This window comes from Streptomyces sp. NPDC054872 (assembly GCF_053610705.1).
On the sequence record NZ_JBSGYY010000029.1, the window covers coordinates 1 to 55,562 of the forward strand.

Annotated in this window: 50 protein-coding genes and 2 pseudogenes (1 of these 52 running past the window's edge); 34 read left to right on the forward strand and 18 right to left on the reverse strand. The window is 70.8% G+C overall.

Annotation, left to right across the window (positions count from 1 at the left end; genetic code table 11):
• Window positions 1–78: 78 nt before the first annotated feature.
• Window positions 79–273, forward strand: a pseudogene (locus ACWGIH_RS29550) (site-specific integrase); the annotation flags it as partial.
• Window positions 274–696: 423 nt separating this feature from the next.
• Here ACWGIH_RS29550 and ACWGIH_RS29555 read toward each other — a convergent pair.
• The 3 genes from ACWGIH_RS29555 to ACWGIH_RS29565 all read right to left on the reverse strand — a co-directional run bounded on the left by ACWGIH_RS29555 (window position 697) and on the right by ACWGIH_RS29565 (window position 2,797).
• A complete protein-coding gene (locus ACWGIH_RS29555) occupies window positions 697–921 on the reverse strand; it encodes a hypothetical protein (RefSeq protein WP_453442729.1) in 225 nt (74 codons plus the stop codon).
• 230 nt (window positions 922–1,151) lie between these two features.
• Window positions 1,152–1,553 carry a hypothetical protein gene (locus ACWGIH_RS29560; protein ID WP_453442728.1) on the reverse strand — a complete coding sequence of 134 codons (402 nt, stop codon included), beginning with the start codon at window positions 1,551–1,553 and terminating at the stop codon, window positions 1,152–1,154.
• Window positions 1,554–1,684: 131 nt separating this feature from the next.
• Window positions 1,685–2,797, reverse strand: a complete 1,113-nt coding sequence (locus ACWGIH_RS29565) for a DUF1152 domain-containing protein (protein WP_453442727.1) — start codon at window positions 2,795–2,797, stop codon at window positions 1,685–1,687.
• Between the two features lie 81 nt (window positions 2,798–2,878).
• Between ACWGIH_RS29565 and ACWGIH_RS29570 the strand changes: the two genes are divergently transcribed.
• The 9 genes and pseudogenes from ACWGIH_RS29570 to ACWGIH_RS29610 all read left to right on the forward strand — a co-directional run bounded on the left by ACWGIH_RS29570 (window position 2,879) and on the right by ACWGIH_RS29610 (window position 11,675).
• A complete protein-coding gene (locus ACWGIH_RS29570) occupies window positions 2,879–3,619 on the forward strand; it encodes a GntR family transcriptional regulator (RefSeq protein WP_453442726.1) in 741 nt (246 codons plus the stop codon).
• A 98-nt stretch (window positions 3,620–3,717) separates the two neighbouring features.
• Entirely contained in the window at window positions 3,718–4,161 is a 444-nt protein-coding gene (locus tag ACWGIH_RS29575; protein WP_453442725.1) for an ATP-binding protein, read from the forward strand.
• 167 nt (window positions 4,162–4,328) lie between these two features.
• Window positions 4,329–5,072, forward strand: a complete 744-nt coding sequence (locus tag ACWGIH_RS29580) for a class I SAM-dependent methyltransferase (protein WP_453442724.1) — start codon at window positions 4,329–4,331, stop codon at window positions 5,070–5,072.
• A 123-nt stretch (window positions 5,073–5,195) separates the two neighbouring features.
• Window positions 5,196–6,323 (forward strand): FecCD family ABC transporter permease, encoded by a 1,128-nt coding sequence (locus tag ACWGIH_RS29585; RefSeq protein ID WP_453442722.1) that lies wholly within the window; start codon window positions 5,196–5,198, stop codon window positions 6,321–6,323.
• On the forward strand, window positions 6,324–7,139 hold the full coding sequence (locus tag ACWGIH_RS29590; RefSeq protein WP_453442721.1) for an ABC transporter ATP-binding protein: 816 nt from the start codon (window positions 6,324–6,326) through the stop codon (window positions 7,137–7,139).
• Complete coding sequence (locus tag ACWGIH_RS29595) at window positions 7,136–8,146, forward strand: ABC transporter substrate-binding protein (protein WP_453442719.1); 1,011 nt, start codon at window positions 7,136–7,138, stop codon at window positions 8,144–8,146. Before ACWGIH_RS29590 ends, ACWGIH_RS29595 begins: the two co-directional genes overlap by 4 nt.
• Window positions 8,143–9,235 (forward strand): annotated as a pseudogene (locus tag ACWGIH_RS29600) (pyridoxal-phosphate dependent enzyme). Before ACWGIH_RS29595 ends, ACWGIH_RS29600 begins: the two are co-directional and overlap by 4 nt.
• Complete coding sequence (locus tag ACWGIH_RS29605; RefSeq protein ID WP_453442717.1) at window positions 9,232–10,458, forward strand: ATP-grasp domain-containing protein; 1,227 nt, start codon at window positions 9,232–9,234, stop codon at window positions 10,456–10,458. The pseudogene ACWGIH_RS29600 and the gene ACWGIH_RS29605 overlap by 4 nt, the downstream one beginning before the upstream one ends.
• The gene (locus ACWGIH_RS29610) at window positions 10,455–11,675 is read left to right on the forward strand and encodes an MFS transporter (protein ID WP_453442715.1); all 1,221 of its coding nucleotides are present in this window, start codon (window positions 10,455–10,457) and stop codon (window positions 11,673–11,675) included. Before ACWGIH_RS29605 ends, ACWGIH_RS29610 begins: the two co-directional genes overlap by 4 nt.
• Here ACWGIH_RS29610 and ACWGIH_RS29615 read toward each other — a convergent pair.
• Window positions 11,656–12,123, reverse strand: a complete 468-nt coding sequence (locus ACWGIH_RS29615) for a nuclear transport factor 2 family protein (protein ID WP_453442713.1) — start codon at window positions 12,121–12,123, stop codon at window positions 11,656–11,658. The genes ACWGIH_RS29610 and ACWGIH_RS29615 overlap by 20 nt on opposite strands.
• Before the next feature lie 170 nt (window positions 12,124–12,293).
• Here ACWGIH_RS29615 and ACWGIH_RS29620 point away from each other — a divergent pair, with 170 nt between their 5' ends.
• Entirely contained in the window at window positions 12,294–12,845 is a 552-nt protein-coding gene (locus tag ACWGIH_RS29620; RefSeq protein WP_453442711.1) for a TetR/AcrR family transcriptional regulator, read from the forward strand.
• A 30-nt stretch (window positions 12,846–12,875) separates the two neighbouring features.
• Window positions 12,876–13,304, forward strand: coding sequence for a nitroreductase/quinone reductase family protein (locus ACWGIH_RS29625; RefSeq protein WP_453442709.1), 429 nt, complete (start codon window positions 12,876–12,878; stop codon window positions 13,302–13,304).
• A 32-nt stretch (window positions 13,305–13,336) separates the two neighbouring features.
• On the opposite strand, the gene ACWGIH_RS29630 is transcribed toward ACWGIH_RS29625, so the two are convergent.
• Window positions 13,337–14,716 (reverse strand): alpha-amylase, encoded by a 1,380-nt coding sequence (locus tag ACWGIH_RS29630; protein WP_453442707.1) that lies wholly within the window; start codon window positions 14,714–14,716, stop codon window positions 13,337–13,339.
• A 332-nt stretch (window positions 14,717–15,048) separates the two neighbouring features.
• On the opposite strand from ACWGIH_RS29630, the gene ACWGIH_RS29635 reads away from it, so the two are divergent.
• Together ACWGIH_RS29635 and ACWGIH_RS29640 are read left to right on the forward strand one after the other, a co-directional pair.
• Entirely contained in the window at window positions 15,049–15,963 is a 915-nt protein-coding gene (locus tag ACWGIH_RS29635; protein WP_453442706.1) for an AurF N-oxygenase family protein, read from the forward strand.
• A 129-nt stretch (window positions 15,964–16,092) separates the two neighbouring features.
• Window positions 16,093–17,637, forward strand: coding sequence for an FAD-dependent oxidoreductase (locus ACWGIH_RS29640; RefSeq protein WP_453442704.1), 1,545 nt, complete (start codon window positions 16,093–16,095; stop codon window positions 17,635–17,637).
• 6 nt (window positions 17,638–17,643) lie between these two features.
• Here ACWGIH_RS29640 and ACWGIH_RS29645 read toward each other — a convergent pair whose 3' ends face one another.
• Window positions 17,644–17,856 (reverse strand): DUF4287 domain-containing protein, encoded by a 213-nt coding sequence (locus ACWGIH_RS29645; protein WP_453442702.1) that lies wholly within the window; start codon window positions 17,854–17,856, stop codon window positions 17,644–17,646.
• Between the two features lie 247 nt (window positions 17,857–18,103).
• On the opposite strand from ACWGIH_RS29645, the gene ACWGIH_RS29650 reads away from it, so the two are divergent.
• The 4 genes from ACWGIH_RS29650 (at window position 18,104) to ACWGIH_RS29665 (ending at window position 24,864) form a co-directional block, all read left to right on the forward strand.
• A complete protein-coding gene (locus tag ACWGIH_RS29650; RefSeq protein ID WP_453442700.1) occupies window positions 18,104–19,720 on the forward strand; it encodes an MFS transporter in 1,617 nt (538 codons plus the stop codon).
• Window positions 19,721–19,876: 156 nt separating this feature from the next.
• Window positions 19,877–22,939: a BTAD domain-containing putative transcriptional regulator gene (locus ACWGIH_RS29655; protein WP_453442699.1), complete on the forward strand. Its 3,063-nt coding sequence runs from the start codon at window positions 19,877–19,879 to the stop codon at window positions 22,937–22,939.
• A gap of 323 nt (window positions 22,940–23,262) precedes the next feature.
• Window positions 23,263–23,925 carry a M15 family metallopeptidase gene (locus ACWGIH_RS29660; protein ID WP_453442697.1) on the forward strand — a complete coding sequence of 221 codons (663 nt, stop codon included), beginning with the start codon at window positions 23,263–23,265 and terminating at the stop codon, window positions 23,923–23,925.
• A 132-nt stretch (window positions 23,926–24,057) separates the two neighbouring features.
• Entirely contained in the window at window positions 24,058–24,864 is an 807-nt protein-coding gene (locus ACWGIH_RS29665) for a YhjD/YihY/BrkB family envelope integrity protein (RefSeq protein ID WP_453442696.1), read from the forward strand.
• Here ACWGIH_RS29665 and ACWGIH_RS29670 read toward each other — a convergent pair.
• Window positions 24,856–26,259 (reverse strand): DUF2252 domain-containing protein, encoded by a 1,404-nt coding sequence (locus tag ACWGIH_RS29670; protein ID WP_453442694.1) that lies wholly within the window; start codon window positions 26,257–26,259, stop codon window positions 24,856–24,858. The genes ACWGIH_RS29665 and ACWGIH_RS29670 overlap by 9 nt on opposite strands.
• Window positions 26,260–26,383: 124 nt before the next feature.
• Between ACWGIH_RS29670 and ACWGIH_RS29675 the strand changes: the two genes are divergently transcribed.
• A complete protein-coding gene (locus ACWGIH_RS29675) occupies window positions 26,384–27,688 on the forward strand; it encodes a diacylglycerol/lipid kinase family protein (protein WP_453442693.1) in 1,305 nt (434 codons plus the stop codon).
• Here ACWGIH_RS29675 and ACWGIH_RS29680 read toward each other — a convergent pair.
• On the reverse strand, window positions 27,681–28,142 hold the full coding sequence (locus ACWGIH_RS29680) for a DUF7144 family membrane protein (RefSeq protein ID WP_453442691.1): 462 nt from the start codon (window positions 28,140–28,142) through the stop codon (window positions 27,681–27,683). The genes ACWGIH_RS29675 and ACWGIH_RS29680 overlap by 8 nt on opposite strands.
• 182 nt (window positions 28,143–28,324) lie before the next feature.
• Here ACWGIH_RS29680 and ACWGIH_RS29685 point away from each other — a divergent pair, with 182 nt between their 5' ends.
• Window positions 28,325–28,588, forward strand: coding sequence for a hypothetical protein (locus ACWGIH_RS29685; RefSeq protein ID WP_453442689.1), 264 nt, complete (start codon window positions 28,325–28,327; stop codon window positions 28,586–28,588).
• 105 nt (window positions 28,589–28,693) lie between these two features.
• Complete coding sequence (locus ACWGIH_RS29690) at window positions 28,694–29,158, forward strand: LuxR C-terminal-related transcriptional regulator (protein ID WP_453442687.1); 465 nt, start codon at window positions 28,694–28,696, stop codon at window positions 29,156–29,158.
• A gap of 40 nt (window positions 29,159–29,198) precedes the next feature.
• On the opposite strand, the gene ACWGIH_RS29695 is transcribed toward ACWGIH_RS29690, so the two are convergent.
• The 3 genes from ACWGIH_RS29695 to ACWGIH_RS29705 all read right to left on the reverse strand — a co-directional run bounded on the left by ACWGIH_RS29695 (window position 29,199) and on the right by ACWGIH_RS29705 (window position 32,696).
• Window positions 29,199–31,499, reverse strand: coding sequence for a LuxR C-terminal-related transcriptional regulator (locus ACWGIH_RS29695; protein WP_453442686.1), 2,301 nt, complete (start codon window positions 31,497–31,499; stop codon window positions 29,199–29,201).
• A gap of 157 nt (window positions 31,500–31,656) precedes the next feature.
• On the reverse strand, window positions 31,657–32,142 hold the full coding sequence (locus ACWGIH_RS29700) for a DUF1269 domain-containing protein (protein WP_453442684.1): 486 nt from the start codon (window positions 32,140–32,142) through the stop codon (window positions 31,657–31,659).
• A complete protein-coding gene (locus tag ACWGIH_RS29705; protein ID WP_453442682.1) occupies window positions 32,142–32,696 on the reverse strand; it encodes a DUF1269 domain-containing protein in 555 nt (184 codons plus the stop codon). Before ACWGIH_RS29705 ends, ACWGIH_RS29700 begins: the two co-directional genes overlap by 1 nt.
• Before the next feature lie 135 nt (window positions 32,697–32,831).
• On the opposite strand from ACWGIH_RS29705, the gene ACWGIH_RS29710 reads away from it, so the two are divergent.
• From ACWGIH_RS29710 to ACWGIH_RS29720, 3 genes are read left to right on the forward strand one after another with little or no spacing between them, the layout of a single operon-like run.
• Window positions 32,832–34,310, forward strand: coding sequence for a hypothetical protein (locus ACWGIH_RS29710; protein WP_453442681.1), 1,479 nt, complete (start codon window positions 32,832–32,834; stop codon window positions 34,308–34,310).
• 19 nt (window positions 34,311–34,329) lie between these two features.
• Window positions 34,330–37,023, forward strand: coding sequence for an MGH1-like glycoside hydrolase domain-containing protein (locus ACWGIH_RS29715; RefSeq protein ID WP_453442679.1), 2,694 nt, complete (start codon window positions 34,330–34,332; stop codon window positions 37,021–37,023).
• Window positions 37,020–38,501: an alpha-amylase gene (locus ACWGIH_RS29720; protein WP_453442678.1), complete on the forward strand. Its 1,482-nt coding sequence runs from the start codon at window positions 37,020–37,022 to the stop codon at window positions 38,499–38,501. The genes ACWGIH_RS29715 and ACWGIH_RS29720 overlap by 4 nt, the downstream gene beginning before the upstream one ends.
• 6 nt (window positions 38,502–38,507) lie before the next feature.
• Here the strand turns inward: ACWGIH_RS29720 and ACWGIH_RS29725 are convergent, their stop codons facing one another.
• Window positions 38,508–40,229, reverse strand: coding sequence for a SulP family inorganic anion transporter (locus ACWGIH_RS29725; protein ID WP_453442676.1), 1,722 nt, complete (start codon window positions 40,227–40,229; stop codon window positions 38,508–38,510).
• A gap of 67 nt (window positions 40,230–40,296) precedes the next feature.
• Window positions 40,297–40,716 (reverse strand): DUF7144 family membrane protein, encoded by a 420-nt coding sequence (locus tag ACWGIH_RS29730; RefSeq protein WP_453442675.1) that lies wholly within the window; start codon window positions 40,714–40,716, stop codon window positions 40,297–40,299.
• A gap of 199 nt (window positions 40,717–40,915) precedes the next feature.
• Between ACWGIH_RS29730 and ACWGIH_RS29735 the strand changes: the two genes are divergently transcribed.
• The gene (locus ACWGIH_RS29735) at window positions 40,916–42,328 is read left to right on the forward strand and encodes an MFS transporter (RefSeq protein ID WP_453442673.1); all 1,413 of its coding nucleotides are present in this window, start codon (window positions 40,916–40,918) and stop codon (window positions 42,326–42,328) included.
• A 33-nt stretch (window positions 42,329–42,361) separates the two neighbouring features.
• Here the strand turns inward: ACWGIH_RS29735 and ACWGIH_RS29740 are convergent, their stop codons facing one another.
• The 3 genes from ACWGIH_RS29740 to ACWGIH_RS29750 form a co-directional block, all read right to left on the reverse strand.
• Entirely contained in the window at window positions 42,362–42,826 is a 465-nt protein-coding gene (locus ACWGIH_RS29740; protein WP_453442671.1) for an RDD family protein, read from the reverse strand.
• Entirely contained in the window at window positions 42,823–43,467 is a 645-nt protein-coding gene (locus tag ACWGIH_RS29745) for a hypothetical protein (RefSeq protein ID WP_453442669.1), read from the reverse strand. Before ACWGIH_RS29745 ends, ACWGIH_RS29740 begins: the two co-directional genes overlap by 4 nt.
• Window positions 43,468–43,540: 73 nt before the next feature.
• Window positions 43,541–44,389, reverse strand: coding sequence for a universal stress protein (locus ACWGIH_RS29750; RefSeq protein WP_453442667.1), 849 nt, complete (start codon window positions 44,387–44,389; stop codon window positions 43,541–43,543).
• Between the two features lie 464 nt (window positions 44,390–44,853).
• On the opposite strand from ACWGIH_RS29750, the gene ACWGIH_RS29755 reads away from it, so the two are divergent.
• The 9 genes from ACWGIH_RS29755 to ACWGIH_RS29795 all read left to right on the forward strand — a co-directional run bounded on the left by ACWGIH_RS29755 (window position 44,854) and on the right by ACWGIH_RS29795 (window position 54,686).
• Window positions 44,854–45,378, forward strand: coding sequence for a flavodoxin domain-containing protein (locus ACWGIH_RS29755; RefSeq protein ID WP_453510264.1), 525 nt, complete (start codon window positions 44,854–44,856; stop codon window positions 45,376–45,378).
• Between the two features lie 359 nt (window positions 45,379–45,737).
• Complete coding sequence (locus ACWGIH_RS29760; protein ID WP_453449830.1) at window positions 45,738–47,258, forward strand: extracellular catalytic domain type 1 short-chain-length polyhydroxyalkanoate depolymerase; 1,521 nt, start codon at window positions 45,738–45,740, stop codon at window positions 47,256–47,258.
• 82 nt (window positions 47,259–47,340) lie between these two features.
• Window positions 47,341–48,789, forward strand: a complete 1,449-nt coding sequence (locus tag ACWGIH_RS29765; RefSeq protein ID WP_453449831.1) for a 3-hydroxybutyrate oligomer hydrolase family protein — start codon at window positions 47,341–47,343, stop codon at window positions 48,787–48,789.
• Window positions 48,790–49,022: 233 nt separating this feature from the next.
• The gene (locus tag ACWGIH_RS29770; protein WP_453449903.1) at window positions 49,023–50,624 is read left to right on the forward strand and encodes an ATP-binding protein; all 1,602 of its coding nucleotides are present in this window, start codon (window positions 49,023–49,025) and stop codon (window positions 50,622–50,624) included.
• Complete coding sequence (locus ACWGIH_RS29775) at window positions 50,621–51,067, forward strand: roadblock/LC7 domain-containing protein (protein ID WP_453449832.1); 447 nt, start codon at window positions 50,621–50,623, stop codon at window positions 51,065–51,067. The genes ACWGIH_RS29770 and ACWGIH_RS29775 overlap by 4 nt, the downstream gene beginning before the upstream one ends.
• A complete protein-coding gene (locus ACWGIH_RS29780) occupies window positions 51,064–51,426 on the forward strand; it encodes a DUF742 domain-containing protein (protein ID WP_453449833.1) in 363 nt (120 codons plus the stop codon). The genes ACWGIH_RS29775 and ACWGIH_RS29780 overlap by 4 nt, the downstream gene beginning before the upstream one ends.
• The gene (locus ACWGIH_RS29785) at window positions 51,404–52,066 is read left to right on the forward strand and encodes a GTP-binding protein (RefSeq protein WP_453449834.1); all 663 of its coding nucleotides are present in this window, start codon (window positions 51,404–51,406) and stop codon (window positions 52,064–52,066) included. The genes ACWGIH_RS29780 and ACWGIH_RS29785 overlap by 23 nt, the downstream gene beginning before the upstream one ends.
• Entirely contained in the window at window positions 52,063–53,364 is a 1,302-nt protein-coding gene (locus ACWGIH_RS29790; protein ID WP_453449835.1) for a cytochrome P450, read from the forward strand. The genes ACWGIH_RS29785 and ACWGIH_RS29790 overlap by 4 nt, the downstream gene beginning before the upstream one ends.
• Window positions 53,365–53,417: 53 nt before the next feature.
• Entirely contained in the window at window positions 53,418–54,686 is a 1,269-nt protein-coding gene (locus ACWGIH_RS29795) for a cytochrome P450 family protein (RefSeq protein WP_453449836.1), read from the forward strand.
• A gap of 25 nt (window positions 54,687–54,711) precedes the next feature.
• On the opposite strand, the gene ACWGIH_RS29800 is transcribed toward ACWGIH_RS29795, so the two are convergent.
• Window positions 54,712–55,107: an SHOCT domain-containing protein gene (locus tag ACWGIH_RS29800; RefSeq protein ID WP_453449904.1), complete on the reverse strand. Its 396-nt coding sequence runs from the start codon at window positions 55,105–55,107 to the stop codon at window positions 54,712–54,714.
• Window positions 55,108–55,228: 121 nt separating this feature from the next.
• On the reverse strand, window positions 55,229–55,562 hold the 3' portion of the coding sequence (locus ACWGIH_RS29805; protein WP_453449837.1) for a 2'-5' RNA ligase family protein. It continues 218 nt past the right edge of the window; 334 of the gene's 552 nt are visible here — the last part of the coding sequence; its start codon lies beyond the right edge, outside the window; the stop codon is at window positions 55,229–55,231.

Consider the following 55,562-nt stretch of genomic DNA (forward strand, 5'->3'; position numbering starts at 1 on the left):
GTGTCCGGGTCGACGAGTCTTGAGTAGGTCAGGGGGGGGAGGAACCCCGGCTTCTCCCTGCCGAGTTCTTGCAGGATCCCCAACACCGACCATCACCGCTGGAAGCAGTTGCTGACGGATGCGGGTGTTCGTGACGGGCGGCTGCACGATGCGCGTCACATCGCCGCGACTGTCCTGTTGATCCTCAAGGCCCCCGATGTAGTGGTCGACTCGATCATGGCATGGGAGCCGGGTGGGTCCGCGTGCCTGCGCAGCCTGTACAAGCACACGTCCGTATCCTGATCAGGTCGATCACTGCACACGAATGAGCTTGGCTCTCACCTGCTTGGCGGCCCGGTGTTGGTTGCCGTGGTGCGGCTCATTCCGGGCCCTTACGCGGCTGTTGGTATCAGACGTTGATGTCAGACACCAGTAAGCGCTTGACAGCTATGGCTTGGGCAACTCCATGACAAAGCTCCCGATGCCCGGTTGCATCTGCGCGAGTGCACACGACCTGTCCAACGAGGTGTACGAGTGCTGCCCCCCACTGCCCGAAGCGCCCAGTAGGAGTTGAACCGACTAGACCGTTTCTGGCGGCTCTTGAAACCGATTCTCGGCTGCAACAGGCGGCTTCAGTAGAGCAGACAGTGGCTCAGGAGGGGCGCATGTAATGCCAATCGATCACTCGGCGATCGACTGAGAGCCATCAGAAATGCCCTACGTGATGACGAGCAGGACGATCCACATCACTGCAGCCAGCGCAGGCAGGCCGTAGACGATGAACGGCAACGTGGTGGGCCCCGGCCTGCGACATACCGCCTCAGTAGCATCGACATCGGGGAGCCTCGCCCGGGTGCGCCGATAGATCGCTTGGCAGAATTTGAGGTGCCGGTCGCCAACGAAGAGCCACACCGTGGTTAACCCGATGCCGAACGCGGCCATGACTCGCGCTGGTCCGTGCCCTTGACCGCCTGTCGCAATGGTGCTGTACGCGACAGTGAGGAGTGATTGAGCGATGAGGAACAGGTTGCCCCTCTGAAAGAGCATCTCCCCTTCATGTAGCCAATGCCCCCAAAGGCGGGCGTCCTCGGCTCGTCGCTGCTCGTCATTCCCTGGGGTCGCCATGCGGGAGGACTGCCCGCGGGCACGGGGAACAGTCGGCTCCGGGTAGGTCAGGTCACGAACAGCAACGAGAGCCAGAGAATTGCCGCCATCAGAGGCAAGCCGTACGTGATCAGCAGGAGAGCAATGGGTTTCCGCGCCCACGTCGCGCGTGTCACCGCAAACTCCGGCAGCCTGCGCTGCGCCTGGTCTTGCACCACCCGGTAGTAGTGAAACTGTCGATGACACACGAACATGCACACCAGGGCCATCACCAGACCGAAGGTCGCGAGAAGTCTCGCCGCGGACAGATGCTCGCCTGAAGTAAGCAGTGTTGTGTAGGCGACCGCGAACAGGGACTGCCCTACTAGGAACAAGTTATTGCCCGAGAACAGAATGCTGTTCTCGTGAAGCATGTGCCCCCACAGCCTCGCATCCTCAGCGAGCCGCTGGGCGTCGCCTTCGTCTGCCATGCCGTTTGTGTGCCCGCCAGTAGTCCGGAGCTATCCACTCCGGACTGCGCATCCCCCCTTTGGTCTTTCTAGTGGCGATGCCCATTGGTCCCGCCATAGATCGGTAGTCCCTACTGCGGGCTCTGGGCAGGTCAGGCCCGTGCTTGCCCCGCCTGCGCATGCCGCAGCTTCCACACAGACGCGGGGAGGTGGCTGCCGCGCGCGGTGTTCAGGTGGGTTAGGTGTTGGAGTGCCTCATTGGCGAGTCCCAGGGCCTCTGTGAGTCGGCGGACGGTTGTGTAGGTGGTGCCTCGTGTGATGGCAGCTTGTTCGAAGTCCTTGATCTGAGCCAGAAGGTCGTGTGGGGCGACAGGGCCTGTCCTGTGCTGGCTCAGTCGTTGTGCCTTTGCGCGTTCGTAGTCGATCTCGGATGTGCCGCAGACAGTTCGGCAGGCGCTTTCCGCTTCGTCGAGCGTGGTTGTGGCGGTGATGGCTTGGGCGAGGCGGTTGGCGGCGAGCGCGGTTGCCAGGTCGACCTGGTGGACGGTGGGGCCTTCGGCGGTGAGAGGGACCGGGAGCCCGGCGTCGCGGACCTCGCAGAGGCCTCGGGCGCCCAGCGCGGTGGCGGTGAGCAAGGCTGTGGCCTCGGAAGGGTGCCAGGTGAGCACCGGGATGATGGCTTGGGCGTGCTCGGGAGTGAAGGTCGTGGTCAGAGGGCCGAGGCGCGGGCGGAGGATGTCTGCGGGGATCTCGCCATCGAGGCCGGGGCCCGCCACGAGGAGGCGTACGGGCGCGTCGCTGCGGGTGCAGGCGGCCAGGGTGAGGGCGTCGGCCAGCGGGCTGCGCAGGGTGGGTTCGTCGCCGTGGGCCAGAATGTCGCCGCCGACGTCCAAGAGGTCGACCGTCTCCGGCGTGAAGTGGGCGATCAGTTCGTTGAGTTGCTGGGTGATACCCGCTGCTCCGGCATACGGGTCGATCAACGCGAAGGTGTGGGGGAGTTCGGCTGCGACACGGGGGAGCGTTGCCGCGTGCTGTGACTGCAGGGTCGCGTTTCCGGGGACTGCCCGGACGCGGGGGGTGAGTTGGCATAGGCCGGTGAAGTCGGCGGGGGTGCGTGGGCCCGGTACCGGATCGACGATCAGGCGGTCCCAGGAGTACGTCAGGATCAGCGCCGGCTCGCCGTCGTCCCCGTACAGGGCAGTGTGCAGCATCGCCGCTGCCACCGCGTCGCCGCCGCCCCCGGCTGCCACTATGAGCCGTTTCACGAGAGCAGGGTATGGGCCCGTCCGCTCTCTGCGCACTTATAGTGGCCACTGGTATTAGCCAGTCGGTGAAGGGAATGTCGCGTGCCCGAGATCGCTGAGGCCTTGCCCAAGTACCTGCAGATTGCCCAGTTCCTTCGCGATCAGATCCTGCGTGGGGATCTGCGGGCAGGCGAAGAGGTGCCGTCCGAGCGGCAGTTGGCTGTCGAATGGAATGTCTCCCGGCCCACCAGCGCCCGCGCCTTGGAGGCGCTTCGGCATCAAGGGCTTGTCGAGAAGCGGCAGGGCTCGGGGACGTACGTACGCGATCAGCAAGTCCACCGGCGGGCGCGTGAGCGCTATGGGCGGGCGCGCCAGGTGGGGCGGATCTATGGGCCGGGGGAGTACGCGGTCATCGCGTCGGCCGGGTACGCAGAGGCGCCTGACCACGTAGCCGAGGCGCTTGAACTCGGCAAAGACCGCCGCGCAGTTCAGCGGCGGCGGGTGACCAACTCGGACGACGGCCCAATCGAGGTGTCCACCTCCTGGTTCCCGGGGGAGCTGGGGCGCCGGGCACCCAAGCTCGTCGAACCCGAGCGGATCCGTGAAGGCACGGTCATGTACGTCGAGGAAGTCACCGGCCGTCGCGGCAGCTATGGCGAAGATCGTGTCTGCGCTCGCTTGGCCACCGAGGAGGAAGGCGACGAGCTTGGGCTCGAACTGCCCGCTGCGGTGCTCGTGGTTCATCATGTCGTCTACGACCTGCAGGACGGTCCGCTGGAGTTCGCGGAGGCCGTGTATCCGCCGGGACGCTGGGCGTTCGAGCAGGGTTACCCGTTGGGGTGAGTCGTGGGCGGCGATTCCCCGGAAGCCCTTGCCGCCCGAAGTGGCCAATGCCACTATCCGGTAAGTGGCCTTAGCCACTTACCGGAAGGGGAAGCGCAATGACGCGCACCAACGACAACTCCGGCGACGACGCCCTACTCCAGCCACTCGGCGGGATGGTCCTCTATCCCCTCCCGGAGTCGGTCGGACGCGCTCGCCGCTGGTTCCGGAAGTTCACCGAGCCGTACCAACTCGGCTGCTCCACCGATGACTGCGTGCTGATGGTCTCGGAGTTGGTCACCAACGCCATCCTCTACGGAGAGGCGGACGAGCCCTGGCGGGTGCGCGTCCGCTGGTACCGCTTAGGTGAAGCGCTGCGCGTGGACGTGGACAATCCCGGCTGCCCCGCACACGTCCGACTGCGCTCACCTCGGGCCACGGAGGCTCACGGGCGCGGCCTGCTTCTTGTCGACGCGCTGGCCGACGAGTGGTGGTCCGGCCCAAGCCTCCATGGTGGGACGGTCATTGTTTTCGTCATGCATCGCGCCTTCAAGCCTGGCTAAGAGGCAGCTAAGGGCCTACGAGATCGGCGTCCACCTCAATGCCGAAAATGGAACGGGAACCAGAAGCGACCCGTGGCCGACCACTGGTGCGCAAGTCCCGTACGCCGTCGCTCAGGGAGCCGTGGTGTACGGGCCGGAACGGCTCACTGGATCGAGGTCGCGGCAGCATGCACTGGTACGAGGACGACGGATTCTGGTCCGACTTCTCCGAGACGATGTTCTCCGAGCGGCGGCGGGCGGAGACGGCGGACATCGTCGCCCGCTCGCCGCTCCTGGCGTTCCCGGCGGGCAGTCGCGTGCTCGACCTGTGCTGCGGGCCCGGCCTCTACCTCGTGCCGCTGGTGCACCGTGGCTACACGGTCACGGGGGTGGACCTCAGCGCCGAGCTGCTGAAGCGGGCCGAGGCCGCGTGTGCGGACGCCGCGGTCGATGTCCGTCTGATCCGGGCCGACATGCTCACCCACGTCGAGCCCCAGACGTACGACGTCGTGCTGAACGTTTTCACCTCCTTCGGCTACTTCGACGACCCGCAGGACAACTTCCGGGTGCTGCGCAACGCTCATGAGTCGCTGGTGCCGGGCGGGCAGCTGCTGATCGACGTGATGGGCAAGGAAGTGCTTGCCGGGTGGATCGGCCACCCTCAGTTGGTCGAACTCGACGGGGCGTACGTGGTGCAGCGCGACACCGTCCTGGACAGCTGGACGCGTCTGCGGACCGACTGGACGCTCGTGCGGGACGGCGTCGCGCGCGAGGCCTCCATCACCTCCTTCCTCTTCAGCGCGGCCGAGCTGCGCACCCTCCTTGAGGACGCGGGTTTTACCGGCGTGGAGTGCTTCGGCGGCTTCGACGGCGAGCCCTACGACCACCACTCGCGGCGCCTCATCGTGCGAGGGAGCAAGCCCGCCCGCTGACCGGGGCAGTTCGTGAATCTCCGGGAACTCGGCGGCGACGCCCGCCGACTACTGGATGGTGCCGCCCGTGCAGAGGCGGCCACACCACATCGCTGCCAACTGTCCTACGGGTGAAGGGACGTCATGACCGAGGCCACATCCGATGCCTCGACGGAGGCATCGCCGGGGGCCGCCTCGCTGCAGGCGGCTCCTCATGAGCCGGAGGCGGGCAAGGCGGGCCGCGGGCGGCTGGTGACCACGCTGACCGTGCTCTCCGTGACACTGGTCGTCTCCGTCCTCGCCGGGATCGCCCTCGGCCCCACCGTCGTGCCGCTCGGGGACGTCGTGCGTTTCCTGACCGCCGCCCTCACCGGCGGCAGCATCGGGGCCGACGACGTCACCGGCTACTCCATCGTCTGGCATGTGCGCACCCCACGGGTGCTGCTCGCAGCCGTGGTGGGGGCGGGGCTCTCGGTCGTCGGCGTCGCCATCCAGGCGCTGGTGCGCAACGCCCTCGCGGACCCGTTCGTCCTCGGCATCTCCTCCGGAGCCTCCGTCGGGGCCACCGCGGTCGTGGTGTTCGGGGTCTTCGCCGGTCTGGGCGTCTACGCCCTGTCCGCCGCCGCGTTCCTCGGGGCGCTCGGAGCCACCGTGCTGGTGTATCTGGCCGCGCGGGGGCCGCTCGGTCTGACGCCGTTGCGCCTGGTCCTGACGGGCGTCGCGCTTGCGTACGGGTTCCAGGCGCTGATGAGCGTGCTCGTCTTCCTCTCGCCGAACGGGCAGGCCGCCCGTACGGTCCTCTTCTGGCTGCTCGGCAGTCTTGGCTCGGCGTCCTGGGAGTCACTCCCGCTGGCGGCCGGCGCCGTACTGGTGACGGTCGTGGTGCTGCTGCGCCAGAGCAGGTCCCTTGACGTGCTGTCGCTCGGGGACGAGACCGCGGCCAGTCTGGGCGTGGACGCGGAGGCGCTGCGGCGCCGACTCTTCCTGCTCACGGCGGCGGTCACCGGCCTGATCGTCGCGGTCAGCGGGGCGATCGGCTTCGTCGGGCTCGTCCTGCCGCATGTCGTGCGCATCCTCGTCGGCTCGACCCACCGCCGGGTCCTCGCCGTCGCACCGCTCGCCGGGGCCTGCTTCCTGGTCTGGGTCGACCTCGTCGCCCGTACCGCCTTCGCCCCCGAGGAACTGCCGCTCGGGGTCATCACCGCGCTGATCGGCGTACCGGTGTTCATCGTGCTGATGCGCCGCCGCGGCTATCTGTTCGGAGGGCGGTAGATGACCCTCGTACTGCGGGAGCTGTCCGTCGAGGCGGCGGGGCGCGCCCTGGTCGACCGGTTGAACATCGAGGTGGAGGACGGGCACGTCGTCGGGCTCGTCGGCCCGAACGGCAGCGGCAAGTCCACCGCCCTGCGCTGCGTCTACCGGGCGCTGAAGCCGACGTCCGGAGCCGTCCTCCTGGACGGATCCGACCTGACGACCCTCAAGCTGCGCGACAGCGCCCGGTCGATCGCCGCGCTCACCCAGGAGAGCCACACCGAACTCGACTTCACGGTCGGGGAGGTCGTGGCCCTCGGCCGCGCCCCGCACGCACGCGGCAACCAGCCCCTCACGGCACGCGAACGCGTCCTGTGCCGACAGGCGATGGACCGGCTCGACGTCACCCACCTCACGGACCGTAGCGTGCTCACCCTCTCCGGCGGTGAGCGGCAGCGCGTGCTCGTGGCGCGTGCTCTCGTCCAGGAACCCCGCGTCCTGGTCCTCGACGAGCCCACCAACCACCTCGACATCCGCCACCAGGTGGAGCTCCTCTCCTTCCTGCGCGGATCGGGACTCACCGTGCTCACGGCCCTGCACGACCTCAATCTGGCGGCCGCCGCCTGCGACAGCATCGCTGTCCTCAGCGGCGGCTCCCTGGTCGCCACGGGCACCCCGGCGGACGTCCTGAACCCCGAGTTGATCCGCAAGGTGTTCGGCGTCGACGCCACCGTCGTGCACCACCCCCGCACCGGCATCCCCCAGCTCGTCTACGACCTCGCCCCCACCGGCACCCCGGCACCCGCCGACGCCCTGGCAGAAGGACCGCACTCATGATCCGACCACCGCTGCCCCGCGCCCTGGCGGCAGCCGCCGCGCTTCTCACGACCGGGCTCCTGACCACCGGCTGCGGCGCCGAGGTCGAGCCCACGGCGGAGAACAAGGCGGAGACGGTCACCATCTCCAACTGCGGCGAGAACATCACGTACACCCGCCCCGAGCGGCCGGTGGCCTACGACGTCAGTGGCGCCGAGAAGATGTTCTCCCTCGGCCTCGCCGACCGGATGCGCGGCTACGTCATGAACAAGCTCGGAGACCCCTCCATCAAGCGATCGCCCTGGCGCGAGGACTACGCGGACGTGGAGCGCCTCGGCACCGAGCGCATCACCCGCGAGATCGTGGCCGACGCCAAGGCCGACTTCGTCTTCGCCGGCTGGAACTCCGGCTTCAGCGAGGAGCGCGGCATCACGCCCGCTCTCCTGAAGAAGGTCGGGTCCGCCAGCTATCTGCACACCGAGACGTGCTGGGACTACGGCGACAAGAGCATCGACGTCACACCCCTGGAGGCGCTCTACACGGACCTGGACAACCTGGGCCGGATCTTCGGCGTGGAGAAGCGCGCCGAGAAGCTCGTCACCGACCTCAAGGGACGCGTCGCCACCCTGAAGAAGACCTGGCCCGAGAAGGGCGACCCGGCCAAGGTCTTCGTCTACGACTCCGGCACCGACCAGCCCTTCACCGCCGGACGCCATGCCGCACCGAACGACATCATCAAGGCAGCGGGCGGCACGAACGTCTTCGACGGCCTCAACAAGGGCTGGACGACGGTGGGTTGGGAACCGGTCATCAAGGCGAAGCCCGAAGTCATCGTCATCATCGACTACGCCGACCAGCCGGCCAAGGAGAAGATCGCCTACCTGAAGTCGCTCGACAGCCTGAAGTCGGTCCCGGCCGTGAAGGAGAGCCGCTTCTTCGTCATGTCCTACGGCGACGCCGTCAGCGGCCCGCGCAACGTCAAGGGCGCCGAGCGCCTGGGCGGCTACCTCCGGTCGGTGGGCCGATGACCCCCTTGCGCACGGCAGCACCCTCCGCGGCCACCGTTCACGGTCACATCACCGACGCGATCAAGGCCCCCGACCTGCTGCGACTCTCCGACAACGTCGTCCTCGCGCGCTTCGAGACGATGAAGGTGTACGCGGCTCTCGGCGCGGTCCGCACCCTCCTGGAGCGCGGGACCGTGCGGCCCGGCCAGACCCTCGTCGACAGTTCCAGCGGCATCTACGCCCTTGCCCTCGCCATGGCGTGCCACCGCTACGGGCTCGGCTGCCACATCGTGGCGTCCACCACCGTCGACGGCGCGATGCGGGCCCAGTTGGAGATCCTCGGTGCCACGGTGGACCAGATGCCGCCCTCCGACAATCTGCGGCTCGACCAGGAGCGGCGGGTGCGTCGCGTGCGTCAACTGCTGGGCGAGCGGACCGACTTGCACTGGATGCGCCAGTACCACGACGGCGTGCACTACGCGGGTTACGAGGAGTTCGCGGACCTGGTCGACGCCGCGCTGCCCGACGCCCAACTGACCGTGGTCGGGGCTGTCGGCACCGGGGCCTCGACCGGGGGCCTCGTCCAGCCGTTGCGTCAACGCGGCCGGGACGTGCGGCTGTTGGGCCTCCAGCCCTAACGGCAGCGTCACGTTCGGCAGCGAGGACTTCAGCGATCCCGAGGCGATCATCGCCGGGATCGGCAGCTCGATCCCCTTCGACAACGTCCGACACGAGCTGTACGACACCCTCCACTGGGTGGACTTCCGGCACGCGATGGCGGGAGCCGTCGATCTGCTGCGCGCGCACGCGGTGTTCGCCGGTCTCTCCACCGGTGCGGCACACCTCGTCACGGGCTGGGAGGCGGCCCGTAACCCGGACCGGATGCATCTGGTGATCGGCGCCGACACGGGACACCGCTACACCGAACGAGTCTTCGCCCGGCACCAGGAGGCGCTCGACCCGCGCACCCTCAAGCCGCACCAGATCACGGAGCTGACCGACCTCGCGCTGCCGTGGTCGGCGATGGAGTGGAACCGGCGCAGTTACGACGTACGCACGAAGAAGCACCAGATGCACGAGACGCATGAGAAGGAGGGACAGGCATCGTGACGATCGCCGCCCTGGAAGCACTCACCTTCGGCCTCGGACGGCTGGTCGAGGCGGCCGACGTAGCCGGGCACCGCCTCTGCCTGCTCACGGGCAACCGAGCCGTGTACCGACACGAGCTGGACCGCCTGGCACCGGGCGCACTCGACATCGTCGACGCGGACACCCGTGACACGGCCGCGTGCGCCGAGGCCCTGGCAGCGGTACCGGACCTGAAGGGGCTCATCAACTCGACCGACACCTGGAGCGTGCCCGGCGCGGATCTCGCCGCCGAACTCGGCCTGCCCGGACCCGACCCGGCCGCGGTCCGCGTCCTGCGGGACAAGTCCCGGGTGCGCAACCTCCTGCACGGACAGAACCTGAGCCGCGGGCCCGCCCTCACGATCCCGGCCGAGCCCGCAGCGGCCGAAGAGGTGCTGCGGCAGATCGGCCTGCCGGTGGTCCTCAAGGACTCGGCGGGCACCTCGTCCCGCAACGTCTGGCTGGTCCGTGACGAGCGGCAGCTGCACGCCGCGCTCCGTGAAGCCTCCCGACGCCCGTTCTCCGGGCGGCTGTTCGCGGAGCCCTTCTTCGCCGGGCCCGTCTACAGCGCGGAGACGCTCAGCTGGGCGGGTGAGACGAAGCTCCTGGGTGTGCTCAGCCGCCAGATGTCTGCCGAGCCGTCCGTCCGTGAGGAGGCCGCCGCCTTCCCCGTCGCCCTGCCGGAAGGGGACTTCGCCCTGATCCAGGACTGGGTGGCGCGCGTCCTCGCCACCGCGGGCCACGACGAAGGTTTCGCACACGTCGAGTTCGTCCTCACCACCGAAGGACCGGAGCTCGTCGAGATCAACCGGCGCATCGGCGGCGCGCTCGTCGGTGAGGCCCTGTGCCGCGCCCTGCGCACCAACGTGTACGACGCGATGATCGCCGTCGCGCTCGGCCTGCGTCCCGCCCTGCTCGACGCACCGGGGGCCACCGGCCCCGCCACGGGATTCGTCCTCCTCTATCCCGACCGGCCCGGCACCCTCACCGGATGGTCTGGCGTGGACGGCCTCCCCGCCTTCCCCGGCTCGCCCGAGTGGTACCCCACCGCGGCCCCCGGCGACCGCCTGGAACACGTACGTGATCAGCGCGGCTGCACCGGGATCGTCCTGGCGGAGGGCGCCACAGCGGAACTCGCCCTGCACCGTGCGCTCAGCGCGGCCGGGAGCATACGGCCGCTCGTCGCCGCCGACGCCCCGGTGTGACACTCCTCGGCAAGCCGCGCGGGCGCCTGCGCTCGGGCATCGCGCGGCTCACCGGGCCGCAACGCTTCCTGCTCGCGGGGTCGTTCCTGATCCCGCTGGGCAGCTTCGCCGTCCTGCCCTTCATGTCGGTGCTGCTGCACGAGCGGCTCGGCATGGGGCTCGGCACGGTCGGCGTCGTGCTGGCCGTCGCCTCGCTGGTGCAGTTCTCGGGCGGAGTGGTCGGCGGCGCGGTGGCCGAGCGCATCGGGCTGCGGCACACGATGCTGCTCGCCCTGTCGATCCGTACGGCGGGCTTCGCCTGCTTTCTTCCCGGCCTGCGCCACCCGGCAGCCGCCGTCCTCGCCCTCTTCCTGGTGTCGGTCGGCGCCGCCCTCTACCTGCCCGCGAACAAGGCCTACCTGATACATGAGGCCGACGCCGGGCAGCGCCCCTTGTTGCTGTCCGCGAGCAGCTCGGCCCTGAACGCGGGCATCGCCCTGGGGCCGCTGGCCGCGGCGCCCTTCGTCCTCAGCGCCTCTGCCGGACTCTTCACGGCAGTGACCGCGCTGTTCGCGGCGATCACCGTGGGCCATGGCCTGCTGCCGGTCGAGAACCCGGACCGCGGGCGGAGTGCCGGGACAGGCCGAGAACGGACGCCTGCCCGCAGGGAGAGGGTGTTCGCCGGCCTCGCCTTGCTGCCCTTCACGACCACCGTGCTGAGCCTGTACGTCTTCATGTTCTTCCAGCACTACCTCGCGCTGTACGCGGTGCCCCGCACCTCGACCACGTACTACGGACTGGTCCTCGCGCTCTACGCCCTGCTGCTCGTCGTCGCGCAGCCCCTCCTCTCGGACCGGATCGCACGCCTGCCCTACGCCCGGGCCCTGTGGCTCGGTTTCGGCGCGATGGCCGCGGGGATGGCCACGCTCGCCGTCGGCAACCACGCCGCGATCATGGCCGGTGCCCTGCTCGTCTGTCTCGGTGAGATCGTCCTCTTCTTCAAGAACGACCTCGAGGCCCTCGACCGGTCGCCGCGTGCGCCGGCGGTCGTGTTCGGCCACCAGCGGCTCGCGGCCGGGATCGGGGCCTTCGCCAGCGGGGTGACGGGAGGCGTGGGTTACCAGTTCGCCGAACGCGGCGGCAGCGCCAATTTGTTCTGGGTCGCGGTGGCCACGCAGTGCGGACTGCTGCCGCTGCTCTTGAGCCGCTGGGCCGCTGTCAGAGGCCGAGGTCACTGAGGCCGGGGTGGTCGTCGGGGCGGCGGCCGAGCGGCCAGTGGTACGTGCGGTCGGACTCCTCGATGGGCAGGTCGTTGATGGACGCGTGCCGGGTCCGCATCAGGCCGTCGGGGTCGAACTCCCAGTTCTCGTTGCCGTACGAGCGGTACCAGTGGCCGGAGTCGTCATGCCATTCGTAGGCGAAGCGCACCGCGATGCGGTGGCCGTCGTACGCCCACAGTTCCTTGATGAGGCGGTAGTCCAGCTCGCGGTCCCACTTGCGGGAGAGGAAGGCGGCGATGGCGTCGCGCCCCGTGACGAACTCCGCGCGATTGCGCCAGCGGGAGTCCTTGCTGTAGGCGAGGGCCACTTTCTCGGGATCGCGGGAGTTCCAGCCGTCCTCGGCGAGGCGGACCTTCTCGGTCGCGGTCTCCCTGGTGAACGGTGGAACTGGCGGGCGGGTGCTCATGGGTGGCTCCTCAGGTCGAGGGGGATGAGGATGGAGAACGAGCGTTCTCCGTCCTCGGGTCGCCCACGATAGGAGAACGGTCGTTCTCGCGCAATGGTGCGTCGGTGCGCGCCCCCACGACCCCGTAGTAGCCTGGGAGAACGTACGTTCTCACCCTGCCTGGAGCCCTCATGGATCGCGCCGAAGCGGAAGTCAGGCTGCTCGACGCCGCCGACGAGCTCTTCTACGAGCGAGGAGTCCAGGCCGTGGGCATGGACCAGGTGCGGACGGCGTCCGGCGTGTCACTCAAGCGCCTCTACCAGGTCTTCCCGTCGAAATCGGAGTTGGTCCGCGCCTGGCTCGAACGGCGCGACCGCCGCTGGAGGGCGCGGCTCGCCGAGTACGCCGACGCCCGGCCGGCAGGCACGGAGCGCGTGCTCGGGGTCTACGACTGGCTCTACGAGTGGTTCTCCGAACCGGACTTCCGGGGCTGCGCGTTCATCAACTCCTTCGGTGAACTCGGTGCCGTCGACCCGGCGTTGGCCGACACCGTCCGGGCGCACAAGCGCGCCTTCCGTGACTACATGGCGGGACTTGTGGCCGCCGCGGGCGAATCCGGGCAGACTGTCGGCCCGTTGGTCCTGCTCGCGGAGGGGGCCATGACCGCGGCCGCCATATCGGGCTCACCCGAGCCGGCGCGCCAAGCCCGGCAGGGCGCGGCTCAGTTGCTGGCCGCGCGGTGAACGCCGGCCGCGGAACAGGAAGAAGGGCTGATGGCGAAGACGTATCGCGTCGGTTTCGGGACGCGTCTGATCAATGGCGTGTTCCAGGCGATGACCCGGCGCGGGATGGGCAAGAGCTACCGGTACATCCTCACCGTGCGCGGCAGGAAGTCGGGCCGGCTGTTCTCCACTCCGGTCGACGTGATGTCGGCCGGGGGTGAGCGCTGGGTCGTCGGCGCCTACGGGGTGAGCAACTGGGTGCGCAATGCCCGCGTGGCCGGACAGATCGAGCTCAGCAGGGGCGGCACGTCCCAGACCGTGCGCGTGATCGAGCTGGGCCCTGAGGAAAGCGTCCCCGTGTTGCGTCAGTACTGGCGCGAAGTGCCCGTCACCCGACCCTACTTCGACGTGACGGGCGACTCGACGGACGAGGAGTTCGCCGCCGAGTCGCCACGTCACCCGGTGTTCCGCCTGGCGTAGGCCAGTCAGTTCAGTCAGTCCGGTCCGTCCGGTCAGTTCGCCTTCGCCCCGGTGTGCAGGGCCAGGGCGCTGCGGGCGGGCAGGGTGGTCTCGATCTTTCCGTCATCCCCGACGGTGACCGTGTTTCCCTCGCAGTCGTCCGCGGACGCCTTGGCGACATTGCAGTAGGTGCCGCCGGGCAGGGACGTCGCGAAGGTCTGGGACAGCTCGCCGTCGCCGTTGTTGAGGGCCATGAACCCCTTGGCGCCGCGGCCGAAGGCGAGGGCGCTGCCGCCGTTGTCCCACCAGTCGGTCAGCTCGGCGGCGCCCACCTCGTTGCGGAACCCGACGAGGCCGGTGATCGCCTGCTGGGCATGGGTGTTCGTCCAGCCGTCCGCGCCGCTGGGCGGGCCCGCGTCCTTCTCGGACCACTCGTAGCCGGAGTACACGTTCGGTGAGCCGTAGGGGGACGCGAGCATGAAGACGTTGGCCAGGGAGTAGGTCTCGCCGTCCTTGTAGGTGAGGGTCGAGCCGTTGCGCTCGGTGTCCCAGTTGTCGACGAACGTACGGGCCGAGCCGCTGCCCAGTTTGCCGTCCGCGACCGATTTCAGCTGCGCTATGTCGCCGCCCTGGAAGGCACTCTTGAGGTGCCCGCCGTAGCGGAACTCGTCGACGTCCCCGACGCCGGTGTACTCGTCGGGCTGCACGGCCTCGCCGCCGCCGTGGATGACCTCCGACACCCAGAACCCGGGATCGCCCATCTTGCCCTTGATGGCGGCGACGTCGTCGGCGGCCATGTGCTTGGCGGCATCGATGCGGAAGCCGTCCACGCCGAGGGACCGCAGGTCGTCGAGGTACGCGGCGATGGTGCCGCGGACCGCGTCGCTGCCGGTGTCGAGGTCGGCAAGGCCCACCAGTTCGCAGTTCTGGACGTTGTCACGGCTGGTGTAGTCGTTGATGCTCGTGCGGCAGGTGTGGAAGTCCGCGTCCCGGAAGGAGCCGGGATACTCGTACTTGCCGTACGCGGTGCCACCGGTGCCCGTGCCCGAGCCCGCCGCCATGTGGTTGACGACGGCGTCCGCGATGACCTTGACGCCTGCCTGGTGACAGGCGTCGACCATGCCCTTGAAGGCGGCGCGGTCGCCGAGGCGCCCCGCGATCCGGTAACTGACGGGCTGGTACGAGGTCCACCACTGGTCGCCCTGTATGTGCTCGGAGGCGGGTGACACCTGGACGTAGCCGTAGCCCGCCGGACCGAGCTGCTCGGTGCAGGCCTTGCCCACGTCCGCGAACTGCCGCTCGAACATGGTGGCGGTGACGGTCTTCTCGCCGGGCGGTGTCGCCTGCGACTGCCAGGGCGCGAACGTCGCGAGACCGGCCGCGGCCAGGACCCCGGCCGACGTCGCGCCAAGCAGGCGGGAACGGTACTGCATGCTGCGGCTCCTTCTGGACCGGGCACAGCTGTGCCCTGAGAAGGCAACTACTCGTGGGGGAGGCTGCCGTGGGGGGATTCCGAGGGGGAGCCTGCCTCTCGCTCATGTACGCGTCAATGCTTTCTGCAAGAAATTTCAACTACTCCCTCCGCCAAGGGGGTCGTTGCTGCAAGAACTTGCGTGAATTCACTTCTTACTCAGGGGTAGGCTCGCCGCTTTCCTTGTTATACGGTCTGTCTAACAAGCGGGCCGCGGCGCGTTGCGGAACGGCGCCCCGGTCCGTTGCCTGAGCGAACAAGAGAACGTACGCATCAGAGTCAAGGAGCCGCAGCATGGCAAGCAGCACTGTTCGGCCGGCATCGCACGATCACCCCGAAGAAGACGACGTGGCCCGGCGGTTGCTCGACTCGGCCGCCGAGCTGGCCTATGACCCGGCCACCGAGGTGGACTGGGAGACCCCCCTCGACCGGGACTTCCACGGCGCGAGCCCGGAATGGTGCTCCCTGTACGGCACGGCCTACTGGCAGGAGCTCACCGAGGCGCAGCGCAAGGAGCTGACGCGGCAGGAAGCCGCGTCGGTGGCCAGCACGGGCATCTGGTTCGAGATGATCCTCCAGCAAATGGTGCTCCGCGATGTGTACATGAAGGACCCGGCCAGCGACGAAGTGCAGTGGGCGCTCACCGAGATAGCCGAGGAATGCCGGCACTCGATCATGTTCGCCCGCGGCGCCCGGAAGCTGGGCGCTCCCGCCTACCGGCCCAAGCGGTTCGCGATGGAGCTCGGCCGCGCGTTCAAGACGGTGGCCTTCGGCGAGGCGGCCTACGCCGCGATCCTCGTGGCCGAAGAGGTGCTCGACGTCATGCAGCGCGACTGGATGCGCGACGAGCGTGTCGTGCCGTTCGTCCGCACGATCAACAACATCCATGTCGTCGAGGAATCCCGGCACATGAAGTTCGCCCGCGACCAGACGACCAAGCGACTCTCCGGGGCGGGCCCGCTGCGCCGCCAGATCAACGCCTTCGTCGTCGCCATCGCCTCGTACTACATCGTCACCAGCATGGTGAACCCCAAGGTGTACGAGAACGCCGGGCTCGACGAGAAGCGCGCCCTCGCCGAGGCGAAGGCCAACGAACACCACAAGTCCATGATGCGGTCCAGCTGTTCGGGCCTGATGGAGTTCCTGGCCTCCTCCAAGCTGCTCACCAAGCCGGCCCTTGCCTTCTACAAGCGCGCCCATCTCATCTGAGCCCATCTCGTCTGAGCCAAATCTCCTCTGAACCAATCCCCTCTGAGTCAACCCCCGCTGGGCCGGCCCGACCTGAGTGGGCCTCACCTGAGCCGGCCTCACCAGACCCGAGCGAGTCGAGCCGACGACATGACCTCCTACGCCATCACCCAGACCTGCTGCAACGATGCCACCTGCGTCGCGGTCTGCCCGGTCAACTGCATCCACCCGACCCCGCAGGAAAGGGCGTTCGGCAGCACGGAGATGCTGCACATCGACCCGGCCACCTGCATAGGCTGCGGCGCCTGCGCCGACGCCTGTCCCGTCGAGGCGATCTTCCCGGTGGACAGCCTGCCCGCCGCCCAACGGGAGTACGAGGCGATCAACGCGGCGTACTTCGAGGACCGGGCGCCCGAACCGGCCCCGGACGGGCCGAACTTCCACGCCTGGGACGAGCCGTCCTTCCCGCGGGTCCTGCCGTCGGACTTCGCGCCGCTCAAGGTCGCCGTCGTCGGCACGGGACCGGCCGGGATGTACGCGGTTCAGGACCTGCTCCTGCACACCAGCGCCGAAGTGACCCTCATCGACCGGCTGCCCGTGACCGGCGGCCTCGTGCGCTTCGGCGTGGCGCCCGACCATCCCGCCACCAGGAAGGTCGGCGACACCTTCGCGCGGTTCCACACGCATCCAAGGGTGCGGATGCATCTCGGTCTCGACGTGGGCGCCGACGTCACCGCGCAGGAGCTGGCCGCCCATCACGACGCGGTCATCTACGCCGTGGGCGCGTCGGCCGATCGCACGCTGTCCGTGCCGGGCGAGGACCTGCCCGGCAGCATGTCCGCGAGGGCCTTCGTCGCCTGGTACAACGGCCACCCGGACGCGACGCCGGACGCGATCGACCTGTCCGCCGAGCGCGTGGTCGTCGTCGGCAACGGCAACGTGGCCCTCGACGTCGCCCGCATCCTGCTCGCCGACCCCGACAGCCTCGCCCGCACGGACATCGCCGACCACGCGCTCGCGGCGCTGCGGTCCGCCAAGGTGCGCGAGGTGGTCCTGCTCGGACGGCGGGGCCCCGAGGACGCCGCCTACACCAAGTCCGAACTGCTCGCCCTCAAGCACGTACCGGGCCTGGATCTGATCGTGGACGACCACGACCCCCGGACCGGGGCCGCCATCGACGCAGCGGACCAGGCGACCGATCCGAAGGGCAGGGCAGCCCTCCTGCGCGGCGTCACGCGCGAGCCCGTCGACTGGACGCGGGAACCCGCCCCCGGTCGGCGTATCGTGCTCCGCTTCCACTCGGCCCCGCTGGAGATGCTCGGCGACCAGAGCGTCCAGGGCGTGCGCGTCGCGGAGGCGTCGGGGGAGCGGACGATCGGCGCGCGCATGGTCCTGCGCGCGATCGGCTACCGCGGGGTGCCGGTCGCCGGACTGCCCTTCGACGACGCCACAGGCACCGTCCCGCACGAGGGCGGCCGGGTGGCAGGACAGCCCGGCACCTATGTCGTGGGCTGGATCAAGCGAGGGCCCAGCGGTGGGATCGGCGCCAACCGCACCTGCGCCGCCGAGACGGTCACCACGCTCCTTGCCGACGCGGTCGCCGGCGCCCTGCCCTCCCGGCGGAGTGCCCCGAAGGCCTTCCACCGGCTCGCGCGGCGCCGCAACGGAAAGGGCAGCGCGGTCCTGAGCCGGTAGGCCGGCTCACTTCGCGCGGGACTCGGCCAGGGTGTGCGCGACCAGGGCGTTGGCGTGTCCGTGCCCCAGACCGTGCTCGGTCTTGAGCCAGCCGACGAGGTCCATGTGCTTGGTCAGCGGCGACGAACGGATGAGGTCCTTCCACTCCGTGATCGGCCGCCCGTACTTCTTCTCGATCGAGGGGAAGTAGCTGGCAGGGCCCTTGGTGGCTTCGGTCATGGTGACGCCGTCCCGTCTTGCGGAGTGTTGTTGCCAGGTAGACGCGTGGGACACGATCGAGTCATCGGCCGGCCGGGGTGTCGTGGGTCACACCCCGGCCGGATCGGGCTGCCGGCGGCGTCCGGCGCGGGCCGCCAGGGGGTCGGCGGCCGTGCCTCGCGGGCGATTGGCGGGGCCCGATGGCCGGGCTTAGCCTGAGAGCAGTGAACGCCCCCGTTCACCGCTCGACCGATACACCGGCACTCCCATGACGGGCTCTCGCGCGACACCCTCGGAGCCTGCCGCCTCCCCGAAGCGGGGCAGCGGCAGCGGTATCGCACTCCTCGTCATCGCCTCGTGCCAGCTGATGGTGGTTCTCGACATCACCATCGTGAACATCGCGCTTCCGCACATCCAGAGCTCGCTCGGCTTCTCGACCGAGTCCCTGTCCTGGGTGATCAACGCCTACACGCTGACGTTCGGCGGTCTGCTCCTGCTCGGCGGGCGCCTCGGTGACATCCTCGGGCGCCGCAGGGTCTTCATGTTCGGCGTCCTGCTCTTCGTCTTCGCCTCGCTGCTCGGCGGACTCTCCCAGGAATCCTGGCAGTTGCTCGCCGCGCGCTCGCTGCAGGGCGTCGGCGGTGCCATCGCCTCGCCGACCGCCCTCTCGCTGATCACCACGACCTTCCGCGAAGGACCCGAGCGCAACCGGGCGTTCGGTGTGTTCGCGGCGGTCTCGGCGGGCGGCAGCGCCATCGGGCTGCTCGCCGGCGGACTGCTCGTGGAGTGGCTCGACTGGCGCTGGGTCCTGTTCGTGAACATCCCCATCGGCCTGCTCATCGCCTTCGCCACACCCCGCTACATCCGTGAGTCCGAGCGGCACCCGGGGCACTTCGACATCCTCGGCGCCCTCACCTCCACGGTGGGCATGGTGCTGCTCGTCTACGGGTTCATCCGTGCCTCCGAGGACGGCTGGAGCGACAGCGTGACCATCGCGGCGTTCGCGGCGGCCGTCGTCCTGCTGGGCCTGTTCCTTGCCGTCGAGCGCCGTTCGAGGCAGCCCATCACGCCCCTGTGGATGTTCCGCGACCGCAATCGCGCGGGTGTCTACGGAATGATGCTGTGCCTGGCAGCGGCCATGTTCGGCATGTTCTTCTTCCTGACGCTCTTCGTGCAGAACATCCTGGACTTCAGCCCGCTCCGCGCCGGTCTGGCCTTTCTGCCGGTGAGCGCGATCATCGCGGTCGGCGCGGGGCTCGCCTCGCAGCTGCTGCCCAAGTGGGGGCCCAAGCCCTTCATGGTGGTGGGCGCGGTGCTTGCCGCCGTCGGGCTCGGCTGGCTGACGCTGACCGACGTCGACAGCACGTACGTGGGAAGCCTGCTCGGTCCCGTGCTGGTCTTCGGCTTCGGGATGGGCATGCAGTTCGTGTCGCTGACGCTGATGGCGGTGTCGGGCGTGGAGTCGCGGGACGCCGGAGCGGCCTCCGGTATCCTCAACGCCACCCAGCAGGTGGGCGGTTCGCTCGGCCTGTCCGTCCTGGTCACGGTCTTCGGCACGGCCAGCCGCAACGAGGCCACGGATCAGGTTCCCCGCTTCCTGGCGGAGGCGACCCGGGCCGAGCAGCTCCAGTTCCGCAGGACGGGGGAGCTGCCGGGACGCTGGGGCGACCAGGTCCTCGCCTCGGGCATCTCCAGTTCCTTCATCGCCGCGGCCGTCTTCGCCGTAGTCGCCGCGTTGATCGCCCTGCTGGTCATCCAGGTGCGGCCCGCCGACCTTGAGCGCCTCCAGGGCGGCGGCATGCCGCTCGCACCTGCGGCGGACGTGCCGGAGCGGGACGCGGGTGAGGGTTCTTCTCCCCGGAAGGGCCCTGCCGCGCCCGACTGAGAACCGCCCGCACCCAGGCCCCGCGCGGCGCTCCGTCGGCGGATGGCCTGATTCCCTTGGTGTGCACGCGAGTTGATTGCGGGCAGACGTAGTATGACCAGCCGGTCGGGGGCGGGACGGTGGGGGCGGCGCGGGGCAAGGACCCAGGAGACGGGCTTGGACACGGACACCGACTACCGCTTACTGGGCCCGGTCGAGGCGTGGCGTGCGGGCCGCCGCCTCGGTCTCGGCGGACCCAAGCCGCGGGCACTCCTGGCGGCGCTGCTCCTGGAGCCGGGGCGTGTGGTGTCGGTCGACGCCCTGATCGACGCCATCTGGGGCGAGAGGCCGCCGGACACGGCACGTTCCCTGATCCAGTCGTATGTCTCCGCGCTGCGCCGCGCGCTGCCCGCCGACGTCATCGAGACCCGGCCGCCCGGCTATCTGATCCACGCGGACGCCACCCTCGTCGACCGGGTCGAGTTCGAGCGCCTCGCCGTACGGGGCAGGCAGGCGGCCGCCGAAGGAGACCATGGCGCCGCCGCACGACTGTTGGGGGAGGCCCTGGCGCTGTGGCGCGGCCCCGCGCTCGGCGGGATCGGCGAGACACTGCGGGCCGTGGCCGACCAGCTGGACGAGGCGCGGCAGGCGGTCGTCGAGGACCGGATCGCCGCCCAGCTGGCCCGGTCGGGCCGGGAGAGGGACCTGGTGGCCGAACTCACCGCCCTGGTCTCCAGGCATCCCACCCGGGAGCGGCCGCGCGGCCAACTGATGCTCGCCCTCTACCGGTTGGGGCGCCAGGCCGACGCGCTCGCGGTCTATGCCGAGGGCCGCGAGGTTCTGTCCCAGGAGCTCGGCATCGATCCCGGCCCCGACCTCAGACGGATGCACGAGGCGATCCTGCGGGCCGACGAGGAGCTGCTGCCCGCCGAGCCGGGCGACCCCGAGCCCGCCACCGGCTTCCGGGATGCCGCCGCTGTCCCCGTGGCGGCCCTTCTGCCGCCCACCATCGGCGACTTCACCGGCCGGGACGCGCAACTGACCGACATACGGGCCGCGCTGTCCGGGCCCCGTGAGGCCATGCCGGTCGTCGTGCTGTCCGGGCCCGGCGGTGTCGGCAAGTCGACCCTGGGGGTACGGGCCGCGCACCAGGTCGCCGGCGCCTACCCGGACGGACAGCTGTACGCCGAACTGCGCGGCGCCACAGACCCGGTGGCGCCCGGCGAAGTCCTCGGCCGGCTCCTCTACGCCCTGGGGGCCGATCCGCCCGACGGGGACGCCGAGCGGCGCGACCTCTTCCGCAGCCTGGTCGCCGGACGCCGCGTGCTGCTCGTGCTCGACGACGCGGCCAGCGAGTCCCAGGTGCGCCCACTGCTTCCCGGAAGCGCCACCTGCGGAGTGCTCATCACCGCGCGGGCACGCCTCGGCGCCCTGCCCTGTACCCACCGCACCGATATCGACGTGCTCGACACGGAACCGGGGACGGAACTCCTCGGACGCGTCGCGGGGGAGCGCCACGTCAGGGACGAACCGGACGCCGCCCGGCGCATCGTCGAACTGTGCGGCGGGCTCCCGCTCGCCATCCGCATCGCGGGCGCCCGCCTGGCCACCCGCCGCCACTGGACCGCGCGCATGCTCGCCGACCGGCTCGCCGACGAACACCACCGCCTGGACGAACTCGCCGTCGGCGACCTGGAGGTCCGGGCCGGCCTCGGCCTGAGCTACCGGGCCCTGGACGCCCCCGCCCGCACCGCCCTGCGCCGCCTCGGCCTGCTCGCCGCACCCGATGTCGCCGCGTGGGTGGTGACCGCCCTGCTCGACGTGCCGGAGGCCGAGGCGGACCGTGTCGTGGAGCAGCTCATCGACGCACAGCTCCTGCACTGCACCGGTGTCGACCGCGCGGGCCAGCCCCGGTACCGGCCCCACGACCTGGTCCGTGTGTACGCCGCCGAGCGCGCCGACGCCGAGGACCCGCCCGCCGAACGGGCGGCCGCCGTCGGCCGCGCGCTGGGCGCCTGGCTCTGGCTCACCGGCCTCGCCGCGTCCGCCACACCCTCGGGCGCGGTCGAACTGCACCGCGGGCTCCTGGACTCCACCAGTGCGAACGGCTCCGGCCGCTCCCTGCGGCAACTCGTGCGGCCCGTCGGACCCGAAGCCGCCCAGCGGGCTCTCGCCGATCCGGCCGCCTGGTTCGAGGCCGAGGCCGACGCGATTGCCGCCGCCGTCGAGCGCGCGGCAGCCCTCGACCTGCACACCCTCTCCTGCGAGGCCGCGGCGGCGCTGTGCTCCTCCGCGTACACCGTCGGCAACCGCTTCGAGGCGTGGTGGCGCACCCATGACGCGGCACTGGCCGCGGCCCGCCGCGCCGAGAACAGGGCGGGCGAGGCGCTGTTGCTCATCGGTCTCGGCCAACTCCGTTACGAACAGGACCGGTTCCCCGAGTCCCAGGGTTACTTCAAGCAGGCGGCGGGCCTCTGCGCCGAGCTCGGTGACGTACGCGGACGGGCCGCGGCCTTCGCCGGGCTCGGCAGCGCCCTGCGCGAGGCGGGGCGCCTGCGTGCGGCACAGGAGACCCTGGTGCGCGCCGTCGACGGTTTCCGCGAGCTCCACGACGATCCGGGCCTCGGCCTGTCCTGCCGGTACGCCGGATCCGTCCAGCTCGAACTCGGTGACTTCGCGGCCTCCCGCTCCTTCCTCGACGAATCGCTGCGGGCCTACCGCAGGCTCGGCAGCCGTCGCGGCGAATCGCTCACGCTGCGCTCGCTCGGGCTTGTGCACCGCGCCGTCGGCGAGTACGCGGCGGCGGAGGAGCTGTCGGGGCGTGCGGTGGACCTGCTGAGCACCCTGGGGGACCCGCTCATGCTCGCCTACGCGATGCAGGCGCGGGCCAAGTCCCGCATCAGGCTGGGCCGTCCGGTCGAGGCGGAGGCCGAGATCCGCGACGTACTCGACATCTGCCGCGGCCAGCGCGACCGCTTCGGAGAGGCACTGGGCATGCGCACCCTCGGCGAGTGCGAGCTCGCCGCGGGCCGCCTGGACACCGCCGAACAACACCTGACCGCGGCCGCCGACCTCTGGAACGACCTGGGGCTTCCGCTTCCCCGCGCCCGCACCCTGCGTGACCTCGCGGCGGCGCGCGAGGCCGCGGGTGACCGAGCGGCGGCAGCCGCGCTGCGCGCCGAGGCGCGGGAGGTCTTCACGGCTTACGAGGCGCGGGAACGGAACGAGCCGGGGCTCTGAACCGCCCGAAATGACGGTCCTGCAATCCGCTTGCCCCGGACTTGCAGAGAATTTGCAGCGGCCTGCGTCACGCTCTGGTTGTCGGCGGGTGAACACGCCGACGGCAACGGGGGATCGCAGGAAACAACGGGGGACTCAGCGGAATTCATCGGGGGAAGCACGGGGGAAGGCCACTGATGCCTCGTACGGCCCACACCACCGACATCGTCGGTCGTGTGGGCCGCTCGTCGCGTAGCGCCCCTGCCAGGGCACGGAGGGGACTCCGGGGCCGGGCGGCAGTCCGTCCCCGGAGCTGTGCCCGCCGTCGCCACGAAGGGGCAGACATGACGTCGATCATCCTCATGAACGACCCCCGAGTCGTCGGCATCCCGGTACACGACTGCGGCGAAGCCCTCGTGGACCTGCGCCAACTGCCCTTCGTGGACGTCGACGACCGCCTGGCCGACCAAGACGGGGCCTACGCCCAGCTGCGCGAGGGCGTCGCCTGGCGCCTGGCCCGCGCCGCCCGGCTGCTGCCCGAGGGGCTGCGCCTCCTGGTCACCGAGGGATACCGCCCGCTTGCCCTGCAGATCCAGTACTTCGAGGAGTACGCCGCCGAGCTGAGGAAGGCCAACCCGGACTGGTCGGACGCCTACCTGCAGCAGCAGACGAGCCGCTCCCTCTCGCCGCCGGACGTGGGTCCGCATGTCGCGGGCGCCGCCGTCGACCTCACCCTGCGCACCGCGTCGGGCACCGAACTCGACCTCGGCACGCCGGTGAACGCAAGCCCCGAGGAGAGCGACGGCGCCTGCTACATGGACAGCGCCCTGATCTCGCCGGCGGCCCGCCGCAACCGCCGCACCCTCACCGCGGCCCTCGCCACCGCGGGCCTGGTCAACTACCCCACGGAGTGGTGGCACTGGTCCTACGGCGACCGCTACTGGGCCCTCGCGACGGAGGCGTCCAGCGCGCGATACGGGCCGGTGACGGTCGCCCCGGCGCCCTGAGACCACCGTCCTCACGACAGCGGCCGCCGCTATCACCGGCACACTTCACCCGAAGCGGGGGGCGTGCGGCGGGCCGTCGGATCGGAGGGTGCCCGGCAGGAGAGTGCTTCCCGCTATGGAGAGGACACCGTCATGCCGATCGCCGGTGCGGCACGGCCGCTGACGGGGCGCGTCGTCCAGCAACTCGTCCACGTCACCATCCTCGACATGTCGACACGCCTTGCGGCGCAGGCGTTCCTGGCCGCGCTGCCCATGCTCATCGCGGTGGCCTCGTTCAGCCCGGAGGCCGTCCGGCGTGAACTGCTGCGCTCGCTGCGCTCCATGCTGGGCTCCGGTGGACCTGTGATGGCGCAGGCCCAGGGTGCGCTCGGGGGCGGGGACACCTCGACGCACAGCTGGGGCGCCGCGGGCGTGCTGGTGGCGCTCCTGTCGGCGACCGCCTTCACCCGGGCCCTGCAGCGGACGTGTGAACGCTCCTGGGACCTGCCCCGCTCCGGCGTGCGCCTGGTGGCCTGGCGCTGGGCGGTGTGGCTTCTGGTGTGGGTCGCGATGCTGATCGTGCAGGGCCTGCTGTACCGGGCGTTCGGCGCGGGCCCGGCCCTGGGGGTCCCCCTGCAGCTGGTTGCGTCGGTCCTGATGTGGTGGTGGACCCAGCATCTGCTCCTGGCCGGGCGAGTTCCCTGGCTGCCCCTGCTGCCGGGGGCCGTGCTGACCGGCACGGGCGTGGTCTCGTTCTGTGCGCTCTCGGGGCTGTGGCTGCCCCGCGCGCTGCGGATGAGCGAGGATCGCTACGGAGCCCTTGGCTCGGTCTTCACCATGCTCTCCTGGCTCATCCTCTTCTTCACCATCGTCGTGTTCGGCATCGCCGTCGGCCGGACACTCGCCCAGGAGGAACCCTTGCGACGCCGGCTGGGCCCGGCGAACGAAGCGTCACGCTGACACGGCGGTCACACGGCCCGCCCGCACCGCCGCCTTCAGCGCCCGGTGGTCGCGCTCGTTCTGGTCGGCGTACGTCTCCGCGAACCGTGCCAGGGCCTGGTCGAAGGCGTCGGAGTGGCCCAGGTAGGCGGCGACGGCGATCCGGTCGCCGGAGCGCGCGTGCGCCCGGGCGAGGGTCGCCCCGCACATCCGGCCGAACAGACGCATGACGTCGGGGGTCATCAGCTCGGCCTGCGGTATGGCCTTCCAGTCCCGCAACTGCCGCAGATAGAAGTCGCGTTCACGTCCGTCGAGCCCCTCGACCCGCTCCCAGCCCAGGAACATGTCGCTGGTCGCCTGCATCAGACGCTGTCCGGCGACGACCCGTTCCCCCTGGTTGAGGTGGCTGCTCGCGCCCGCGAACTCCGCGAGCACCGACGGCTGTGCTTCCTTCGCCTGCAGCAGGAGCGGGTCGGTGTCGTCGCGGCCGAGCAGCAGGATGATCCAGCAGCGGGTCCCGACGCTGCCCACCCCGACCACCTTCCGGGCCATGTCGACCACGCGGTACTGCGCCAGGAGGGCCCGTCGGTCGGCGGGCAGCGTCAGCGCATACCGGTCGACCAGCTCCCGCAGCTGGTGTTCCAGTTGCTTGCGCTCGACCCCCGGCATGAGGTCGTCGAGAGGAGTGATCAGGGGCGGGTCGGGCGCGAGCCGCAACTGGCCGTCGACCACCCGGGCCAGCTTCCCCAGGGCCTGGAGGTGGTCGCGGGTGCGGGCCTTGCTGATCGTCTTGGACACCCTCCGCCGCGTACGCGCGTCGAGCTTGGCGGACATCAGGGCGTGCAGATCCTGCGCGTCGATTTGCGAGTACCACACGGCGAGCGTCGGCATCCGGGAGAACTCCCTGATCGACTCACGGTACGAGCGGACGGTCGCGCGCACCACACGGGCCCGCTCCGAGGTCTTGAAGCCGTTGTCGCGCCCTGCGATCACGAGGCTGACCACCAGGCGTTTGACGTCCCACTCCCACGGTCCGGGCAGCGTCTCGTCGAAGTCGTTGACGTCGAACATCAGATGCCGCTCCGGTGAGGCGAGCAGCCGGAAGTTCAACATGTGGGCGTCTCCGCACAGTTGGGCCCGCAGGCCGCTGTCCGGTGTGGCGGCCAGGTCGGTGGCCATGATGGCGGCCGCTCCGCGGAAGAAGCGGAACGGCGACTCGAGCATGCGGCCGTAACGGATCGGCACGAGTTCCTGGAGCCGGCTCGCCGACTGCCGCTCGATCACGTCGACCGGGTCGGGACGGTCCGGCGCGGGGGCGAACTCGGCGTGGTCGGACCGCCGGGTACGCGACCGGCCGGCCCGTCCCAGGGCCGCCCGCTCTCGCGGGGTGAGATGAAGATGCGTGGTCTCGGTCATGGTGAGCTCCTTCCAGGCGCTGAGGACTCTGGGCGCGGCGCGGCGGCACGGCGTCACCCCACCGGTGTGAGGTCGCCTTCCAGGGGTGAGGCCCCGCGGGCTCCGAGGCCGCAGACTGAGGGGCATGGAACCGACGATGCGAGGACAGCGATGGCTGGCCCGTGCGTCCCTGGCATCCGCCGCTGCCGCGGTGCTGGTGCTCGGAGTTTTCGCGGGCGTCAAGACCTTCGCCTTGCTGGGCGTGGGGCTCGCGGGCCTGGCGATCACGGCCGCCGCGGTCTGGTGGATCCTCAGCAGGCGGGGCCTGCCGCGGATCCTCGCGGTGCTGCTCGCCATCTCCGCCCCGGTCTGGGTGCTGGTGGAGTACACCCAGGCCAGACTCACCTGGGTGGCCCTGTTGTCCGGTGGTCTCTGGCTCCTCGCGGCGGGCACGGGCCGTGCGGCCCTCGCCCGGCACAAGGCCCCGGATCCGATGCCGGAGCGCCCGGCCTCCGGGTTCCGCCACCCGGTCCTGATCATGAATCCGCGTTCCGGGGGCGGCAAGGTGGGCCGGTTTTCGCTGCGCGAGCGGGCAGCCGCGCTCGGGGCCGAAGTGGTGCTGCTGGAGGGGAGCGGCGAGATCGACGTGGCCGCCCTCGCCCGCACCTGTGCGGCCGAGGGCGCCGATCTGCTCGGCGTCGCCGGCGGGGACGGTACCCAGGCGCTGGTCGCCGATGTCGCCGCCACCCTCGACCTGCCCTTCCTGGTGATCCCGGCGGGCACCCGCAACCACTTCGCCCTCGATCTGGGCCTGGACCGCGACGATCCGTCGACGGCCCTGGACGCGCTGAACGACGGGGTGGAGCTGCGGGTGGACCTCGGCCGGGCCGGGGGGCGGCCCTTCGTCAACAACGTGTCGTTCGGCGCGTACGCCGAGGTGGTGCAGAGCCCGGCCTACCGGGACGGCAAGTCGCGCACCACCCTCCAGCTGCTGCCCGACCTCCTCGTGGGCCACAAGGGTGCGCGGCTGACGGCGCGTGCCGGGGAGCACGACTTCTCCGACCCGCAGGCCCTGCTCGTGAGCAACAACCCGTACGGCACGAACGACATCGCCGGGCTCGGCCGCCGGACACGGATGGACGGCGGGGTCCTCGGCTGCGTCGGCATCCGGGTCGCCAGCGGCGCGCAGGCCGCGGGGCTGCTGCGCGGCGAGTCGGCCGCCGGACTGACGCGGGCGACGGCCACCACCGTGACCGTCGACGCCGATCAGGAGGAGATCCCGGTCGGCATCGACGGCGAGGCGGTGCGCCTGAGGACCCCCGTGCACTGCGAGGTGCGGCCGGGGGCCCTGCGTGTGGTCGTGCCCCGGCTGCGGCCGGGGCTGTACCGGGAGCGCCCGCGCCTGGACTGGCGTCTGCTCGTCAGGCTCGGGCTGACCTCCGCTACATAGGAGCCCCGTAGACCTTGTGCGCCTGCCGGTGGCCGTACGTGGCCAGCGACCAGATCACCAGGACGTCCAGGGCGATGATGATGGCGGACCAGATCGGGTAGTACGGAGTGAAGAAGAAGTGCTCCATGGCGCTGAGCGCCGCGACGCCGATCCCGACCGCACGGGCCCAGGTGTGGCCGGAGAACAGGCTGAATGCCGCCGCGAGAACCAGCACGCCGGAGAGCATCTGGACCCAGCCGCGGAGGTTGACGTCGAAGTCGAAGGGATAGTCGCTCTGCGATTGGTAGAAGTTGTCGTCGAGGATCGCGGTGAGTCCCGCGATCGCGTGGAACGCGCCGATGATGCCCAATATGCACACCGCGAAGACGACACCGCCGACGGCGACCGGATTGACGCGGGGCTGCGGTTCGGGCGGGTCGGAACGCGACTGGCCCGGTGACATCCGCTCAGTCATGTCGAACCTCCTCCTGGGTGGATCCGGAGCATCCCGCCCGGTGGTGCCCGGCCGGTTCACCCGCAAGGGATGACCCCGGAGGTCCAGGTGATGGCACCGTCACCCGCACAAGGTGATGCCGTCGGCCGTGCTGCCAGGAGAATGGCGGCCGATGGCAGAGCCGTCGCACAGGAGGTGGCGCCATGGGCGGGGCACAGCAAGGCTCGGGGCCCGAACCGGCAGGGACACCACCTGGCGGCGCCGATTTCGAGATCCGCGTCCGGGGCCGGATCGGCGAGGCTTTCCGTTCGGCGTTCGTCGAGATGACGGTGGTGTCGCGCCCGGCCGAGACGGTACTGATGGGTGCGGGGCTCGACCAGGCCGCCCTGTACGGGATCCTCGACCGCATCCAGGCGCTTGGCCTGGAACTCATCGAGGTGCGTCGTTTGCCGGAGGGCGGCGTCTAGAGCGGGACCAGGTAAATGAAGCCGAACGGCCTCTTCCGTAGCCGCTGTGGCGGACCCACGGTGTAGGGATGGTGAATATGCCCTGCACATGGGGAGGTGAGGGGCATGTCCGCGGCGCTGTGCGCGGATCGAGGAAAGGGCTCGTCGAGAGCGGCAGGTGAAGTCCCCGCTCCGAACGGCCAGTTGAGTGTGCTCAGCCGGGAGGCCCACACGGCCGACTCGACGATGACGACCTGCCTGGTGTGGGTCGCGGGCACGTTGGTGCGGATCGCCGGGGAGGTGGGTGATGTCCGCAGCGCGGGTGCGCTGGTGAGCGAGGCGGCCGCGGTGCTCGCGCTGGTGCCCGCGCAGCCGGAGCGGCCGGCGAGGCGGCCCGCGGAGCCACTGACGCGGCGTGAGCTGGTGGTGCTGAGCCGGCTTCGGCAGGAGGTGCCGCTGCGGCAGATCGCCGACGACTTGTACGTCTCGGTGAACACGGTCAAGAGCCACGTGCGCTCCGTGTACCGCAAGCTGGGCGTCAGCTGCCGGGCCGAGGCCGTGCAGCGTGCCCGCACGCTCGGGCTCGTGTAGAGGTCGGCCGGCCGACGGCCGTCACCAAACGCCTTAGGAATCAGAGCAGTTGAAGCTCGCGCGCCCGCCGGACCGCGGCTGATCGCCGGGTCACGGAGAGCTTGCGGTAGACGCTCTTGAGGTGCGTCTTCACCGTGTTCACCGAGAGGTACAGCTCCTCGGCGATCTCCTCGGTGGTCATCATCTGCGCCAGCCGGTTCAGGACGTCGCGCTCCCGGGCGCTGAGTCGCTCGGTGTGCGTCGGCGTGACGGCCGCGAGGGCGAGGCCCGGGCGGACGTTCGTACGCTGCGGTGCGGCGGTGGCGACCTTGTGGCGGGTGGAGTCGAGCAGGGACACGCAGGCCGGCGCGAGGGACCGCAACACGGGCCTGGGCAGCCTGGAGGCGGCCACCACCTCGCCGATCGCGGCGGGCGCCGCGCCATTCTGCTCCGCCGCCGTGGCGAGCCCCGTCGCCAGCGAGCCGACCTCGGAGAGGAAGGCGTCGGGCCGCCCTCCCAATACGGCACCGGCGGCGCGCAGTTCGTGTCTGGCCCGGCCGGGCTCGGCGCGCGCGAGCTCGACCCAGGCGCGCACCAGGTGCAGGGAGGCCTGCGCGCGCTCGGCAACGGCCCAGGTGGGCAGGGAGGGCTGGGTGGCCTGGGCGGCGAGTTCGCCGGCGGCACGGAAACGGCCGCGGAGCGCTTCGAGGAGCGCGAGCTCGACGAGGCAGTCCCGGCGCAGCGCGCCGTTTCCGGCGGCTCCCGCGGCCTTGAGCGCTCCGGTGAGGGAGGCTTCCGCGGCCTTGAGGCTGCCGGACCGCAGTTCGCCGCCGCCGCGGATCGTCAACGTGAGCGCGATGATCTCGGGATGGGGCGTGAGGGATGAGGGGGGCAGATGCGCGAGGGCGGACTGCGCGTCGGCCGCCGCGGCACGCGCCTCCAGGGGGCTCGGGGAGCGCAGCTGTTCCATGCGGATCAGGGCATGGGCCAAGCGGCACCGGGCCGTGCGCTCCTCGTCCGCCGTCAGGTCGGCCAGCAGCCCGCCGGCCAGGTCGAGATACCGGCGGCACAGCTGGTCGTCGTCGCGTGCGCGGGCGACCGCCGCGGCGAGCAGCGCGGGTTCGGGGTCTCCCGTCGCAGGTGGTTCGGGTGGCCGTCCGGTCAGCTCACCCGGCAGCCGCAGCTTGGTGAGGCCGAGCACCTGGCCGATCGCCAGACGGTCCACGATCAGCCGCCCCGTCTGGTCCCAGTCGCCCGCGGCGAGCAGGTGCCGCACGGCGTCGGCCAGCCGTCCGTGCTCCCCGAGCCAGGCCGCGGCACGGCGGTGCAACGGGGCGACCAGGCCGGGCTTCTCGTGGCGCAGGCACATCCGCAGGACGTCGGCGAACATCTGGTGGCAGCGGTACCAGCCGTGGCCGACGGGCTGCAGGAACGAGTTCTCCCGGACGAGCGAGGCGAAGTGCCGACCGGCGTCCTCCCCCGAGAGCTCCACCGCCAGTTCGGCGTTCATCTGGTCGAGCACGCTCGTCGTGAGCAGCAGCCGGCGCATGCCCGCGGGCTGCAGATCGAGCACCTCCTCGACGAGATAACTGGCGATGGCCTCGTCGTCCCCGGCGAAATGTGCCACGAACCGCTCGGGATCGCTCTGCTTCTCCATGGACATCGCGGCGAGGCGCAGTCCCGCGGCCCAGCCGTCCGTACGCCGCCGCAGCGCGCTGACCGTCTGCTTCGGCACGTCGATGCCGTGCTGCGCGAGGAGCGCCGCCGTCTCCTGGTCGTCGAAGGCCAGGTCGCCGGTGCGCAGTTCGGTGACCTCGCTGGTGAGCCGTCCGCGGTGCAGGTGCAGGGGAGGGTCCCGGCGGGCCAGCACGATCAGATGCAGCAGTCCCGGCAGGTGTCGCAGGAGGCTGCTGACGCCCTCCGCGATCGGGGAGCCGGGAGCGGGCTGGAAGTCGTCGAGGACCAGGACGATCTGCTCGCCGCACCTGCTCAGATCGGCGGCGAGCGCCGCCACGAGCAGCGGTTCCGCCTGCTCGCCGTGCGGTTCGGGCAGGTCGAGACCGGCCTCGCGCAGCGTGTTGATCACGCGCGGCCAGAAGACGCAGGACTGCTCGGTCCGTCCGTCGCAGGTGACCCAGGCGAGCGGGCCGGGCAGCCGCCGGCTGTGCGCCCACTCCAGGGCGAGGGCCGTCTTGCCGGCGCCGACGGGGCCCACGATCACCGTCAGCGGTCCGCGGACGCCCCGGGCGAGGCGGTCGGTCAATCGGGGCCTGGGGACGATCCAGGTCGGTACTGCGGGCGCCGTATCGACGGATGAAGGGGCCGGAACGCTGTCATGTGAAGGCGGTGAGTACTCGACCATGGACGGCACCTCGCTCTCGGAGCAAGTGGTGCGGCTCGGCAAGTATGGGGCGCACACGACGGCGTGAACGCGCGGCAGGCGCCATCTCACCCGGGTGAAGTTCCGGGGGAGACGGCGCCTGTCGGAGCGCTCGGTCCGGTGCGGCGGGCCGCTCGGGTCACTTCGGCTGGAGTGCCGCGACCAGTTCCTCCTCCCGGTCCTTGGTGAGGGAGGTGCGGATCACGGAGGGGTTGAAGGGGCGTACGGCGTCACGGACGCGGTCCGGGGTGGAGCGCCGGACGAGGGCGAAGACGGCGGCACGGCCTGGTTCGAGCGTGCCGGCGATCTCCTTGACGAAGGCGTCGTTGATGCCGATGTCGCTGAGCTTTCCCGCGATGGCGCCGGTGGCGGCCCCCACCGCGGCACCGAAGACCGGCATCAGGAAGAGGAGCCCGAACAGCGAGCCCCACAGGGCCCCGCCGGCCGCGCCGGTGGACGTGGTGCCGAACGTCTGGCGCACATGGATCTTGCCGTCCATGGTGCGCCAGGCGAGCGCCGCGTCCTCCAGGTCGAGCAGTTCCTGGCGGGCCAGTTCCTTGGAGAGCCGCAGAACTCCTTCCGCCTTCTCCTTGTCCGCGAATCCGAGCACGACGAGATCGGCCATCAGGACCTCCTGCGTTGGTTGCGGGTCGTCGGGTCCGGCCGTACCTGGGGTGTGACCGGGTCGCCCAACTTCTGTGCCATTGCGGTGAGTGCGGTCAGGACGGGGGCCAGTGCCTCGTCGGTGAGGAAACCCTCGGCGACGGGTACGGCACCGGCGTCACGGAGGGCCTTGCGCAGGTACTTGGCCCAGATGTGCTCCAGCAGGACGAAGGCCGCCGCGGCCCCCGGGTCGAGGGACTCGCCCATCTCCCTGATCTCGTCCAGGGTGAGCCCGAAGGCATTCCCCCCGGCCAGGCTCGGGTAGGCCTCCTCCGCGCCCCGGACCTCCTCGGCCGTGATGCCGAGCAGCGCGGCCACCGTCTCGCCCATCCCTTCCGCCTGGAAGTCGAGGGAGAACAGATTGCCGTCGGGTTCCTTGCGGACGAAGAGCATGTCGAGGACGCGGATCTGTCCGTTCGCCTCGAGAATCGCCAACTCCTCGATGATCCGTCCCTCGAACTTGGCGTCGGGGCCGAACTCGACCGTCAGGAGTTGTACCGGTCCGATCCCAGCCATCGTGTCTCCTCTCGGGGGATTGCCGCTGTCACGTCCGTCATCACAGCGTCGACCCCCGGGGTGGCGCGTCACCCGCCGCAGGTGAAGGAAGCGGGCGCGGACGCCCTGACGGTGGGGGGCGGAGGTGCCACGCCCATGACGCAGCCACAGACACCAGAGGGTCACAGCCAGAGCAGCGCCACCGAGTCCGAGCTCGAGCGCCTGCGCGCCGAGGTCGACCGACTGCGGGACCGCTCGGGCACCGAGCGGCGGCGGCGGGTTCGTCTGCTGGCCGTCCGGCGTGCCGTCGCCGCCGTACTGATCGCCCTGGTCGCCGTCCTCGCGGTCACCTCGATCGTGGGGGTGTGGGGGTCGCGGACCACCCTCGACACCGACCGCTGGATCGCCACGGTGGGGCCGCTGCCCGAGGACCCCGACGTCAACGCCGCCGTCTCCACGTATCTGACGCGCGAGATCTTCGATCAGCTGGACGTCGAGCAGCGGCTGGCCGACGCCCTGCCCCCGCGCGCCTCCTTCCTCGCGGCGCCGGTCACCGGGGCGGTCCACGACCATGTGCGGGACTCGATCTCCAAGCTCATCGCCAACGACCGGTTCCAGGAGCTGTGGCGCGCGACGAACCGCCGCGCCCACGAGCGGATCGTCGAAGTGCTGGAGAAGCGCAACGAGAACGTCAGGGTGGACGGCGACACGGTCACCCTGAACCTGCTGCCGGTGGTCAACAACGTCCTGCGGTCCCTGGAGGAGCGACTGCCCACCATGTTCGGCAAGAAGCTGGACCTGCCGCCCCTCTCCTCCGGCGAGATCCCGCCGGGCCTGCACGACCGCATCGAGACGGCGCTCGACGTGTCACTGCCCGAGAACTTCGCGCAGATCCGGATCTACAACCGGAACGAGCTGGGCCAACTGCAGGAGGCCGTCCTGCTGTTCAAACGTGCCGTGGTCGGCCTGGTGATCGCCGTGCCGCTGCTGCTCGGACTCGCCCTGTGGATCTCCCCCCGGCGCCGGCGCACCCTCCTCCAGCTCGGACTGTGGCTGGTGGTGACCGTCACCGTGCTGACGGCCGTGCTGCGGGCGGTCCGCGACCAACTGCTCGGGCAGGTGCCGGACGGCGTCTACCGCGACGGCGCGCGCGCCGCGATGTGGACCGTGTTCGAGACCCTGCGTGACCGCGGCGACCAGCTGCTGTGGCTGGGTGTCGGCATCGCCGTGCTGGCGTACCTGGTGGGACCGGGGCGCCTGCCCAAGGCGCTGCGCCGGTACGCGGCGCAGGGCGCGCGGGCCACGGGGCACGTCCTGTCCAAGGCGGGCGACCGGGTGGACGGTACGCGGGTGCGGCCGTGGCTGGCGCACCACGCCGACGTGCTGCGGGTGGCCGGCGTCGTCGTGGCGGCCCTGATCGCCCTGGTGCTGTCGTCGTGGACGGCGTTGTTCGTGGTCGGCGCGCTGCTGGCCGCGTACGCGATCGGGCTGACCCTTGTCGTCCGCGCGGAAGGCGTGTCGCCCGAAGACACAGGCGCGGAAGGCACCGGCGGGGAAGGCACAGGCGGGGAAGGCTCACCCCGCGAAGGTGAGGCGGGGCGTCAGGCCCCCGCGAAGACTGGCGCATCCGGTTGACCGAGGCAGGGAGACGCGCATGAAGACGCGGACGCACGCCGGGCGGATCGGACCGATCGGTGACGGCAGCGCACGGTCGCGCCTATGGGGCCCGTATCTGAGCGAACGGCAATGGGGCACGGTCCGAGAGGACTACAGCCCAGGCGGTGACGCCTGGTCCTACTTCCCCCACGAACACGCGCGTTCACGCGCCTACCGGTGGGGCGAGGACGGTCTCGGCGGCATCTGCGACGACAAGCAGCGCCTGTGCCTGGCCCTCGCTCTGTGGAACGGCCGCGACCCGATCCTCAAGGAGCGCGCCTTCGGACTCACCAACGGCGAGGGCAACCACGGCGAGGACGTCAAGGAGTACTACTTCTACCTCGACAGCACCCCCAGCCACTCCTACCTGCGGTATCTCTACAAGTACCCGCAGGCGGAGTTCCCGTACAACGACCTCGTGTCCGTCAACCGGGACCGCACGCGCCAGGAGTTCGAGTACGAGCTCATGGACACCGGAGTGTTCGACGACGACCGGTACTTCGACGTCACGGTGGAGTACGCCAAGGCGGACCACGACGACATCCTGATGCGGATCACCGTCGACAACCGCGGCCCCGAAGAGGCGAGCCTGCACGTCCTGCCGACGCTGTGGTTCCGCAACACCTGGTCCTGGGGCGAGCAGCACGACGAGCGGGGCGGGCCACGGCTGCGGGCCGTCGAGGGGCCGCACCCGACGATCCGGGCCGACCACCCCGAGCTCGGCAGCTACGACCTGCGGTGCGCCGACGGGGTGCCGCTGCTGTTCACGGAGAACGAGACCGACAACGAACGTTGCTTCGGCTCGCCCAACGCCTCTCCCTACGTCAAGAACGCCATCGGCCGGTACGTCGTCGACGGGGAGGAAAGCGCCGTCAACCCGGCGCGTGAGGGCACCAAGGCCGCCGCCCACCACACGCTCGACGTCCCCGCGGGAGGGTCACGGACACTGCGGCTGCGCCTTGGCCCCGCGGACGCGAGGCTTTCCCTGTCGCGCGGCTTCGACACGGTCTTCACCGACCGCATCGCCGAAGCCGACGCGTTCTACGGCGAGTTGACGCCCGAGCGGGCGAGTGAGGACGAGGCACGCGTGCTGCGCCAGGCCCTGTCCGGCATGCTCTGGTCCAAGCAGTACTACGGCTTCGACCTGGAAAAGTGGCTGGCCGAGCACGAGTTGACCCCGTGGAGCCCCCCGCGCCCGGGGATGCGCAACCAGGAGTGGTTCCACATGGTGAGCGACGACATCGTCTCCATGCCGGACAAATGGGAATACCCCTGGTTCGCAGCCTGGGACCTGGCGTTCCACGCCGTGGGCCTGTCGGTCGTCGACGTCGGCTTCGCCAAGGAGCAACTCGAACTACTGCTGCGCGACGCCTACTTGCACCCCAACGGACAGATCCCCGCGTACGAGTGGAACTTCGGCGACGTCAATCCGCCCGTGCATGCCTGGGCCGCGTACTTCGTGTACACGATGGAGAAGGGAACGACCGGCCAGGCCGACCGGGCCTTCCTGGAACGCACCTTCCAGAAGCTGCTCACGAACTTCACCTGGTGGGTCAACCGCAAGGACCCCGGCGGCCGCAACATCTTCCAGGGCGGCTTCCTCGGCCTCGACAACATCGGCGTCTTCGACCGCAGCGCCCCCCTGCCCACCGGCGGCACCCTGGAACAGGCGGACGGCACCGCGTGGATGGCGCTGTACTGCCAGTCGATGCTTCAGATCGCGATGGAGCTCGTCGAACTCAACCCGGCCTACGAAGACCTGGTCCTGAAGTTCGTCGAGCACTACCTGTGGATCGCGGCGTCGATGGACCGGGTCGGTGACCTGCACGACGAGCTGTGGGACGAGGAGGACGGGTTCTACTACGACGTGCTGCGGCTGCCCGACGGGCAGGCGGTGCGGCTGAAGGTGCGCTCCATGGTGGGGCTGCTGCCGCTGTGTGCGTCGACCGTCTTCCAGCCCGATCAGCTCGAGCGCATCTCCGGTCTCGGCGACCGGTTGCGGCGGTTCGCCGAGCGCCACCCCTCGCTGTCCGTGACGATGACCGCGGCGCAGTCCGGCACCGCCGGCGGCCCGCGGCTGCTGTCCGTCCTGGACGAGAAGAAACTGGTGCGCGTGCTCGCCCGGCTCCTGTCCGAGGATGAGTTCCTGAGCCCTTACGGGGTCAGGGCGCTCTCCCGCCATCACGCCGAGCACCCGTACACGTTCTGGGTGCACGGCGAGGAGTACAAGGTCGGCTATCTGCCCGCCGAGTCGGACACCGGCATGTTCGGCGGCAACTCCAACTGGCGCGGCCCGGTCTGGATGCCGATGAACGCGCTCATCATCCGGGGGCTGCTCAACCTCTACGGCTTCTACGGCGACGACTTCACCGTCGAGTGCCCGACCGGCTCGGGAGTGCGCAAGAACCTGTACGAGGTCGCCGAGGACATCACCGGACGGCTCGCCCGGATCTTCCTGAGCGGCGACGACGGACGGCGTCCCGTGTACGGAGGCCAGCGGAAGTTCACGGACGACCCCCACTGGCGGGACCTGATCTCCTTCTACGAGTACTTCCACGGCGACAACGGCGCCGGACTCGGTGCTTCGCACCAGACGGGCTGGACCGGCCTGGTCGCGGCTCTCATGAAGGTGTTCGGCACGCTCGGCCCTGACGACTTCCGTTCCGGCTCAGGCAGGAGGCAGAACCCATGACCCAGTTGCCCGCGCAACCCGTCGTGCACGAGGTCAACACCCGCGTATGGCTGAGGGAGACCGCCCTGCGCACCGGCGGCCCGGCCGATCTGGCGGACGTGCCAAAGGAGGTCTGGGACGAGATCACGCCCACCGGTGTCGACGCCGTCTGGCTGATGGGCGTGTGGGAGCGCAGCCCGCGGGGGCGCGCCATCGCCCTGCAGGACCCGGCGCTGCGCGGCGCGTTCGCCGAGGCCGTCCCGGGCATCGGCGAGGAGGACATCGCCGGGTCGCCGTACTGCATCCGCCGCTACGAGGTCGACGCGGCGCTCGGCGGCCCCGCGGGGCTGGCCGCGGCCCGCACCGAACTCGACCGCAGGGGAGTCGGACTGCTGCTCGACTACGTGCCCAACCACGTGGCTCCGGACAGCCCTTGGGTGGACGAGCACCCCGAGTACTTCGTGCAGGGGGACGCCGAGGACGCCCGGCGTGATCCGGCCGGGTTCCTCGACACCGGGCGTGCCGTGCTCGCCCGGGGTCGCGACCCGTTCTTCCCGCCCTGGCCGGACGTGGTGCAGCTGAACGCCTTCGCCCCCGCCCTGCGACAGGCGACCGCCGAGGTGCTGGACGGCATCGGCCGTATCTGCGACGGGGTGCGCTGCGACATGGCGATGCTGATGATGAACGACGTCTTCGCGCGGACATGGGGTGAGCGGGCGGGGCCTGTGCCGCAGGAGGACTTCTGGCCCGAGGTGATGGCCGCCGTCCGCCGTCACCACCCCCACATGCTCTTCGCCGCCGAGGCGTACTGGGACCTCGAATGGCCCCTGCAGCAGCAGGGGTTCGACTTCTGCTACGACAAGCGTCTGTACGACCGGGTGCTGAACGAGAGCGCCGAGTCGGTGCGGGCGCACCTGCGGGCCGACGAGCCGTACCAGCGTGGACTCGTCCGGTTCCTGGAGAACCACGACGAGCCGCGGGCCGCGCGGACACTGCCCATGGCCAAGGAGCGGGCGGCGGCCGTCCTGATCGCCACACTGCCCGGCGCGACGCTGTGGCACGAGGGCCAGTTCACCGGGCGCCGCGTGCACCTGCCGGTCTTCCTCGACCGCCGTCCCGAAGAGCCGGCGGACCCTTCCCTGAAGGCGTTCTACGAGCGGCTGCTCTCGAGCGTGCACCGCAGCGGCATGCGGACGGGACGCTGGCAGCTCCTGGACGGCGACGGCTGGCCCGACAACGACTCGGGCCGTGATCTGATCGCCTCGTGCTGGTCCGGCGAGGCCGGGCGGTTCCTGACCGTGGTGAACCTCTCGGAACACCCGGCGCAGGCACGCATCCGGCTGCCCTGGAGTGAACTGGGGCAAGGGGCATGCGAGTTGGTCGGGCTGCTCGACGCCGAGCGGTACGAGCGTTCGGGTGCGGAGCTGACGGCGAGCGGGCTGTACGTCGACGTTCCTCCGTGGGGCACGCATCTGCTCTCGGTCGTCGCGGCGGGCTGACCTCGCTCAGCTCTCGTCTCCGGCCGGCAGGTCCGGCGGGGCCCAGTCCGCGCCGCTCTCCGCGCGGAAGGCCTCCACCGCGCCCTCCACGGTCGGGTAGAAGCGGTGCGCGTGGAAGGTACGGGCCAGCCCGTAGCGCTCGACCTTCTGCCGCACCGGGTCCTTGAGCTCGGCGAAGACCAGGTCCACGCCCAGCTCCCGGAGGGCCGCGTCCAACTCCTCCAGGACGTCCGCCGCCGTGGTGTCCACGTCGGTCACCGGCTCCGCCGCGATCAGCACGCGCCGCGGAGCCGTTTCGGCATGCGTGTACCGCAGGACCTCTTCGCGGAACGACTTGGCGTTGGCGAAGAACAGCGGCGCGTCGAAGCGGATGATCACCAGTCCCGGCAGCCGTCGGGCGGTCGGGTGCGACCGTACGTCGTGATAGCCCTCCAGGCCGGACACGCGCCCCAGCACGGTGCTGTAGGGCCACCAGGCGCGCCGGAAGACGTTCAGGATGGACAGGCCCACCGCGACCGCGATCCCCGGCAGGACACCGAGCAGCGCCACTCCGAGGAACGCCGCGATGCACAGCCAGAACTCCGCCTTGCGTTGACGCCACAGCCGCGTCGTGCCCGCGAGGTCGGCCAGTGAGAGCGAGGCCGTGATGACCACCGCGGCGAGCGCGGGCTGCGGCAGGTCGCGGAACAGCCCCGGCAGCAGCACGAGCATGAGGACGATCAGGCCCGCGCCGACCAGCCCGGTGAGCTGCGTCTTGGCCCCGGCCCGCTCGGCGACGGCCGTACGGGAGCCGCTGGTGCTCACGGGGAAACCCTGGAACAGGCCCGCGGCCATGTTCGCCGTGCCGATCGCGATCATCTCGTCGTTGCCGCGCACCTGCTGACCGCTGCGGGCCGCGAAGGCGGACGCGTTGGAGATGGTGTCGGCCAGGGACACCAGGGCGATGCCCACCGCGCCGACGAACAGCGGGCCCAGATCGTCCCAGCCGATCTGCGGGACCGTGAACGGCGGCAGTCCCTCGGGGAGCCGGCCGACGGTCTTCACGCCGTGCTCGTCCAGTTCGAGGACGACGGAAGCGGTGATGGCCAGCACGACCATGACGAGGACGGCCGGGATCTTCGGCATCAGCCGTTGCAGCAGCAGGATCACCAGGATGCAGCCGCCGCCGACCGCGAGGGCGGCCGGCTCCGTCGAGCCCTTCGCGATCCCCCGGACGAAGGCCTCGACCTCGTCGATCAGACCGTCGCCGTCGGTCGAGAAGCCGAACAGCTTGGGCAACTGCCCGATGAGGATGGTCAGGGCCAGGCCGTTCATATAGCCGATCATGGTGGGCCTGGAGATGAGGTCGGCGACGAAACCGAGCCGCGCCACCCCCGCGAGAAGCGTGATCGCGCCGACCATCAGGGCGAGCGCCGAGGCCAGCGCGACCGCGCGTCCACTGTCTCCGTCCGCGACGAGCAGGGGCAGGACCGTCGCGGCGATCATCGGGCCGAGCGAGGAGTCGGGGCCGAGGACCAGGACGCGCGAGGGGCCTGCGACGGCGTACGCGAGCAGACACAGCACGGAGGTGTACAGGCCGGTGATCGGCGGCAGGCCGGCCAGCTCGGCGTACGCCATGCCCTGTGGCACGAGCAGTGTGCTCAGCACAATGCCCGCGACCACGTCCTTGAGCAGCCACTCCTTGCGGTAGCTCCGCAGCGTCCTGACCCCTGGCGGCGTCCCGCGCACATGCACCGGTTCCTCACCCCCGCCCGGCGCATGGGTGCGCCCGTCCGTCACTCATGGGCCGCCCCGGTCAGTAGACGGTGTCCTTCTTCACCACGCACAGGCCCCAGATGATGAACCCGTCCATCGCGATCAGGGTGATGGACCAGAGGGGGTGGTAGGGCAGGGACAGGAAGCTGGCGATGATCATCAGTGAGGTGATGACGATGCCCGTCATCCTGGCCCAGGTCGCGGCCACGAACAGGCCGAAGCTGACGACCACGGCAACGGTGCCGATGGCCATGTGGATCCAGCCCCAGCTCGTCAGGTCGAACTCGAAGGTGTAGCCGGGGGTGCGCAGGAAGACGTCGTCCTCGAGGGCGGCCATCAGACCCCGGCAGAAGTCCATGGATCCGGAGAGGAACAACAACACCCCCGCGAAGATGGTCAGACCGGCGGCCGCCGTCTGTTTGGTGCTGGGGGGATGGTGCTGGGTCGTCGAGGCGGTCATGACAGGACCTCCGTACCGAGGGTGCCGGTTGCACCGCGTTGCCCTGAGTGTTGCCCCCGACCGGGGCCCCCGGTCGTCACCCTCCGAGGGTGACGCCGCGCGGCAGGCCTCCCACGAGGCTGGCCGACGCCGACCCGCCCATGGGAGGCACCCGCCAACGGGAGGCCCCCGTCAACGGGAGGCAACAGGAGGCGAGGCGATGTCCGTGCCGTCCAGCCCAGAGGGAGCACACGCCCGGCAGAAGAAGAGTGCCGGGCCGCGTCAGGTGCTGGTGCCGCTGGCCCTGGCGCAGTTCATCTGCAGCTTCGCGGGCTCGAACATGACGGTCATGATCCAGGACATCAGCGAGGACCTGGACACGACGGTGCAGGGCGTGCAGACCGCCATCACCATCTTCCTGCTGGTCATGGCGGCGCTGATGATTCCGGGCGGCATCCTGACCGACCGTTACGGCCGCAAGCGCTGTCTCCTCGTCGGCCTGGCCGTGTACGGAATCGGCGCCCTCCTCAGCGCGGTGGCACCCGGCCTCGGCATCCTCATCCTGGGCAACTCGATCCTGGAGGGTGTCGGCACCGCCCTGCTCATCCCACCCGTCTACATCCTCACCACGCTCCTGTTCACCAACACGGCCGACCGCGCCCGTGCCTTCGGGGCGATCATGGCGATGGGCGGCGTCGGTGCGGCCGCGGGCCCGCTGATCGGCGGCCTCATCACCTCGGCGATCAGCTGGCGGGCGGCCTTCGTCTTCCAGGCCCTGGTGGTCGCGGTGATCTTCATCCTGGCCCGCCGCATCGAAGACCCCGTCCCGCCGGACCCCGACCGCGTCTTCGACACCGGCGGCGCGGTGCTGTCCGCCACCGGTCTTGTCCTCGTCGTCATGGGGATACTCGCCGCCGACGAGAACGGCTGGCTGATGGGGGTCCTGCTGCTGGTCGGCGTGGCGGTGCTGGTGGCCTTCTTCCGCTGGGTACGGGCGAAGGAGCGCGCCGGCTCCCAACCGCTCCTGCGCACCGCGCTGTTCCACGACCGCACGTCCAACCTCGGTCTGATCACGCAGCACACCCAGTGGCTGATGCTCATGGGAGTGTCGTTCGTGGTGGCCGCGTACCTCCAGGTCGTCCGCGGGTACGACGCGATCGGTACCGGCGTGATCTTCAGCGCCTCCACCCTGGGCCTGCTCGTGTCCTCGCTCGCCGCCGCGAGCCTCGCGAGGCGGCGTGAGCAACGCACGCTCATGATGGCCGGGTTCGCCGTGACGGTCTGCGGCATCGGAGTGCTGCTCACCCTGTCTCAGGGAGACCCGAGCGCCTGGCACTTCGTCCCCGGGCTGCTGCTTGTCGGGCTGGGGATGGGGGTGATGCTGACGCCCTCGGTCAACGTGGTGCAGTCGAGCTTCCCCGAGGATCAGCAGGGGGAGATCTCCGGGCTCTCGCGCAGTGTGTCCAACCTCGGCTCGTCGGTGGGCACCGCGATCGCGGGCACCATCCTCGTCGCGGAACCGGCCGCGGGACCGTACGCCGTGGCTCTCGTGGTCCTGGCCGTCGTCGGGCTCGGCGGATTCGGGGCCGCCGCCATGCTGCCCCGGAAGCCGGCCCCCACCCGGCACGGGTGAGGGCGCGTGGACCGGCCCCGCGGGCGGGGTGGGTCAAAGCCAGTCGTAGCGCACCGTGCTGGCGACCAGCAGGTCCTGGACGGACGCGCGGCGTCGGCTGAGCGGGATCCAGTACAACCCCAGCGGGAACGTGACGCACAGGGCCGCACGCACCAGGGAGCGCGGCAGCCCGAGAAGCGTGCCGGCGCGATCGGTGACGCGCAGCCCCATCAGCCGGTCTCCCACCGTGCGCCCGATGGCGGCCCACGAGCAGCCGAAGTACAGGACGGCCAGGGTCCAACCCGAAAGGCCGGTGAGCCAGGCGGGAAGGTCGGGGAACCGGAACGGCGGCCCGGTGAGCAGCAGTCGCACACAGCCTGCGCCCGCCTGCACCGCGAGGCCGATGGCGGCCAGGACCAGCACGTCGAGTATCGCCGCGACCCCGCGTGAGACGAGTCCGGCCTGCTCGGGTCCGGCCCCGGCCTGCTCGGGTCCGGCGCCGACCCGCGATTCGGTCACTGCTGGGGCCCTGGTGGAGGACCGGCGCCGTTGACCCGCGGCGGCCCGGCACGCCGGAGCAGCCGGTCGCTGAACCGGTTGATGCCCCGGTCGCCGCGCCTGCCGAGCAGACGCACCGCGTCGGCGGTCTCCGCGGCCATCCCGCCCCCGGTGTCGCGGATGACCCGCCCGAGATCCATCTCTGACAGCACGTCACGGGTGAGTCCCACCAGGTCGATCCGCAGGATCACCGCGTCGACGTCGACCCGGCCCGCGACCCGGTCCACGTCCACCCGGCCCGCGACCCGCTCCACATCGACCCGGTCCGCGACGCGGTCCACGTCGACGCGGTCGGCCACGCGGTTCACGTCGATACGGTCGGCGACGCTCTCCACGTCCACCCGGGCGACGACCCGGCGTACGTCGACCCGGTCCGCGACGCTGTCCACGTCGACCCGTTCGGCGATCCGCCCCACGTCGATCCGGTCGGCGATCCGGTTCACGTCGACGCGGGACACGAGGGCGTCCAGGTCGATGCGGTCGAGAACCGCTCCCGCCAGCACGCGGACGACTGTGCCCGCTGCCTCATCCACGATGCCGAGCACACTCCGTGCCCGCCGGGTGACGAACGCCACCGGGCCCCATGCGTCTTCTTCAGCCATCCGGTGAGCGCAGCGGTAATCGGCGGCCCTGACATCCTCCGCCGCGGGTGAGTCACCCCCGGCGGAAGGTCCATCAGTAGTGCGGCACGACGACGACCGGGCATTTGGCGTGGTGGATCGCGGCGTGCGCGGCCGATCCGAGGTGCGGTCCGACCGGGACACGGCGACCGATGACCAGCAGGCAGGCCGCCGAGGCCGCCTTGACCAGATGGTGGCCCGCAAGACCGTGCACGAGGAGGTCGGTGACCTGCGTCCCGGGGAACTTCCGCCGCCAAGGCGCGAGTTCGGCCGCCAGTTGCTGCTCCTTCTCCGGCATGGGGTCGATGGCGTCGGCCGAGGGGACCAGGGGGGCGGTCCAGACGTGCACGACATGGAGCGGTGCCTGGCGGGACGCCGCCGCGTCGAAGGCGTACTCGAGCAGCTCGTCGCCGGGGCGGGCCAGGTCGATGCCGAGCACGACCGGGTGGTCCGGGGCGTCCGTCGGACCCTGGTGGGTGTTCTCGACGCGGTGCCCCGCTCCCACCAGAGCGGTGGGGCAGGAGGCACGTGCCGCGACCGCCTGTGCGACCGAGCCGACCAGCGCTCCCATGATCGCGCCCGCGCCGCGCGAGCCGACCACGAGCAGGGACGACGAACTGGCCGCCGCGAGAAGCGCGCCCACCGGTGACCCGATGACCTCCTCGTCGAGGATCCGCAGGGTGGGATGGGTGTCCGACAGGCGCAGGACGGCGCGGCCGAGTGCGCCGCGGTCGTACGGGGTGTCGGTCTCCGGCAGGCGGCTGCGCTCGGGCGAGGGGGCACTGGCGTGGACGAGGTGGAGGGGCACGTCGCGGCGCAGGGCTTCGTGGGCTGCCCAGTCGGCGGCGTCCAGGCTCGCGGGTGAGCCGTCGACGCCGGCGGTGATGGTCTGCTGCATGGACATGGTGCGCACCTCTGCGTTGCGATCGGGGCGTGGCGGGAGGAGCGGGTGTCGGCCATGGTCTGGCGGACGGCAGCGGCGCGGACGGCGTGGTGGCAGTGCCGTCGTGGGGCAGACGCAAAGTTCCCGGGCGGGTCGGGGCCAAACGTGGCCGACGGCCCAAGAGGCGCGCTCGCTTACATGCCACCAGCTCCGGCGTGCCCCCGGCGGTCCCACATCACCGCATCGCCGTACTGCCGCGTCACGGCTTGGCCGTACGGCCTCCCATGGCCGCGTCGACTTCCGGTCGGTGCGGGTGACCACTGTGGCCGGTAGACATCTGTTCGACGTTCTTGACCGGATCTATGGTGACGGAAGCCCCAGACCTCGGCGTTCTGTCTTTCTGTGCTGTTTTCAACCGACAGTGGGAGAGCCTGGATGTCACGTCTCCGGAAGCGGGCGGCCGACGGCAGCAGAGGAGCCGCGGCATGAACATCCTGGTCGGATACGCCGGGGTGCACGGCTCCACCCACGGCATCGCCGAACGCCTCTCGACCCGGCTCGCGGAGTGCGGGCACATCGCGGTCATCGTGCCGCTGGTGGCGGAACAGAGGACCGGAGGCTACGACGCGTTCGTGCTGGGCAGCGCCGTGCACCAGGGCGCCTGGCTGCCGCAGGCCACCGACTTCATCCGCAGCCACCCCAGCACCTTGGCCACGCATCCCACATGGCTCTACAGCGTCGGCGTGCCGGCCCACGCGGGTCAGTGGCCCGGCCGTCGCCGCGCCGAGCCCCGGCAGCTCGCGGGGATCCGCTCCCTCATCCGACCCCGGGAGCACCAGATGCTGGCGGGGGCCGTCCACCGCGATCACGTCCCGCGGTGGCGGCATCTGGCCTTCCGGGCGCGCGGCGGACGGTACGGCGACCACCGGGACTGGAAGGCCGTCGACACATGGGCGGAACAAATCCACCGCAGGCTCGTCCTCGCCGACAGCTCCGACACGGGCCTGTGACGTCGCGGGCCACGACCGATAGAGGCGGCTCCGGCCCGCCCGCCTCCGACGTGCGCACGGACTCCGTCCTGGGCGGCACACGCAGCCTCCTTGAGGCGGTCCTGCGCGAACTCAACCAGGGCCTGCACAGCCATCGGGCCAAGGCGACGCCATTAACACGGAAGCGGCCGGGGCGACAACAGGGCTGACACCAGCGGCAGTTGACGGCGTTGTGGCGTCCGCCGCCATTCTGCCCCGGTCACGGTGGCTCCTACGGTTGCCCGCACCCCAGCGTCCAGGCCCGCAGCAGGCGGCGTGGACGAGCCCTGGGGACGCGTGATCCGCACCGGAGACCGCGCCGCCCTCCGTCGGGAGCCGCCATGCCGTCGTACGAGAGACGCCTCGATCCGCAGCCGTCCGCGGGATGCCCTCCCCGCGTGACACGAAGGGCGGGGAAGTGGCGCAGGGCCCTGGGGCGCGTGACCACGGTGGTCGGCCTGCTCGTGACCGCCGCGGTGCTCGCGCCCGCGCCCTCGGCGCAGGCGGCCGCGGCCCTGGAGAAAGTCGGCACCTTCGGTGCCAACCCCGGCGCTTTGAACATGTACGTGTACCGGCCGGCGACCCTGACGGCGAACCCCGCCGTGGTGGTGGCCATGCACGGCTGCAGCCAGAGCGCGCAGCTCTACGCCGACAACGCCGGCCTGACGACATTCGCGGACCGGCACGGCTTCCTGCTCGTCTTCCCCGAGCAGACCTCCGCCAACAACAGCAGCAAGTGCTTCAACTGGTTCCAGCCCGGGGACACGCGACGCGGACAGGGCGAGGCCGCCTCGATCCGTCAGATGGTCAGCCACGTCGCTTCCGCCTACGGCGCCGATGGCGAACGGACCTATGCCACCGGCCTGTCGGCCGGCGGCGCCATGACGTCCGTGATGCTCGCCGCCTACCCCGACGTGTTCGAGGCGGGCGCCGTCGTCGCGGGCCTCCCGTACGGCTGCGCCGACGACGTGCTCTCCGCGTACAGCTGCATGAACCCCGGCGTCGACCGGACCCCCTCGGCCTGGGCCGGGGCCGTGCGTGACGCCAACCCCGGCTATACGGGGCCCTGGCCGAGGGTGGCGATCTGGCACGGGGACAACGACCCCACTGTCGCCAAGAGGAACGCCGACGAACTGCGTGACCAGTGGACGGCCGTCCACGGCCTGGACCAGAGCCCGGACCGCACCTCCACCATCGGCCCCAACTCGACCCGCAGGGAGCAGTACCTCGGTGCGGAAGGGTCCGTCGCAGTGGAGGTCGACCGGGTTCCCTCCATCGGCCACGGCACCCCGGTCGACCCGGGAACAGGCGCGACCCAGTGCGGCGCGACCGGGACGGCCAACTTCATCGACTCCATCTGCTCCAGCCACTGGATCACCGGCTTCTTCGGCCTGGACGGCTCCGCCCCCGACCCCGGCGGACTGCCCGCTCCGAGCGGTCTGGCCGCGACCGGCGCGACCGACACATCCGTCACCTTGAACTGGAACGGCGTCACCGGCGCCGCTTCCTACGCCGTCTACCGGGACGGCACCCGTGTCGCCACACCGACCGGCCCGCCGTTCACGGACACCGGCCTCACGCCCGGCACCGGCCACACCTACAGCGTGGCCGCCCGCGACGCGGACGGGACGGAAGGGGCGAGATCACCCCAGGTCACCGCCTCCACCACGGGCGCCGCGGCCAAGTGCTGGACCGCCAACAATTACCAGCATGTCCAGGCCGGGCGCGCCACCACCAGCGGCGGCCACACCTACGCCAAGGGCTCGAACCAGAACATGGGTCTCTACAACGTCGCCGTCACGCACACCTTGAAGGAGTCACCGGTCGGCCACTACGTCATCGCCGACGGCACCTGCCCCTGAGACCGCCGCCGCTCCGCGCAGCCGCCGTACGCACACACGCCCACCGGAGGAAGCCGTGCCCGCCGTAGATCCGCCCAGACGCATGTCCCGTGTGCCCCGCCTGCCCCTTCGGAGGCGCCCGGCCCGGTCGTTCCGCGGCGCCCTCGCCCTGACGACGCTGCTGGTCACGCTCGGCGCGGTCCCGGCCGCCGCCGGACAGCCCGAAGGAACCGGAGCCGGAGCCGGCGGGGGGCACTGTGCGTCGTCGGCGAAGCTGAAGGTGCCGGGCGCCGAACGCCAGAAGACCTCCTGCCTGGCGGAGTTGACCACCGCGGGGACGGTCTCCTCGGGCCACACCGATCCGGCGGACTACGCGGGGCTGACCCCCACCGGGCTCGCCACACCGCGCGGTGTGCCCGGCATCCAGATCGACGGCTACTTCCCCGACAGCTCGGCGACCAACACCAACCACGACTGGCAGCACGACGCGCAGTTCGTCATCCGCCTGCCCGACCGCTGGAACGGCGGCCTGGTCGTCGCGGGCACACCCGGGGTCCGTGAGCAGTACGCCAACGACCGCGCGATCGGCGACTGGGTGCTCTCCCGGGGCTACGCCTTCGCCTCGACCGACAAGGGCAACACCGGCGCCGCCTTCCACCGGGACGGGGCCCGGCCGGGCGACGCGATCGCCGAATGGAACGAGCGCGTCACCCAGCTCACCCGTGCGACGAAGACCGTGGTCGCGCAGCGGTACCACCGCCCCGCCGCACGCACGCTGGCCACCGGCATGTCCAACGGCGGGTACCTGGTGCGCTGGCAGTTGGAGAACCATCCCGAGCTCTACGACGGGGGAGTGGACTGGGAAGGCACGTTGTGGCGGTCCGAGGGGCCGAACCTGCTCGACTTCCTGCCGCCCGCCCTGCGCGCCTATCCGACGTACGCGCAGGGAGGCGAGGCAGCGGACAAGGCCCGTCAGGAGATGCTCGCCGCCGGTTTCCCGGCCGGTTCGGAGTTCCTGTGGCCCTATCACCACCAGGTCTACTGGGACTTGACCCAGCGGATCTACCGCGAGGAACTCGACCCCGGATACGACGGCGCGACCGAGGCCGGAACCCCCTTCTGCGCACCGGGGACACCGGCGTGCGACGCCGACTACGCGTACGCGTCCCGGCCACGGGAAGTCCGCGAGGCCGTGCGGAAGATCGCCCTGACCGGACGCATCGGCAAACCGCTGATCACCGTGCACGGCACCCTCGACGTCCAGTTGCCCATCAGCAAGGACTCGGACGTCTACGCGAAGATGGTGCGCGACGCCGGCCGTGGCGGTCTGTTCCGCTACTACCGCATCGAGGACGGCACGCACGTCGACTCCCTCGTCGACACCTACCCCGACAGACTGCGGCCCCTGGTGCCCTGCCACCGCTCCGCCTTCGAGGCGATGGAGGACTGGACAGGCCGCGGCAAGCAGCCCCCGCCCAGCCGGACCGTGCCGCGTCCGGGCACCGCCGACCCGGCGTCGCTGCTCGCCCGCTGCCCTCTTTCCGGGCGGTAATTCTGCCCGAGCACGGCCGGGACCTGCCCGCCGGAAGCCTGGCTTCCTCAACGGCCAGCCAAAAAACGCCGAGTTGACCTAAGATCGCCTCGCTCCCCATTCGTAAGGGAGTTCGGTGCGTTCGGGGAGGGTTCGTTCGTCGTGGTGAAGGTGTGCAGGATTGCCGGGGCAAGTAGGCCGTGGTGAGCCGTCTCAAGCGCGGGTCGGTGGGACGCGAGGCCGTCGTCTGGCTGATGGCCGTGATCCTCGCGATCGCGGGCGCGGTGCTCGCCGCACTGGACGCCGCGGCGGAGTGGCGGCAGGTCCTGGCCGGCGGCTGCGCCGCGGTCGCGGTGCTGCTGCTCGCCTGGGTCCTCGTGCTCGTCCGGCAGTTGTCCGCCGAGCGCGCCGACCGGACCCGCCAGGAGCGGCTCGCCGCGGCCCGGGAGGCCGAAGTCGCGCATCTCGCCGGTGTGCGGCTCCCGGCGATCGCGGAGCGCGTACGCGCCGGGCAGCGACTCGAGGGCGTGCCGGGGCCGTTGGCGGCGCCGACGGAGACCGGTGAGGAGTTCTCACGGGCCCTTTCCGCGGTGGCCGTCGCACTCGGGTCGGACGAGGCGGTGCGCCGCGAGCGCGGCCTGCGCGACTCGGTGCAGGCCGCGTTCGAGTCCGTCGCACGCACCATGCACGCGATGGCCACCGTGCAGCAGCAGGTCCTCGACCGGGTCGAGCGCTCCATCGACGACCCGCATCTCATGGGCGAGGTGATGAAGGCCGACCACGCTGCCGCGCAGATGACCCGCAAGGCCCAGACGCTCCTCGTGATGTGCGGGATCTGGCCTGCCCGCAGGGAGACACGGCCGGTCTCGCTCTACGACTGCGTACGCGGCGCACAGTCGCGGATCGTGGAGTACAGCCGGATCGAGGTGCACGGCGGCCAGACGCTGTACGCGGTGCCGCCCGCGGTCGAAGGGCTGATGCACGCCATCGCCGAACTCCTGGAGAACGCCACGGTGTTCTCGCCCTCGCGCTCCCAAGTCGTCGTCACCATCCGCGAGGTGGGCGCGGGCGCGGTCCTGGAGATCGACGACGCCGGACTCGGGATGCCCCCGGACGTCCTGCACCGGGCGATGGGTCAACTCCGCGACGACCAGGACCTGGCACGGCTCGGCGCGGTGCCACGCCTCGGCCTGGCCTGCGTGGGCCGCTGGAGCCGTGAGCTCGGCTTCAACGTGGAACTGAGCGGGGCGTCGGCCTACGGCGGTACACGTGCGGTGACGTTCGTGCCGTTCCGCCTGCTGACCGAACCCCCTTCGCAGCTCACGGGATCTCACCGCCTCGGCGGCCGGACCCCGCAGCAGCCCGCGGAGCCGGAGCCCGCCCCGGTTCCCGCCCGGCAGCCGACGGCCCCCGTCGGACCACCGGAGTACGCCGACGTGCAGCACGCACGGCACGAGCCGCACGAACAGCACGAGCCGCAGGAACAGCACCATCCCGCCGAGCACGCGGAGTCGCCCGTACGGACCGCACCAGCCGCACCGGCGGTGCCTGCCACGCGCGAGACGCCGGCCGGTCTGCCCAAGCGCCGCAACCGGCGCCAGCCGGCCACGGGCGCTCCCCGCCTGCCGGTCCCGGAGCACCGGCAGGCGCCTGCGGCCCCGCCCGCGACCCCCTGGACGCCGGAGGCGGCGCGCGCGTCGATCGCCAGCGTGGTGTCCGGATCGCTGCGTGGCCGCGCTGCCCTCGACGCGGATCAGCCCGCGGCGCGTGAGGCGAACCCGCCGGCCGCATCCCCGCCGACCGCGCCATCGACTCAACTCCCCACCCCTGACGAGCATGACGGAGGCCGGCAGTGACCGGAATCATCACCCCCCTTCCCGACCTGGGCTGGATGCTCCGCCCGCTGATCGAGATCCCTGGGGTCCGGCACAGCGTGGTGGTGTCCGAGGACGGGCTGCGACTCGGACACGCGTCCGCGGAGGATCTCTCGGGCCCGGTGTCCGAGCTGAGCGTCGCCGAAGCCGAGTCCCTCTCCGCGGCCTGTGCGGCGATGACCATGACGGGCCGGTCCACGACCTCGCTGCTCTTCGGATCAGGGGCGGGCGTACGGCAGTTGATGCTGGAATCCGACCACGGGTTCGTGCTGTTCACGCACGCCGGTGTCGGCGCGCACCTGGGGGTCGCCACCGACCTGCAGGCGGATGTCGGCCTGGTGGCCCAGCAGATGCAGCTGCTCGTGGTGAAGATCGGCTCGCACCTGAGCAGCCAGCCGCGGGATCCGGCCACCGCGGCGTCATGACGGGTCCCCGGCCGGAGGAGCCGACGGCCTCGGCGATCCGCCCGTACGTGATCACTCGCGGGCGGGCGGCTGCCGACACCGAGGCACTGGCCTGGGAGTCCCTGGTGATGGCGACGGACGCGGCGTTTCCCGCGTCGCTCCAGCCCGAGCACCAGACCATCCTGGCGCACTGCCAGGGGCTCCTCTCGGTGGCCGAGGTGGCCGCCCACATCGGGCAGCCCCCCTCGGTCGTCCAGGCGTTGCTCTGCGATCTCCTCGAATGGGGGCTCATCGTGACCCGCCCGCCGGTGCCCCCGGCCGAATACACCGATGTGACCATGCTCAGAAAGGTCCTCCATGGTCTCGAAAGCCGCCTCTGACGCGCCGTCCCCCGCGTCCGGAGCCCCGCGCCCGCCCGGCTTTGCCGGGGCCGCCGCCGGGCCCGGGTCCGGGAAGTACCTCACCTCCAGCGTCGCGGGCGCCGCCAAGATCCTCGTCGTCGGACCGCTCGGGGTCGGCAAGACCACCCTGATCGGCACGGTCTCGGAGATCAAACCCCTGTCCACCGAGGCCGTCATGACCCAGGCCGGCGCCCGGGTGGACACCGTCGTGGCGAGCGGCAAGACGACCACGACCGTGGCCCTGGACTTCGGCCGGATGACCATCGACGGGGAGCTGGTGCTCTACCTGTTCGGCACCCCCGGCCAGCAGCGCTTCCTGCCCGCGTGGCGGGACCTGGCCAAGGGCTCGCTCGGCGCTCTGGCCCTGGTGGACACGCGTGACCTCGAGGCGTCCTTCGACGCCCTGGGCAACCTGGAGGAGCTCGGGCTGCCCTTCGCGGTGGCCGTCAACATCTTCCCCGGCAGCCCCCGGCACAGCGTGGACGACCTCCGCTCCGCGCTCGACCTGCTGCCCGGCACCCCCGTGGTGACCTGCGACGCGCGCGACCCCGCGTCCTCCGTCCGGGCGCTGATCGCCCTCGTCCAGCACCTCATCCACATGGCCACGGAGCCCTCATGACCTCGCCCCACGCCGCCGCCGGGCCGCCGCCGACCCGCTGCCCCGTCTCCGGAGCCCCGGCACCGACGACCGCGCTCTACGGACCCCATCTCGACGGCGACGCCATGTCCGCCCTGTACGAGCAACTGCGCGGCGCTCACGGGCCGGTGGCACCCGTGTCCATCGCCCCCGGCGTGGACGCCTGGCTCGTCATCGGCCACCGCGAACTGCTGCAACTGACCCGCGACGAGCAGGACTTCTCCCACGATCCGCGCCGCTGGAGCCTGCTGCGGGAAGGCCGGGTGCCCGCCGACTCGCCGATCCTGCCCATGGTCGGCTGGCGTCCCGCCCTGCTGTTCGCCGACGGACAGCAGCACCGCAGGATGCGCGCCGCCGTCTCCGCCGCGCTCGCCGGGATCAACGGCCACGAACTGCGGCGCACGGTACGGGCCGAGGCCGAGCAGGTGATCGTGTCGTTCGCGGAGCGCAGCGAGGCCGACCTGGTGGCCGACTACGCCCGCAAGCTGCCGATGCGCGTCATCACCGCGCTGCTCGGCGTGGACGACCGGACCGGGCGGCAGCTGGTGGAGGCCGTCGCCGGAACGGTCGCCGCCACCAGCGCCTCCGCCGACGCCAGCAAGCGCATGGGCGCGATCCTGCTCCAGCTGATCGAGGAGAAGCGGCGCCGCCGCGGCAACGACATCACCTCGGCCCTGTTGCACCACCCGGCCCGGCTCACCGACGAAGAGGTCCTGCACAACCTCGTGGTCATGTTCGTCGCGGGCAACCAGACCACCGTCAACTGGATCGCCACCACCCTGCGCATCCTGCTCTGCGACCCGCAGTTCCGCTCGTCGCTGACCGGCGGCCACCTCAGCGTGGACGACGCGCTCGACCTGGTCCTGTGGCGCTTCCCGCCCACGCAGAACTTCCCCGCCCGCTACGCCACCCGCGACATGACCTTCGGCGGGCAGTCCATCCGCACCGGCGACATGCTCATCCTCGGCCTGGCCGGTGCCAACGCGGACCCGCAGATCCTGCCGGACGACGGAGCCCCGGTCGTGGGCAACCGTTCGCACCTGGCCTTCGGCGCGGGTCCGCACATCTGCCCGGCCCAGGACCCGGCCCGGCTCATCACCCGCACCGCCGTGGACACGATCCGCCACCGGCTGCCCGACCTCGAGCTGGCCATCCCGCAGGCCGACCTGGAGTGGATCAAGTCGCCCTGGAGCAAGGGACTCGCCTCGCTGCCGGTCCGCTTCACCGCCCCGGTCCTGTCACAGCATCCCGCCCCGTCCGAGCCACACGCCGTGCTCTGACCGGACACACCGCACGCCCCCGCAGCCGCCCGCCCCCGGACCAGGAGAGCCCGTTGAACACGTCACCGGTGAACACCGACGCCGCAGCAAGCCAGCCGCACCGCTTCGATCCCTCCGGCGGCTGCCCCCACGCGGACAACGCCCGGCTGCTCGCAGGCGGCGCCGTCGCACCGGTGGTGCTGCCCGGAGATGTAGAGGGCATGGCGGTCCTGGGTCACGACGCGCTGAAGGAGTTCCTCGCGCACCCCGATGTCGCCAAGAACGCCCAACACTTCGCGGCGCTGCAGGCCGGGGAGATACCCGACGGCTGGCCGCTGAAGACGTTCGCGACGGTGCAGGGCATGACCACCGCCGACGGCACCGACCACCGCAGGCTGCGCTCCCTGATGGGCAAGGCGTTCACCGCCCGCAGGGTGGCGGAACTGCAGCCGCGGATCATGGCCCTGACGACGGAGCTGCTCGACGATCTGGACCGGGCCGCCGTCGAGGGCGACGGCGTGGCGGACCTGCGCAAACACTTCGCGCTGCCGCTGCCGATGGGCGTCATCTGCGAACTCCTGGGCGTGGACGCCGAGTACCACGACCGACTGCACCATCTGTCGAACCAGATCGTCGCCACCGACATCGGTCCTCAAGAGGCGATGGCGGCCAACAAGGAGATGGTGGAGGTTCTCGGCGCGGTCGCCGCGGCACGGGCAGCGAACCCGGGCGACGACCTGACCACCGCCCTGATCGCGGCCCGCGAGGAGAACGGCGACCGGCTCAGCCCGCACGAACTGCTCGGCACCCTGATGCTCACGATCATCGCCGGGCACGAGACCACGCTGAACCTGATCACCAACGCCGTACGCGCCCTGTGCACCCACCGTGAGCAGCTCAGCCTCGCCCAGTCGGGCAAGGTGAGCTGGGCGGACGTGGTGGAGGAGACCCTGCGCTGGGACAGCCCCGTCAGCTACTTCCCCTTCCGGTACCCGACCCGGGACCTCACGCTCGACGGCACCGTCATCCCCCAGGGCACCCCCGTGCTTGCCGGCTACTCCGCGGCGGGCCGTGACAAGCAGGCGCACGGCCCTGATGCCGACCGCTTCGACATCACCCGCGACCACACCTCCACCCGGCACCTGTCCCTCGGCCACGGCGCGCACTTCTGCATGGGCGCCCCGCTGGCCCGCATGGAGGCCACCATCGCCCTGGAGCAGCTCTTCGGCCGCTTCCCCGACCTCGACCTGGCCGTACCGGAGCCCGAACTGCCCCGCCATGCCTCTTTCGTGGGCAACAGCGTGCAGAAGCTTCCCGTGCGCGTGGCAGGCCGAGAGGCGTAGCGCCGGCAGCCGCTCACTCGGCCGCTCAGGCCAGGACCTTCTCCTTGGCCTTCTCGTACTCCTCGGTGGTGATGTCGCCGTTCTTCCTCAGCTCGGCGAGCCGCGCCAGCTCATCGACGTGTCCGCCGCCCGGTCCTGAGCCGGCCGCCTTCTGTACGTAGGTGCGGAAGGCCTGCTCCTGTTCCTTGGCCTGTGCCACATCCCGTTCACTCATGCTGCGGCCGCGCGCGATGAGATACACGAGGACGCCGAGGAACGGGAGGACCAGCACGAAGATGAGCCAGCCCGCCTTCCACCAGCCGCTGAGCGTGTGATCGCGGAACAGATCGGTGATCACCTTGAACAGCAGGAAGAACCACATGATCCACAGGAAGAGGTAGAGCATCGTCAGGAACAGATTCAGCAGCGGGTAGTCGTCCACGGCGGGTGCCCCTTTCACGGAGTCCGCGAGGTCGCGGAAGTAATTCCGTTGCATCAGGCATACCGCTGAAAACGAGTGCACGCATCCCGGGCGGTCACCGCACCGCGGCAGGGCCCCGCGGTCAGGGGCCGAGGCGGTACTCGGCGCGGTCCCGCCAGCGTGTGCCGTCGAAGACGATGAGGTGTACCGCCTGGACGCGGCAGCTCAGCGGCAACAGGGGCGCAAGTTCGGTCTGCAAGGCGTCGTATGCGGCGTCCTGGGTCGCGGGGCCCTCGTCGTTCGCGACCGTGAGGTGCGGGGCGAGCGGGGGGTCGAATATCCCCCGGTAGGGCACGGCCTCCGGCCAGCGACCTGTGAGGTCCTTGGTCAGGGCCGTGACCGGGGCGTGCGGCCACGGGTCGAGGTAGAGCACACCGGGATAGTGGGCGAACTCGGCGAAGGTCAGCGTGAAGGCG

Excerpts from the sequence above, each read along its gene's own strand:
- ACWGIH_RS29555 (WP_453442729.1), bottom strand. The coding sequence starts at position 921 with ATGGCCGCGTTCGGCATCGGGTTAACCACGGTGTGGCTCTTCGTTGGC.
- ACWGIH_RS29560 (WP_453442728.1), bottom strand. The coding sequence starts at position 1,553 with ATGGCAGACGAAGGCGACGCCCAGCGGCTCGCTGAGGATGCGAGGCTG.
- ACWGIH_RS29575 (WP_453442725.1), top strand. The coding sequence starts at position 3,718 with ATGACGCGCACCAACGACAACTCCGGCGACGACGCCCTACTCCAGCCA.
- ACWGIH_RS29580 (WP_453442724.1), top strand. The coding sequence starts at position 4,329 with ATGCACTGGTACGAGGACGACGGATTCTGGTCCGACTTCTCCGAGACG.
- ACWGIH_RS29585 (WP_453442722.1), top strand. The coding sequence starts at position 5,196 with ATGACCGAGGCCACATCCGATGCCTCGACGGAGGCATCGCCGGGGGCC.
- ACWGIH_RS29590 (WP_453442721.1), top strand. The coding sequence starts at position 6,324 with ATGACCCTCGTACTGCGGGAGCTGTCCGTCGAGGCGGCGGGGCGCGCC.
- ACWGIH_RS29595 (WP_453442719.1), top strand. The coding sequence starts at position 7,136 with ATGATCCGACCACCGCTGCCCCGCGCCCTGGCGGCAGCCGCCGCGCTT.
- ACWGIH_RS29615 (WP_453442713.1), bottom strand. The coding sequence starts at position 12,123 with ATGAGCACCCGCCCGCCAGTTCCACCGTTCACCAGGGAGACCGCGACC.
- ACWGIH_RS29620 (WP_453442711.1), top strand. The coding sequence starts at position 12,294 with ATGGATCGCGCCGAAGCGGAAGTCAGGCTGCTCGACGCCGCCGACGAG.
- ACWGIH_RS29625 (WP_453442709.1), top strand. The coding sequence starts at position 12,876 with ATGGCGAAGACGTATCGCGTCGGTTTCGGGACGCGTCTGATCAATGGC.
- ACWGIH_RS29630 (WP_453442707.1), bottom strand. The coding sequence starts at position 14,716 with ATGCAGTACCGTTCCCGCCTGCTTGGCGCGACGTCGGCCGGGGTCCTG.
- ACWGIH_RS29635 (WP_453442706.1), top strand. The coding sequence starts at position 15,049 with ATGGCAAGCAGCACTGTTCGGCCGGCATCGCACGATCACCCCGAAGAA.
- ACWGIH_RS29640 (WP_453442704.1), top strand. The coding sequence starts at position 16,093 with ATGACCTCCTACGCCATCACCCAGACCTGCTGCAACGATGCCACCTGC.
- ACWGIH_RS29645 (WP_453442702.1), bottom strand. The coding sequence starts at position 17,856 with ATGACCGAAGCCACCAAGGGCCCTGCCAGCTACTTCCCCTCGATCGAG.
- ACWGIH_RS29650 (WP_453442700.1), top strand. The coding sequence starts at position 18,104 with ATGACGGGCTCTCGCGCGACACCCTCGGAGCCTGCCGCCTCCCCGAAG.
- ACWGIH_RS29660 (WP_453442697.1), top strand. The coding sequence starts at position 23,263 with ATGACGTCGATCATCCTCATGAACGACCCCCGAGTCGTCGGCATCCCG.
- ACWGIH_RS29665 (WP_453442696.1), top strand. The coding sequence starts at position 24,058 with ATGCCGATCGCCGGTGCGGCACGGCCGCTGACGGGGCGCGTCGTCCAG.
- ACWGIH_RS29670 (WP_453442694.1), bottom strand. The coding sequence starts at position 26,259 with ATGACCGAGACCACGCATCTTCATCTCACCCCGCGAGAGCGGGCGGCC.
- ACWGIH_RS29675 (WP_453442693.1), top strand. The coding sequence starts at position 26,384 with ATGGAACCGACGATGCGAGGACAGCGATGGCTGGCCCGTGCGTCCCTG.
- ACWGIH_RS29680 (WP_453442691.1), bottom strand. The coding sequence starts at position 28,142 with ATGACTGAGCGGATGTCACCGGGCCAGTCGCGTTCCGACCCGCCCGAA.
- ACWGIH_RS29685 (WP_453442689.1), top strand. The coding sequence starts at position 28,325 with ATGGGCGGGGCACAGCAAGGCTCGGGGCCCGAACCGGCAGGGACACCA.
- ACWGIH_RS29690 (WP_453442687.1), top strand. The coding sequence starts at position 28,694 with ATGTCCGCGGCGCTGTGCGCGGATCGAGGAAAGGGCTCGTCGAGAGCG.
- ACWGIH_RS29695 (WP_453442686.1), bottom strand. The coding sequence starts at position 31,499 with ATGGTCGAGTACTCACCGCCTTCACATGACAGCGTTCCGGCCCCTTCA.
- ACWGIH_RS29700 (WP_453442684.1), bottom strand. The coding sequence starts at position 32,142 with ATGGCCGATCTCGTCGTGCTCGGATTCGCGGACAAGGAGAAGGCGGAA.
- ACWGIH_RS29705 (WP_453442682.1), bottom strand. The coding sequence starts at position 32,696 with ATGGCTGGGATCGGACCGGTACAACTCCTGACGGTCGAGTTCGGCCCC.
- ACWGIH_RS29710 (WP_453442681.1), top strand. The coding sequence starts at position 32,832 with ATGACGCAGCCACAGACACCAGAGGGTCACAGCCAGAGCAGCGCCACC.
- ACWGIH_RS29715 (WP_453442679.1), top strand. The coding sequence starts at position 34,330 with ATGAAGACGCGGACGCACGCCGGGCGGATCGGACCGATCGGTGACGGC.
- ACWGIH_RS29720 (WP_453442678.1), top strand. The coding sequence starts at position 37,020 with ATGACCCAGTTGCCCGCGCAACCCGTCGTGCACGAGGTCAACACCCGC.
- ACWGIH_RS29730 (WP_453442675.1), bottom strand. The coding sequence starts at position 40,716 with ATGACCGCCTCGACGACCCAGCACCATCCCCCCAGCACCAAACAGACG.
- ACWGIH_RS29735 (WP_453442673.1), top strand. The coding sequence starts at position 40,916 with ATGTCCGTGCCGTCCAGCCCAGAGGGAGCACACGCCCGGCAGAAGAAG.
- ACWGIH_RS29745 (WP_453442669.1), bottom strand. The coding sequence starts at position 43,467 with ATGGCTGAAGAAGACGCATGGGGCCCGGTGGCGTTCGTCACCCGGCGG.
- ACWGIH_RS29750 (WP_453442667.1), bottom strand. The coding sequence starts at position 44,389 with ATGTCCATGCAGCAGACCATCACCGCCGGCGTCGACGGCTCACCCGCG.
- ACWGIH_RS29755 (WP_453510264.1), top strand. The coding sequence starts at position 44,854 with ATGAACATCCTGGTCGGATACGCCGGGGTGCACGGCTCCACCCACGGC.
- ACWGIH_RS29760 (WP_453449830.1), top strand. The coding sequence starts at position 45,738 with ATGCCGTCGTACGAGAGACGCCTCGATCCGCAGCCGTCCGCGGGATGC.
- ACWGIH_RS29765 (WP_453449831.1), top strand. The coding sequence starts at position 47,341 with ATGTCCCGTGTGCCCCGCCTGCCCCTTCGGAGGCGCCCGGCCCGGTCG.
- ACWGIH_RS29770 (WP_453449903.1), top strand. The coding sequence starts at position 49,023 with ATGGCCGTGATCCTCGCGATCGCGGGCGCGGTGCTCGCCGCACTGGAC.
- ACWGIH_RS29780 (WP_453449833.1), top strand. The coding sequence starts at position 51,064 with ATGACGGGTCCCCGGCCGGAGGAGCCGACGGCCTCGGCGATCCGCCCG.
- ACWGIH_RS29785 (WP_453449834.1), top strand. The coding sequence starts at position 51,404 with ATGGTCTCGAAAGCCGCCTCTGACGCGCCGTCCCCCGCGTCCGGAGCC.
- ACWGIH_RS29790 (WP_453449835.1), top strand. The coding sequence starts at position 52,063 with ATGACCTCGCCCCACGCCGCCGCCGGGCCGCCGCCGACCCGCTGCCCC.